Genomic DNA, 52,721 nt, shown 5'->3' with positions numbered 1-52,721 from the left:
CCAGCTCGAACCTGTCGCTGGTGGCCACGAGCTCCACGGCGCTGACGGCCGCCACGGCGGGCGATGCCTCGGTAAGTGGCGCGGTCCCGGTGGGCACGACCAACCTGATCGTCTTCTACTGGACCGAGGCCACTGCGGCTCAGAACGTCACGCTCGACGCCTGGGGCCGACGCCTGATCGAGTCGAGCTACCTGAACGAGCACATCCGCCGCAGCCACTCCACCGAGCTGGACGAGTGCCGCCGCTTCTACGAGCGGTGGACGCACACCTCGGCAAATCTGTTCATGGTCAATTTCGTCGCCGGTGGCCAGGCCGCTTCGCACATCCTGGGCAGGGTGGAGAAGCGCACCTCTCCCTCCATCACGATCCACTCGCAGACTCTGATCAACTGCACGCTCGGCGTCTTCGCCAACAACGCGATCGCGCACGGCATCACGATCACCTCCAGCGCGGCAGGCTTGGCCTACGTCACCGCGCTCGACGCCAGCATCTCCGCGGAGTTCTGACCATGTACCGACTCACCGAAGCTGGCGACGCCGTTGTTCGCCTCGCGGATGGCGCCCGGATCCCGCTGCCGCCGACCGAGCGCGAGGGGTTTCGCTATCAGCGCTGGCTCGACGAGGGCAATGCGCCCGGGTTGGCGCCGGTCCCGACCCGCGAGCAGGCGATCGCCGCCGCCTGGGATTCCATCAAAGCCGAGCGCGACCGCCGCACGCTGCAGGGCGGCTACCAGGCCGGCGGCAAGTGGTTCCACTCCGACACTTTCTCGCGCACCCAGCAGATCGGGCTGCTGCTGCTGGGCGCCAACGTGCCGCCTGGGACGCAATGGAAGACCATGGACGGCAGCTTCATCACCATGACGCAGACGATGGCCGGGCAGATCTTCTCCGCAGCGGCGGCTTCGGACATCGCGATCTTCACCGTGGCCGAGACACACCGCGCGGCGATGGTGGCGTCGGAGGACCCGGCGGCCTACGACTTCACCAGCGGCTGGCCCGTGGTCTTCGGCGAGGAGGCCTGAGATGAAGGTCGTCTTCTTCTACGGCAAGCAGCCGCAGTCGTTCCTGTGCCGGCTGTTCACGGGCTCGAGCTGCTACCACGTGGGCTTCACCGACGGCGAGAAGCTCTGGGACATGAACCTGCTGCGGCGCCGGCGTGTGTGGAGCGAGAAGGCCGCTGGCAAGTACATCCTGGTCGACACGCCGGTGCCGGTCACGGCCTCGTTCCTGGAGAGCAGGCTGGAGAGTGACGGCAGCCGCTACGGCGTGCTCGATTACCTGTCGTTCGGCCTGCGGCGGTTCTTCAAGCGCATGCGCGTCAACGGCAAAGGCCTGATCTGTAGCGAGATGGCGGCGCTGGACCTGATGCGCAATGGTTGGCTGCCGCGCCCAGGATTCCCCGAGGTGCCCTCGCCGGCGGACCTCGAGGAGGCGCTGCTCGAACGGCGCAATGCGATCACGTCCAGAGCATGAATTCAACGAGGGAGATCACCATGCCCGACCCCACCGCCTCTGCCGGCGCCGCCGGCGCTGCTTTGGGCTGGAAAGCCGTCGGAGGTGCTGCGGGCTTCGCAGCCTGTGGCGCCGGCTTGGCGGCCGTCATCGTCATGCTGATGACCCCGCCGCGCAGTCCGCGGGAATGGGCCGTCGGGTTGATTTGCACTGTTCTCGGCTCCATCTGCGGCGGCGCCGCCGTGGTCCAGCGATTCGGCTTGCAAGAATGGCTGCACAGCTACACCGGGCTGGTAGCCATCATGGGCGTGGCATTCGCCTGCGGTCTGCCGGCGTGGGCCATCGTGCGATGGGGGTTCACCTGGATGATCCAGCGCGAAGGAAAGCCGCTGGACGAGGTGATTGCCGACGCGCGCAAGGTGCTGCCGTGAGCGCCCTGCGTAGTGGCTCGGCCCGGTTCACCCAGACCTGGGCCGCGGACGACTGGTATTGCATGCTGGGGAAGCTGGGTGTGGCCCCGGTGACCGCATCCGAGTGGTCGGCGGCTTTCGCATGCGAGGTGCAGCCGGAGCGTTTTTCGGCCGGCCTCGCGGACGTCCGCCCCTTCGTCGCCACGTTCCTCCACGAGACCGGAATGCTCAAGACCTTGGCCGAGAACATGAGCTACACGGCCGAGCGCATCTGCGCGGTGTGGCCGAACCGGTTTCCTACGATCGCCTCGGCGAGGCCATACGAGCGCGATCCGCGCGCGCTGGCCAACAAGGTCTACGGCGGCCGCATGGGCAACACCGAGCTGGATGACGGCTGGAACTTCCGCGGGCGCGCGGCCGGCATCACGGGCCGCACGAACTACGCCTGGCTCGGCGATCGATGGGGGCAGGACCTGCTGGTCATGCCGCACATGCTGGAGCAGCCGACATTCGCGCTGGCCGGGTCGATCCATGCCTGGGAGGGCATGCTCCCCGACCGGCACCTGTCTGACCAGGTGAAGGTGCGCCGCATCTACAACGGCGGCGTGATCGGCCTGGAGCATTGCCAAGCGCTCTATGCGCGTGGCTGCAAGGTAATCGCGTGACGCGCCGCGTGCTCTTGGCGCTCCTGCTGCTGGGACTTGCCGCCGGGCTGGTGGGCGCCGCCGCGTGGGCGTACGAAGCATGGCGGGATCGGGTGCTCGAGGAGGGTGACCGGCGAGGCGAGGCGCGCGTGCAGGCGCGCTGGGACGAGGATCGAGCCCGCGCGCAGGAGGCTGCCCTCGACAAGGCCCGCCAAGACGCTGCGGAGACCCTGCGCCGGCTCAACCAGCAACAGGAGAACGAACGTGCACAACAAGCCCTTCTCGCGCAGCTCGCGCGCGACCGCGATGCTGCTCGCGCTGCTGCTGACGGCCTGCGCCTCCGCGCCGCCGCGTACCTCGATGCCGCCGGCTGCGGACACCTCGCCGGCGATTCCGCCCTTGGATGCGTCCGCGAGGCAGCTGCCGAGATCGGAATCGCACTCAGCCGAAGTGCGCAGATCGCTCAACGAGTTGCTGCCGATGCCGACGAAGCCCGCTCTCGCGGACTCCGCTGCGAAGCAGACTACGACGCGCTGACATTGCGGCTGTCGATGCTCTGAGAAACGGATAACTCTTGTAGCACGTTGAGCTCGAATTTCAGTGCTGAGGTGAGCCATTCCAGGACCAACCACAGGTTCCTGGCCAGCAGAAACTCACGACGCTCTGCTGCGCTGTCAATGTTCGCGCCCAGATCTGAGATCAGACTGATGCAGCTGCGCAGGGTTGCCAAGCAATCCATGCTCGAAATCAAGGGGTTTAGGTCGCTGGCAACGCTGCGGGACACCGATCTAGAATCCATTCGTTCGTTCCTTCCTTTCTGGGGTGGGTCGGATAGAGGCCCCGAGCGTTGCTGCGCATCGGGGCCTCGCCTTTTGGGGGCGGAGAAGATCATCCGTGTCCCAAAGCAGTGCACACAGTCGCCATCGCACTCAGGTTGAGCAATGGAGGTGTGAAGGTCATGAGGTGGCCGGGTGCTTGAACACCGTCGTCAGGTCCGGCCCGCAGTTTTCCCCGAAGGTCTTGTATCCCTGCGCGCCACCCGGCCTGTTCGGACGCACGCTGGAGACAAGTTCGTCCGCGGCGGGAATCAACATCCGCCTGACGGTCGTGTGTTCAGCACGTGTGCGGATGGTGGGCCAGGCTGCATGAGAACTGAAGGACGCTCGACACGCGAAGATCGCCGAAGGCGATCTAAGCAAATCACCTAGTCCGGCTCGCATCTGCGCTCAAAGCGCACTGGTTGTAAAGCCGATGCCCGATGCCGATGCTTATGCGATGCCCTGTCATATTTACTTGGGATGCGAGCGCTTGGAAATCGACCGGAGTCATGCTGGGCCGAACGGCGCGAATGCTACTAAGGGGCATGACGTCGAAGAAGTGTCAGTCCACCCATGTGCGCATCAGCGTCTACGCGGCTGCCTTCTTTGGCCAGAAAGTCTTTTGGGCCAGTGTGCGCCACGTGGGCAGCAACGGCAAGATTCACACCACCATTCCGTGCGCTGATCGTCTCCAGGCAGGGCGGGCGGCGGTTTTCTGGAGCGTGCTCCAGCAGAAGGATCTTTGTGAGATCGAGTACTTCGCTGAGTGAATTCAACGAGGTCGCTGCCCCTTCACTGGTTCAGGAGTTGCAGCCACCCTATGAGGCCGCTTCCGTCGGGAAGCGCAAAGTCCACGGGCCTGATGGCGAACCATTCCAGCATCACGACCCTTGCGTTGACGGAGTCCGCCCACGCGTAAGCCGCTCGAATTGGCTCGAAGGGCGTCGGATAGGCATTCGTGTAGTGAATGACCTTGCTGAAGCCTATGTACTTCACCCTTGCCCAGAACACTGGCTTGCCGCTTCTGCGCAGGATGGCGCTATTGACCGCGATCGAGACGAAAAGGATGGGTTTTTGAGAGGTCGTGTTCATGCGACCGTTGTCGCACTGCACCGCCTAGCTCAGCAATAAAGCTTGAGTGACTCAAGGCCCGGTAATCCACGCAGAGTGGCAGTGTCAAGTCTGACAGGAGACGCGCGCTCGACGCTCGCTGGAGTTGCTAGCCCAAGCGACGTATCGACCGCAGCAATGAGTAGTTCGAACGCGCTATGGGCGTCCTACTGAAGCTATCGTCAGACTGCGTGGCCTCGTCCCAGCGATGCCTGCGCTGCGCAGTACGCAGCGGTTCACCAGGAGTTCAATATGGAAAGCTTCAAGCCCTCTGAGCCGGTTGGCACGACTGACAAGCCAAATAGCCCGATCGTTGCAGCCTCACCGAACGCTGAGACTGACGATTCGAATACCCAAGCTGTCACGTGCACCTATGATGGAAAGAGCTACGGGAAGGGCGCCCGCCTATGCATGGGCGGAAAAGTGCATGAGTGCGGTAACGACGGTTGGATCAACCTTGGTAAAAACTGTTAGGAGCTTTATCCGATGCGCGTCGCTATGTCAGGGCGGCCTGGTAGCGACGCCAGTTCAGTATTGAATCAATCTAACGGCGGTCGGTCAGGTGATTGAGATCAGCTGTTGCGGCATTTCTAGCCGGGCTAAGTGAGCTAGTTGAACTTGAACCGAATGCCGGCGGTCGTCTTGTTCGCCCTGTCCGCCATGTTCAGGAAGTCCAATCCAACTTCTCGAGTGATGAACAGGGAGGGTTGCAATGCGGCCTTCTCGTCCTCCGGATTGAAAAAATAATAGTCCAGCGAAACGTTCGCGTACTTGTCGTGACGGCGAACGTTGCCGTCTGGGACATCACTGTCTCTCAGCTTACGATAGAGCAGCGAGGCCTTGAAGCGCTGTTTGCCCAGTTCGAAGGGCTTGGTGATGGCCACGCCGACATACGAGCTTCGCCAAACGCCGTCTTCAGGCCCGCCGCCGTTGCGACGGCTCCAAAGCAGCGCCACGTGCGGGACAACGCTCACGCCGCCCAAGAGGCTGCCGCTCGCGAGCGGCAGCCAGGCCAAGTCAAAGTGCGCTCGTGCAAGCACTCCTTCGCTCGGACCGTCGTAGACGTCTTCTCGGTTGGTCAGCTGCAGTGTAGTGAGCAGCGAGAACAGGTTCTCGGTGGGGCCGGAACTTTCCCAGAGAGGGCCTACCGTTCCGACCGTCACATCGCGGATATCCTTCTTCGTCGTGCCGGTGGTATCACGCAGCCAAGATACCCCAGCGAACGGTTGGATCCGACCTCCAAAATAGGCGCCCCAACGCGCGAATAGTGCGCCTTGAACTTGGGATGCGTCGTCACCGTCTTTGTGCTGCAAACTGATCGATGCTCCCTTGTCACCGAGGGTAAGACCGCTCATCTCAGCGACTGAGCTAGATTTGTCTCGCACAAAGAGCTTGAAGCCGAAATCCTCCTGCTCCTTCTTGCTCGCCGCCGCCGCTGCGGTGTCTTCCTCAGCGCGGAGCTTGGACACGTTTTGCCGGACGCAACTTGCGATTGCTGAGTCCGAGGCTAGCTTCTCGCATTCGAGAACCGTGGCACGCCAATCCACTTGCGCATAGACAGTGCCAGCCGTCAGCGCCATTACTGCGGCGCTCCACTTCATGTCGGCTCTCCAGCGGATACGGTGACCTTAGCGGCAGAGCATGCGAGCTTGATAAGGTCTCCGATCGTTTTCTTCTTCATTAGATCCAAACTGCCAACATTCTTCCAACCGCTGCCCGCCACCTTGCGCAGCGCCTTGTTGAAGCGAATGGGCATCATCGCCAGCACCGGATCATTAATGTAGAGGGTTATAAGTTTGGTCTTGGCGTCATACAGCTTTCCGCCGCTCGGCTTGTAGTTGTCGACGACGTCGTCTTTGCTAGCGAAGTCGTCAACGACGTCGATGACGGCGCGCTTGATAGCTGCATACGTGGCGGGCATGGGTGCGTCTCCCTTCGTATCAGTTCCTTGTGCGCGAAAAGGATATAGAGACGGGAAGTATCTAGACCATCCCCCAAATGGAGTAGAGACCCTGTCAATATTGACAGGGGCGACGGGGGATGCGGGTCCAGTTTGCCCGGCAGTAAGCGTCAGCGTGACAGGCGTGACACTTTCATCACACTTCTATGTAGACAGCTTCATCAAACCTTTGGAAATTAGCGGTCCCCCGATGACCAGGGTCCGCGTCGCGCGGTTCGCGGCTTCAGCTCCCGCCTTACTGAGTTGTGAGGTCGGGGGCCTTCGAAGGTGATCTATGCAAGTCAAAGTTCCTCACATTGAGTGGGTTGCGCACGCCATGACGAAGAGCATGCCGCCGGGGTTGATGGTCAGCGCAAAGGCGCGTGTTCCGACACCTGGCTGGAGGAACGCTTTGCTTGTCCCGTGGACCTATGTGACCGAGCCGGACGACGGAATATGGGATTTCGATTTCCTTGCGTCTCCGCCGACGAGCATGGACATTCAGGTCATTAGTGGCCTTGATGTGCAAGGGCATTTCTTTCCGGCTCCAAGATGGTGCCGAGGAGTTCGGGTGCATGGCTCCCAGAACAGCATCGCCAGCGGAGAAAAGGAAGCTCTTCCCGTGCTCGCGCTGGATGACAGGTTCGTTCCATTCCCGTGGGCCCGTCGGCAACTTATTGAAGTCGCCCGTTCGATGAGCGCTGAAGGCGCGCCAGCAAGGGATCCCGGTGACGCATTCCCGTGGACCTTGCCGGCCACTGATTCGATGGAAATCAAGAGTGACCAGCGGCAAGACTCCGTCAATATTCTCAATGAGCCAATCTCGACATTGATTGGCCCTCCAGTGCGCATATTTTCAGAAGGTGATGCGGTGACGATGGATTACCGCAAAGATCGCATTAACATTGTCCGTGCGAAGTACGGCAGCACCATCGTTCGAGTTTTCAGAGGGTGACTCTGCGCCGAGCGAAACCGCCGTCGATGTACAGCACGCGACCGGCTGCGTGCTGCATCCTGTCAGCCGATCACCTCGACACCAATTGTTAAGCGCGAGACGAGGTCGGGCTTCAGCCTGTCCACCTCCGGCCCTCCTGCCAGCCCGGCCGCTTGATCTTCACCCACGAGTCACTGCGCACGCCGGGTAGGTAAGGGCTATCCCGACGCTTGGCCATCACGCCTTCTATCTGCAGCCCGAGGCCGCCCTGTTCCTTCGGCAGCACCATGGCGTGGAACAGGGCGGCGTCAGCGGGAAGTTCTTTCACGAAGAGCAGTGGGCCCGGTCTCATGCCTGCCATCAGGTGCTGCAGGAGTTCCTTTCTAGTCATGAGCGGGAAATCCATAACCTTGCGGCCTTCGTGCACCAGGATGTCGAAGACGGCCAGCGTTATCGGCGGGGCGCCTGGGTACCACTTACGCCGCCGTGCTCGCTCCTGCAGGCGGTTGAAGTCGCTCGTGCCGTCCTCGCGCATCACCACAGCTTCTGCGTCTAGGACGTGCGGGCCGCCAGGTAGGGCAGCGAGCGCCGGCAACACCTCGGGATACCAGTTTGTGCAGTCGCTGCCACTCTTGGTCATGAGCTTCACCTCGCCCGCGTCTATGCCCGCCATGCAGCGGTAGCCGTCGAACTTGATCTCATAGATCCAGTCGGCGCTGGAGAAGGGCGCGCGCTGGCCTTCTGTCGCCTGCATAGGGGCAGCGATGGCGATCACGGCCGTTTCGGACAGCTAACGAACTCCGTCGATGAACTTAGCCCACTTCGCGAGCGCAAAACCTGCAGCGCCCAGAACGATCCAGGTCGCGTACCCGATGGCTGACTCCGGCACTGCCCAGAAGAATGGAAGTGCTGCATCAAGGGAAGTGGATAGGTCTTGGCCGACACGAGCAACGCGGCGGTCTAGACGCGACAGCAGCAAGCCTCGTCCGATGAAGAAGAGCGAAATCAGGAACAAGCCCCTGCCTAGGAGGCGGGCCACAGTCGGATCCAGGAGAACGGCTACGAAGCGCATGTGGCGATCATGCCAGCGCCACACGAAGCTAATAAGCAATGTCGTCTTCAGCTGGATCGAAGCCGGTGTAGTGCCCAGGCCGGGCCGGCACGCCAGGCCAGCGGTCGGGCGCGATGATGTTCGGCGAGCAGACCCAGGTCTGCCGATAGCGCTCCACGCTCTTTCGCCCCCGGGGGATCTGCTCCATGCCGGCGATCAGCATTGCCTCGCGCACACGCAGCACGCGGGCGCCGACCATCTGCGGGAGCAGCTCCTCTGTGGACGACCCGGGCTTGAGCAGCCGAGCGATGAACGAAGGCCGGCCGCCCCAGCCGCTCTCGTACAAGTCCAAGCGCAAGTCTCCGCGCATGCCCTCGTTGGCCATGTCGGTGCGGGACTGCCGCTGACCACCACGCCTCAACCGGTAGACCACCAAAAGCACTGGTGAAGCATACAGTACTTCGGGGGCTGGGAACTGCCGAAAAGCTACTAACGGCTGAGGATGCTCCCTCTGAGATCGGGGCTCAATCCCCGCTCGCGCCGTTAGAAGGAGCTCGCGCAACTGCCTGTCGCAATTGAAATCGACGACTGCTTTGGGACCAGAGGGTCGTAGGTTCGAATCCTATCGCTCCGACCATTTCACCTCGCTGCCCAGCGCCATCGGCTTGAAGCAAACACCGGCGCGAATCAGGGCAGCAGCACCCTCAGCTTCGCACTCACCCCCATCAAACACGGCGCCGTCACCGCGCCTGCCGGCTCCGCGTGGCGCTGCCGCCAATCGAGCGCGCGCACCTGGTCCGCCAGCACGACGCCCGTGATGGCACTGCCAGGAGCGCAGGCCACCGGGACTTCGAAGGGATAGCCCTTCGCCTGGTTCGTGATCGGGCAGCAGAGCATCAGCGAGCTCTTCGAGTTGTACACCGCAGGCGAGAGCACCAGCGCAGGCCGCCGGCCTGCTTGTTCTCGGCCCGCTTGCGGGTGGAAATCCAGCCAGACGACGTGCCCGCGGTCCGGGACCCACCCGTGGGCGGACGCGCTCACCAGGCTTCGGCGCCGACGGCGCTGTCGTCGTCGAAGGCAGGTCCGTGGCAGTTTTGCGGAGTGATCTTGGCCACCAGGTCTTCGAGGTTCATGGCGGCAGGTTCCAGCACCAGGCAGCCTTCTTCAACCCGAAGGTTGAGGGCTTGGCCGATCTGGAGGCCGGCATCCGCGAGAGCGCCCGCGGGGACGCGAACAGCAGCGCTGTTGCCCCACTTCGAAAGCTCGACTCTCATGGCGACCTCCTGTCCAGCGAATGTAGCGCCATTGTAGATACGTTTTCCACGTTCCGCAAACTCGACCATGACGCCCGGCGCCCGTGTCGCCTCACTTCCTGCCCGCCGGCTTCCCCCGCGCCCGGCTCGCCCGCGTCAGCAACTGCGCGAACGCCGCTGCCGCCGGCGACAGGCTGCGCCCGGTCCGGCGGATCAGCCCGATGGTTCGCATGATCGAAGGCGCCTCCAGCCGTACCCCGACAACCGTCCCGGCCTTGGCCGGCAGCGCCAGCTGCGGAACGATCGCCAGCGCCAGGCCGTTCTCCACCACGCCGATCAGCGTCGAGACGTGGCGCACCTCGCACACCGGGCGCGGCAGTCGTTCGACCTCGGCCAGCGCCTGGTCGATGAGCACGCGGTTGCGGCTCTCGTGCGAGACCAGCGCGTACGGGTGCCGGGCCAGTTCCTCCCAGCGCACCGACCGGCGTCGTGCCAGCGGGTGGTCGTGCGGGCAGGCCAGCACGAAAGGCTCCTTCAGGAGCGGCGTGAACTCCACCTCCGGGTCCTGCATCCCGGTGTAGTTCAGCGCGAAGTCGGCCTCGCCGTGCTTGACGCTGGCCAGCACCTCGTCGGCGCCCTCTTCGATGATGCGCACCAGCACGCGCGGATGCTGCTCGCGGAACGACCGGATCACCGGCGGCAGGAAGTGGTGCACCGCGGAGAACACGCAGCCCACGGTGACGTCGCCGGCCTCCAGGTGGGCCACGTCGTGCAGGCTCACCACCGAGCGGTCGAGCCCGTCGACCACGTTGCGCACCTGGCCCAGGAAGCGCCGGCCCAGCAGCGTGAGTTCCACGCTGCGGGTGGTGCGGTCGAAGAGGCGGACCCCGAGCTGGTCCTCCAGGTGCGAGATGCGGCGCGAGAGGGCCGGTTGCGAGAGGTGGAGCACCTTGGCCGCCGCCGCGAAGCTCTGCAGCTGGCCGACGGCGACGAAGGCGCGCAGGTCCGCCAGGGAGGGCGTCATGGCGCCGCCTCATTCATGCACGTCATGCAACAAGCCTTCCAAAAGATGCAATTTACAGCAACCGATGGGGCTCGCATGATCGTCCGCAAAGACCGGGAGACAACCACCATGCAACGCCGCCAGCTCCTGCAGGCCGCCTCGGCGGCCATCGCGCTGCCCGGCCTCGCCCTGGCGCAGGCCTATCCGAACAAGTCGATCCGCTACATCGTGCCGGTGTCCGCCGGCGGGGGCAGCGACATGATCGCCCGCGTGGTCACCGAACGCTGGGGCAAGGCGCTCGGGCAGGCCTTCGTGGTCGACAACCAGAGCGGCGGCGGCGGCGTGGTGGCCTGCCAGACCACGGCCCGGGCCCCCGCCGACGGCTACACGCTGCTGCAAGGCTACGTGGCCACGCACGGCACCACGCCGGCCACGCGCAAGGTGGCCTACGACGCGATCAAGGACTTCACCCCGATCGGGATGATCGGCGCCACGCCCAACGTGCTGGCCATCAACGCGGGCCTGCCGGCAAAGGACATCAAGGAGTTCATCGACTACGTCAAGCGCAATCCGGGCCGGGTGAACTACGGCTCGGCCGGCGCCGGCTCGCTCACGCACCTGACGATGGAGCTGTTCAAGCAGGAGACCGGCACCTTCATGCTGCACATCCCGTACCGCGGCATCGCACCGGCGATCAACGACGTGCTGGGCGGGCAGACGCAGGCGATGTTCCCCGGCCTGGCGGCCGCCTTGCCGCACCTGCGCTCGGGCCGCATGCGCGCGCTGGCCGTCACCGGCAAGGAGCGCAGCCCGCAGCTCAAGGACGTGCCCACGATGGAGGAGGCCGGCTTCAAGGGCTTCGACGCCATGCAGTGGTACGGCACGGTGGGGCCGGCCGGCCTCCCCGCCGACATCGTGCGGCGCCTCAACGAGACGCAGGTCGCGGTGCTCAAGGCCCCCGACCTGGCCGAGAAGCTGGCCGGCGAAGCGGTCGAGCCCTGGCCGATGACGCCGGAGCAGTTCGGCGAGTACATGCGCTCCGACATCGCCCGCTGGACCGCCCTGGCCAAGGCCCGGAAGATCCAGCTCGACGAATGACGGCGACTCCCGGCCGGCCCCAGTCCTTCAAGAAAGCAGTCCACCGTGGCACGCAACACGCAAGTCGCCGCCGACACCGCGGCCCCGCCGATCACGCAGATCCTGGCGCGCTTCGTCTCCGGCCATCCCGGCAAGGGCTGGAGCGACGCCGTCGAGCACGAGGCGCACCGCACCTTCTACAACTGGCTGGGCTGCGCCATCGGCGCCGCCCGCCACGAGGCGGCGGAGGCCGCCGTGTCGGCCGTGCAGCTCCTGCAGCCGGCGCCGCAGGCCACGGTGCTGGGCCGCACCGAGAAGGTGGACATGGCCAGCGCCGCGCTGGTCAACGGCATCACCTCGCACACCTTCGACTTCGACGACACCCACCTCAAGACCATCATCCATCCGGCCGGCCCGGTGGCCTCGGCCGTGCTCGCGCTGGCCGAACGCAGCGGCAGCAGCGGCCGCGACGTGCTGGACGCGCTGGTGCTGGGCATCGACGTGGCCTGCCGCATCGGCAACACCATGTACCCGGACCACTACGACCGCGGCTGGCACATCACCGGCTCCACCGGCATGCTGGGTGCCGCCGCCGGCTGCGCGCGGCTGCTGCGGCTGGACGAGCAGCGCACGGCGATGGCGCTGGGCATCGCGGCCTCGCAGCCGGTGGGCCTGCGCGAGCAGTTCGGCACCATGACCAAGCCGTTCCACCCGGGCGGCGCGGCCCGCGCGGGCCTGATGTCGGCGCTGCTGGCCAGCCGCGGCTTCACCGCCAGCCCGCGCGCGCTGGAGGCGCCGCGCGGCTTCGTGCAGGTGGCCTCGGACAAGCGGACCTGGACCGAGGTGACGGACGAGCTCGGCCAGCGGTTCGAGATCTCCTTCAACTCGTACAAGCCGTTCGCCTGCGGCATCGTGATCCATCCCAGCATCGATGCCTGCGTGCAGCTCAAGGCCAAGGGCGTCACGCCGGAGGAGCTGGAGCGCATCGAACTGCGCGTGCATTCGCTGGTGCTGGAGCTCACCGGCAAGAAGGAGCCGAAGGACGGGCTGCAGGGCAAGTTCAGCGTCTACCACGGCTGCGCGGTGGGCCTGATCCACGGCCGCGCCGGCGAGGAGGAGTTCTCCGACGCGGTGGTGAACGACCCGCGGGTGGTCGAGACGCGCCGCAAGGTGCAGGCCACGGTGGACGATGCCATCGACGAGGCCGCGGTCCAGGTGACCGCGGTGCTGCGCGACGGCCGCCGCATCGACGTGCGGGTGGACCACGCCATCGGCTCGCTGCAGAACCCGCTGTCCGACGCGCAACTCGAAGCCAAGTTCCACGACCTGGTCGACCCCGTCCTGGGGGCGGCCAAGGCCGATGCCATCACCCGGGCCTGCTGGGCGCTGGCTTCGCAAACGGACGTGCGCGTCCTCACGGCGCTGTGCCGGCCATGAATCCCCAGGAGACTTCAGAGATGAGCGTATCCCGCCGGACCCTCTGCGCCGCCGGTGCGCTGGTGCTGGCCGGCTGCGCCGCGACCGGCCGCGACCCGCGGGCCGCCTCGGCCGAACTCGCGTCCACCGGCAAGCTGCGCGCCGCCATCAACTTCGGCAACCCGATCCTGGCCAGCCGCGGCGCGTCGGGCGAGCCGCAGGGCGTGTCGGTCGACCTGGCCCGCGAGGCCGCGCGACGCCTGGGCGTGCCGATCGAGCTGGTCACGTTCAATTCGGCCGGCACGGTGGTCGAGGCGGTGAAGGCGCGCCAGGTCGACCTGGCCTTCGTCGCCATCGACCCGGTGCGCGCCGCCGACATGGAGTACACGGCGCCCTACGTGGTCATCGAGGGCAGCTACCTGGTGCGCAACGATTCCACCCTGCGCCGCAACGAGGAGGTGGACCGGGCGGGCACGCGGGTGGTGGTGGGCCGCGGCAGCGCCTACGACCTGTTCCTCACGCGCGAGCTGAAGTCGGCCACGCTGGTGCGTGCGCCGACCTCACCGGCGGTCACCGACATGTTCCTGGCGCAGAACCTGAACGTGGCCGCGGGCGTCAAGCAGCAGCTGGAGTCCGACGCCCGGCGCGTCGGCGGCGTGCGCCTGCTGCCGGGACGTTTCATGGTCATCGAGCAGGCGATGGGCGTGCCCAAGGGCCGGACCGCGGCGCAGGCCTGGCTGAGTGCGTACATCGAGGAGATGAAGGCGTCCGGCTTCGTCTCGGGAGCGCTCAAGCGGCACGCCATCGAAGGTGCGGCGGTGGCTCCGGCTCGCACTTGAAGGTTTCGCAGGGCAGAACACAGAGGCACAGAGGCAAAGAGGAGAGGAGACATTCGAGGATGTCATCTCTTCTTCCCTCTGTGCCTCCGTGCCTCTGTGTTGAGTTTCCTCAGTGGGCCTGCTGGAAGCGCACGCGCTGCAGGGCGGCGGCACCGCCGCTGGCGGTGTACTGGGCCCAGGCGGTCAGCGTGATCATCATGAAGAAGCCGCCGGCCACCAGGATGGGCCAGGCCGCCATGATCTGCGCCAGCGAGAACTGCCAGTTCAGCGGACGGCCGACGCCCAGCGCCGCCGCATAGAACCAGGACACGGCCGAGACCGCGCCGATGAACACCGCCAGCAGGCGGTTGCTGAACGACAAACGCATCAGCGCGCCGGCCCGCTTCATCGCCGGCAGCACGAAGCGCTCGAGCGCCAGGCCGTTGACGGTGAGCAGCAGCACGACCGCGAACTTGGCCTGCAGCTTGGGGTTGAACAGCACGTTGGTGCCGCCGCGCCAGACGTCCACGGCGACGAGCAGGAAGCCGGTCACCCACAAGGCCAGCAGGGCTCGAGCCAGGGTGTGGTGCAGCCCCGCCAGGTGGTTGGGCTCCACCGCACCCCCTTCACTTCGCATCAGCCCCTTCACCAGCTGCAGGTCGCTCATGAACACGGTTCCCAGCGCGACGCAGCAGGCGATCAGGTGCAGGTACACGATCCCCATTCTCATCAAGTCAAACTTCATCCTCTTGTCCCTTTCGTGGTTGCTCCAACAAACGCCCCTCCTCAAGCGGGCGGCAAACCCCGGAGTGGATTTGCTGGCTCAACTGTGGTGTGGATCGCTTTGGCTCGAAAGGCCGCTTTGAAACACCACGTTTGCTTACGAAGGGACATCTGCGGGTAACTCAGCAGCAGGTTTCACTGGGGCGCGCGTGACGGGTTACGGCTGAGCTGGGTTACATGCCCTCGCAATCGCACTCACCTTGGAGCACGCGTATTGCTGAGCCGTGGCACTTTGGATCGTGTGCCGGGGCACAGAGTGTCCAAATGCAGCTTTTTGCGGGCCGTTCCCGCCGGCAGCGCTGAAGAAGCCGGCAGGCAGGTCAGGCGAGGTTCTTCAACCCCTGGCCGCGCGACCAGAGCGCCAGGTTGTCGAGGAACATGCGCGCGACGCGATCCTCGTTGCCATCGGAGAAGCCAGCACTGTGCGGCGTGGCGATCACGTTCGGCAGCGTCCAGAGTGGCGAGGTTTCCGGCAGCGGCTCGGTGGCGAACACATCCAGGTAGGCGCCCGCCAGCCGGTGATCGCGCAAGGCTTCCACCAGCGCCGCTTCGTCCACCACTTCGCCACGCGCGACGTTCACGAATCCGGCGTGAGAAGGCAGCAAGGCCAGCTCGGCCACGCCCAGCATCCCGCGCGTCTGCGCCGTCAGCGGGCAGGCCATCACCAGCCAGTCGGCCTTGGGCAGCACGCTGCGCCACTGCTGCGCGGCGACGAAGCGAACGCCGTCCTGTTCGGCTCCGGCCTGGCGGCGCACCGCGATCACCTGCAGCCCGAAAGCCCGCAGCAGGCGGCCGATCTCCTGGCCCACGGGGCCCCAGCCGACCACCACCGCGGTCTGTCCCGGCAGGTCGCGCGGCAGGCCGCTGCCCATCAGCGACGCCCAGCGGCGCTCGCGTTGCGCCGCCAGCAGCAGCGGCCAGTGGCGCGCCAGGGCCAGCAGCCCCAGCACCGCCGTCTGCGCCACCACGGTCGCATTGGCGCCGGACGACGTCGTCACCTGCACGCCGCGCTCGCGCAGTTCCACGTACACCGGCCGATCCGCGCCGGCCGAATGGATGTGGACCCACCGCAGCGTGGGCGCGGCCAGCAGCCGGTCGTACATGCGCTGCGTCTGCGGCAGCACCTTGTGCTTGGTGGACAGCCCCGTGACGTCGCGCGAGACGAAGGCGACGTCGGCCTGGAGGGACTGGTCGTCCTCGGGTGTCACCAGCTCGTGCGCATGGCCGGCCAGCACGCGCGCGACGTCGGACGAGAGGCTGGCAGCCGCCTCTCGCGACATCAGGATCCGCAGGGGCGAGGTCGTGTTCACTCGGCCGAAGCGCCGGATTCACGCACCACGACGCGCCACTTCTCGAATTCCTTCTGCACGAACTGGCCGAACTGCTCGGGCGAGCCGCCCACCGGATCGGCGCCTTCGCGGATCAGCTGCGCTTCCAGCGACGGCAGCACGTCGTTCACGGCCCTGTTGACGGTGGCGATCACGCCGGGCGGCGTGCCCCTGGGCGCGAAGAAGCCGAACCACGAGCCGGCCTCGAAGCCCGGGTAGCCGCGTTCGGACACCGTGGGCACGTCGGGCATGGAGCGCGAGCGCTTCACGCTCGTCACGGCCAGGGCGCGCAGCTTGCCGGCCTGGATGTGCTGGATGACGGAAGGAATGGTGGCGAAGCTGAACTGCAGGCGGCCGGCCAGCAGGTCGTTCAGGCCTTCGGCGCCCTTGTACGGCACGTGCGTGGTGTCGATGCCGGCGCGCTTGCCCAGCATGAAGCCCGAGAGGTGGGCCGAGGTGCCGATGCCGGTGGAGCCGTAGTACACCTGTCCCGGCCGGGCCTTGGCGTAGGCCACCAGTTCGTCGAGCGTCTTCGCCGGCACGCCGGGATTGACCACGAGCACGTTGGGCACGTCCGCGATCTGCACCACCGGCACCAGGTCGGTGAGGGGATTGATGTTCAGCTTCTTGTACAGCGTGGGGTTCACCGCCATCGGCCCCACCGAGTTCACGATGAACGTGTAGCCGTCCGGCGTGGCGCGAGCCGCCAGCTCGGTGCCCAGGTTGCCGCCGGCCCCCGGCTTGTTCTCCACGATCACGTTCTGCTTCAGGCGCTCGCCGAGCTTCTGGCCGACCGCGCGCGCCAGGATGTCCGTGGTGCCGCCCGCGGTGAAGGCCACGATCACCCGCACCGGCTTGTTCGGGTAGTCGCCCGCCTGGGCGAACACGCCCTGCGGTGAGATCGCGGCCAGCGCCGTGGCGGCCATCGCGGTCCTGCGGTTGACGCGCGGGGTGGGGTGCGGCATGTCTTGGTCTCCTTGTGGGCCGTTGGGATCAGGTGCGCCAGGCCGGGTCGAGGCGATCGAGTTTTCTCAGCAACGCGGCCCATTCCATCAGGCCGTAGGGGCGGCGCGTGCCGGGCTGGTAGTTGTTCCAGGTCTCCTCCAGCACCTGCGGGGGCACGGGCCGCAGCTTGGTGTTGCAGGACATGGCGCCGATCTGCGAGCGGCAGGCCAGCTCCAGGCGGTGCGTCCAGTTGAAGGCCTCGCCCGCGGTGCGGCCGACCACCAGGGCGCCGTGGTTGCGAAGGATCAGCGCCTCGCCCTGGCCCAGGTCGCGCACCAGCGACTCCTTCTCGGCGTCGTTCAGGACCACGCCTTCGTACTCGTGGTAGCCGATCTTGAGGAAGCGCATCGCCGTCTGCGTGATCGGCAGCAGCCCGCAATCGAGCGCCGACACGGCCATCGACGCCCAGCTGTGCGTGTGGATCACGCAGCCCACCTCGGGCCGGGCCTCGTGCACCGCGCTGTGGATCACGTAGCCGGCCTTGTTGATGCCGTAGTTCAGCGTGCCGAAGTCCGGCTTGGACAGGACGTTGCCGGCCAGGTCGACCTTGATCAGGCAGGACGCGGTGATCTCCTCGTACATCATCCCGTAGGGGTTGATCAGGAAGGTCTCCTCGCCCGGCACGCGCACCGAGATGTGGTTGGCCATCATGTCCGACATGCCATACAGGTCGACCAGCCGATAGCAGGCCGCCAGGTCGAGGCGGGCCTGCCATTCCTCGGGGGAGCACTGGTCCTTCATCGAAGGGATCCGCAACATGCCATCGCTCATTCGAAACTCCTTTTCATTCAGTCCGCGCCCAGCTGCAGCCGGTTGGGCTGCCGTCGCTCGATCGCCCATTTGAGCAGGGCCGCCGACCGGTAGACGGCATGCGCGAACTTGCCATAGGGCAGGGTGAGGAACAGGGCCATCACCGTGCCCAGGTGCACGGCCAGCAGCAGCGCCATCGCGCCGGTGTCGCGCAGGACCAGCAGCGCCAGGCCCGTGAGGCTGGTGGCGAACAGCAGCACGATGAACGCGCGGTCCATGGATTTCTGCTGCGGATCGCCGTGGAGGGGATGCCGGCGCAGGTTCAACCACAGCAGGCCGGCCGGTCCGGCCAGCAGGCCCAGGCCGCCCACGGTGCCCAGCAGCACCGGCAGGCTGGCCACCGGGTAGGGCGCGGGCAGGCCCAGGCCGTAGTGGTACAGCGTGGCCACGCAGGTCGAGGCGAAGCACAGCAGGAAGCCGTAGAAGGTGAGGTGGTGGAAGCGCCGCCTCAGCTTGGTGAAGCGGTCGTCCTGGTCGTTGCAGCCGTCGCCATGCCCGCCATCGAGGTAGGTCAGGGCCAGCGCGTTCTTCGCGGCCTCGGCGGTGGCCGCGCCACTGGCCGGGCCGGGCGACTGGCCGCGCCAGAAGCGCGTCGCACCGATGCCCAGGGCCAGCACCGCCCAGCCGAACGCGGCGCCGAACAGCGCCACCATCAGGTTGTGCGGGAACACCGCGTAGAAGTTGCCGGCCAGCGGCTGGTGCCACAGCGTGCCGCGCAATGCCAGGGCGAGGATGAGGAACAGGGCCAGCCCGCCCGCCGTCGCCAGTGCCACGGTGATGCCGTTGCGCCGGTAGAGCGCACCGAGCGCCTTGGGCCAGGCGTAGTCGACGTAGGTTTCGCGGCGCACTTGCGCCATCGCCCGCGGGACGTTCACCGCGAACTCGTGCGGCGGCGCGTACTGGCAGGCGTGCAGGCAGGCGCCGCAGTTGTGGCACAGGTTGGCCAGGTAGTGGGCGTCGCCCCCCGTGAAGTCCAGGCGCCGCGCCATCGCCGGAAAGACGGCGCAGAAGCTCTCGCAGTAGCGGCAGGCATTGCAGATCTGCATCTGCCGCGACACCTCCGCCTCGGCGGCGCGCACCAGGGATTCAAGCTGCTGCATGCGCCACTTCCTCGTGCAATGCCGCCTTGGCGGCCTGGGTTCCGGCGATGCGGCCGAAGGCCGTGCCTATGCTCATGCCCACGCCGGCCGTGTAGCCCTTGCCCAGCACGTTGCCCGCCATCATTTCTCCCGCCACGAACAGGTTGTCGCTGGGCAGGCCGCCGAAATGCACGCGCGCGCGATCGTCGGTCTTCAGGCCCAGGTAGGTGAAGGTGATGCCCGGGCGCAGCGCGTAGCCGTAGAACGGCGGCTTGACCAGCGGACGGGCCCAGTGCGTCTTGGCCGGCGCCAGGCCTTCGGTGTGGCAGTCGTCCAGCACGGTGTGGTCGAAGCGGCCGACCCGGCAGGCGGCGTTGTAGTCCTCGACCGTGCGCACGAAGGTCGGCACGTCCAGCCCCAGGGCGGCCGCGAGTTGCGCCGGCGTGTCGGCCTGCACGCCCGGGAACACCGGCGGCATGAAGCGGCCGACGGCCTGGCTGTCGATGATGCAGTACGCGATCTGTCCCGCCTGCAGCGCGACCAGCCGGCCCCAGATGGCGTAGCGCTTGGGCCAGAAGTCCTCGCCCTCGTCGTAGAAGCGCCGGGCGTCCCGGTTGACCATGATGCCCAGCGACACCGCGTCCACCCGCGTCACGATGCCGCCGTCGTACAGCGGCGCGCGCGCGTCGATGGCGACGCAATGCGCCTGGGTCGGGTCGCCGATGATGTCGGCGCCCTGGTCCATCATGTGGCGCAGCAGCACGCCCTGGTTGAAGCGCGTGCCGCGGATCAGGAAGTTGTCGGCCGGCCATTCGCCGCGCTCGTTGCGGCCCCAGGCCTCGCGCAGCCACTCGCGGTTCGATTCGAAGCCGCCGGAGGCCAGCACGCAGGCGCGTGCCTCGATGCGCTCGCCGCCGCAGAAGGCCGCGACGAAGCGGCCGTCCTGCAGCTCCAGCCGGTCGACCGTCGCGTCGTAGCGGATGTCCACGCCCAGGTTCCCCGCGCTGCGGTAGTACGCGTTGACCAGCGCCTTGCCGCCGCCCATGAAGAAGGCGTTGGTGCGCGAGAGGTGCAGCGTCCCCGCCAGCGAGGGCTGGAAGCGCACGCCGTGCTTGCGCATCCAGGGCCGGCAGGTGGAGGAGGCGCGGATCACCAGCCGGGCCAGCTTCTCGTCGGTGTTGCCGCCCGTCACCTTGAGCAGGTCCTGCCAGAACTCCTCTTCCGGGTAGGCCTCGAGCAGCACGTCCTGCGGCTCGTCGTGCATGCAGCGCAGGTTGCGGGTGTGCTGGGAGTTGCCGCCGCGCCATTCGCGCGGGGAGCTCTCCAGGAGGAGGACGCTGGCGCCGGCCTCGCGGGCCATCAGCGCCGCGCAGAGGGCGGCATTGCCGCCGCCGACGACCAGGACATCATGCATCCACGGACTGTAGGGCCGCGGCCGGGCCCTGAACAGAAGGGATCGCTCAGGGCGGTATCACGGATCCTGATGGCAGCCGCGCGCCGGTCCAGCGGCCCTCGCGCACCAGGGAGCGGGCGCAGTCGGCCAGGGCGACCCGCACCCCCAGCGCGGCCGGTGACAGCTCGTCGTCCGACAGGCTGCACAGCGAGTTGAGCCGGTGCAGCCGGGTGCCGGCGATCTCGGCCATCTGGAACAGCCCATCGGCATCGGGAAACCGCGCCAGTGCCGCGCCCGGCTGGATGGTGAAGCCCAGGCCCGCGCGCACCGCATCCATGAGCAGGGCCAGCGAATCGATCTCCACGGGTGCCAGCGGCGGCATGCGGCTTCCGGACAGCGCGGTATCCATCGTGCTGCGCAGGCCGTGCGGGCCACTGGGCATGATGAGCGGGTAGTCCTTCAGCTGGGAGAGCTTCACGCGCGCGGGCAGTTTCTTCGGCGTGGCCCCGCGGGCGCCGATCAGGAAGAGCTTTTCCTCCAGCAGCGGCGTGACGCTCCAGCGGCGCCCGGGGTCGGTGTCGAACAGGACGGCCAGGTCGAGCTGGCGCGCATTGAGCATGGCCGCCAGGTGCCCCGACAGGCTCTCCACCACGTGCAGCCGCACGTCGGGGTAGCGCTCGCGCACCGCCAGGATCAGCGGCAGGCCCAGCATCGACGCCGTGCTGGGCGCGAGGCCGACGCTGACGCTGCCCGAGAGCCGCGACTGCTTGGCGGCCCGCGCCGCCTCGTCGGCATGGCGCAGGGCCAGTTGGGCCTGGCGGAAGAAGGCCAGGCCGGCCTCGGTGGGCAGCACGCCCTTGGAGCTGCGTTGCAGAAGCCGCGTGGCCAGTTCGCCTTCGAGCCGGCCGATCTGCTGGCTGAGGGCGGATTGCACCAGCCCCAGTTCCACCGCGGCGCGGCTCATGCTTCCCAGTTCGACGACGCGCACGAAGTAGCGCAATTGGCGCAGTTCCATGGGCGGCGAGGGTACACGCAGCCGTGTCGTCGCCTGGAATGCACCAATTCGGAGTCCGGGGCACGGCGATGTGCAAAGACCTTGCGCAAGCTCCGCCTTGCCCTGCAGGTAGGATGCAAACGCCATCGCCGCTTGGGCGATGCGCGCCATCAACGCGTCACGGACGCTGAGCACGCTTGTTGCTCTCCCATAACGCATGACCACCACGACGATCAATCTCGCCCTGCAGGGCGGCGGCTCGCACGGCGCCTTCACCTGGGGCGTCCTGGATGCCTTGCTCGAAGACGGACGGCTCTCCTTCGAAGGCCTGAGCGGCGCCAGCGCGGGCGCGATGAACGCGGTCGCGATGATGAGCGGCTGGGCCACCGCCAGGCGCACCAAGCGCGACCCGCGGGAATCGGCGCGCGAAAGCCTGGCGGGTTTCTGGGACGAGGTCGCCTCGCTGGGCGCCGCCGGCTCGGTGCACAAGAAGCTGTTCGCCAGCCTCTGGTCCGGGCCCATGGGCGCCTGGGGCTTCCTCTCGCCGAATCCCGTGTCGCCCTACCAGTTCAACCCGCTGGACCTCAATCCGCTGCGCAGCCTGCTGGAGCGCCGCATCGACTTCGCGGCCATCCGGCGCGACGCCACGCACCGCGTGTACGTCAGCGCCACCCACGTGGGCACGGGGCGGGCCACGCTGTTCCACGGCCGCGCGCTCACCGCGGACGCGGTGATGGCCTCGGCCTGCCTGCCGCAGCTGTTCCAGGCCTCGGTGATCGACGGCGAGGCGTACTGGGACGGCGGCTTCTCGGCCAACCCGGCGCTCACGCCGCTGGTGATGCACTCGCGCAGCCGCGACGCGCTGATCGTGCAGATCAACCCGCTGTCGCGCCCGGACACGCCCAAGTCGGGCGCGGAGATCGTGGACCGGATGACCGAGCTGGCCTTCAATGCCAGCCTGCTCACGCAGGTGCGGCTGGCGCACGCGTTCAACCGCTGGGTGGAGGACGGCGGGCAACTGGCCGAAGGCCGGGGCCCGATGCGGCTGCATCGGGTGGAGGGGTGGCGGGCGCTGGGCGAGTTGCCGCAATCGAGCCGCACCAGCGCCGATCCGGCCTTGATCCGCAAGCTGTTCCGCCTGGGGCAGGAGGCCGCGGCGGCCTGGCTGGAGCGGCACTTCGGCGATGTCGGCCAGCGCAGCACCATCGATGTGGAGAAGGAGTACGGCGACGACACCTGGCTGAAGGTGGCGCCGCCGCGTCCGGCCACGGTGCGGCGCCTGCCCGGCGCCTCGCTGGTGCGCCGGATGCCTCGCCCCTCCATCGTGCGCCGCAGGCGGCGCTAGCGCTTTCAGGCCGCGGCGGCGATGCGCTGACGCCAGTGGCCGGTGAGGGCGGTGCCGGCCTTGGCCTCGTGCCGCTCGTTCAGCAGGTGGCGCGCGAGCGCGGCCTGGCCCGAACGGAGGGCCGCGTCCAGCAGCGTGAGCGTGAGGATGTCGCGCTGGGCGTGGCTGCCGCCGAAGCCATGGGCGCGGTCGCGCACCTGCAACAGGCCTTCGGCCGCGCCGGCGAAGTCCTTGCGCGCGTAGGCGGCCAGCGCGCGGGCCAGCGGCAGGCCGATCTGCGACGCCATGCGGCGATTGGAGGACCCGCAGGACTCCGGCATGGCCATGCAGGCCAGCAGGCTGTCGCGCGAGTCGGCAAGCCCGTCTTCATCGCCCGCGCCGATGTGCGCGAGCAGCGAGTGCACGTCGTTGAACGCGTAGAAGCCGGCGGCCGGCCCGCGGTCGTGCCAGAACGAGCGCAGCCGGCGGAAGCGCCCGGTGACGTCCATGCCCAGCAGCTTCAGGCGCCACAGGATGGCGGTGCCGTCCACCCGCTGCAGCGCCATGTCGGTGGCCGGCGCGAGGTGCTCGTCGTAGACCGACAGCGCGGCGGCCGTGTCCATGCGCTCCAGGTGGAACAGCGCCGCATGGAACCAGTTGTGGAAGGCGAAGCCGTTGTCGATCGCCCAGTCGGCCGCGCGGCCGGACAGCCAGCGCGTGCCGTCCTCGTGGCGCCCCTGCATCTCGAAAACGTGCGTGACGGCATGGATGGCCCAGGGGTCGCGGCGGTTGACCTCCAGCGCCGCTCGCCCGCGGTCCTCGGCCTGGCCGTAGTGGCCCGCTTCCTCCAGGCCGAAGGCATGCATGCCCAGCACGTAGCCGTACAGCGGCAGCTCGGGCGACCACTGCGGCAGCACGCGCTCGGGACGGCGGCGCAGGTTGAGCGCGTCGCCTCGGTAGAAGTCGAACAGATGGGCGAAGAGCAGGGCGGCCACGTCGCGCGGGTGCTCGACCAGGAGGCGTTCCCAGAGGTCGCAGGCCGTTTCCCACTCGCCCTGAACGGCGGCGCGGGCGGCGGCGAAGTGGGCGCGCTCGCGTGGGTTGGCCGACAGCTGCGATGCCGCGGCCAGCTCGTCGGCGGCCTGGCGTGCCGGCTCGTACTCGCCGAGCGTGAGCAGCAGCGCCGCCTTCAGCACGCGCGGCCAGGCCCAGCCGGGGTCGCAGCGGGCGGCTTCGTCGAGCGCCTGCAGCGGATCGCCGAAGTACGACAGCATCGATTCGAGGGCGGCTTCGACGTGGCCCAGCGCCACGGCCGAGCTCGTCCCTGCGGCGCAGCCGCGCGCGTCCTTCAGGCCGGTGGCGGCGCCGGCCGATGCGATGTCGTCGATGAAGTAACCCATGGCGTGCTGTCCTTTCTCTCGATGGGAGGGTCTCGTGCGAGGTGCGCGGCTTCGCGTACGTGCGCGCGGGACAGCTACGAAAGGCTCCGGGATTCGGATGCAGTCGCTGGGAAGAAGGTCATTGCAGGGCCTTCCTATACTGCGCCCGATGAGCTCGACCCCGACGTTGCAGGACCTGATGGCCGCCGCCGCGCGGGGCGACCACGCGGCTTTCGCGCAGGTCTACGAACGCACGCATGCGCATCTGTTCGGCGTGGCCCTGCGTATCTTGGGCAGACACCAATCCGCCGAAGACGTGCTGCAGGAAGCCTTCATCAACATCTGGAAGAACGCCGCCGCGTACCGCAGCAGCGTGGGCGGCCAGGACATCCAGCCGATGACCTGGCTCATCGCCATCGTTCGCAACAAGGCGCTGGATGCCTTGCGCAGCCGCACGCGTCGACAGGAGACGGAGCTGGACGAAGAGCAGGGCGAGGGCGCTTCGACGCAGGCCGCGGCCCCCAGCGCGCTCGACCTCTTCAGCGCCGCCACCCAGGCCCTGCGCATCGAGGGCTGCATGGGCGGCCTGGACGGCACGCACCGCCAGAGCCTGGCGCTGGCCTACTACCAGGGCCTCACGCACAGCGAGGTGGCTGCCCGGATGGGGGCGCCGCTGGGATCGGTGAAGGCCTGGATCCGGCGCGGGCTCGACAAGCTCAAGGACTGCCTGAAGGCGCAAGGGGTTGCGGCATGAGGTACGCGCAGCCGGAACTGGTCGACCGGCTCGCGGCCGCCTACGTGCTCGGCACGATGCCCTCGCGGGTCCGCCGGCGGTTCGAGCGGCTGCACCGCGACCGTTCCGACGTGCAGCTGGCGGTCGCGCAGTGGGAGCAGCGCCTGGGGCAGCTCGGGCAGGCCGTGCCGCCGGTCGCACCTTCGCCGCGCGTGTGGCAAGCGATCGAAGCGCGGACCCGGCCGCATCGGCAGGACGGTCGCGCCGGCCGCGCGGGCGCGCGCTGGTGGTGGCCGGCGGGCTTGGGTCTCGGCGGCGTGCTCGCGGGCGCCGCGCTGACGGTGACGCTGCTGCTGTCGGCGCCTTCGCTGCTGTTCACGCCCGACCAGGTCGCCATGCGGGCCGGGCAGAAGCTGCCGCAAAGCTATGTCGGGCTGCTGACGGATGCGCAGGGCAACGGCAAGCTGCTGGCCAGTTCCCTGCGCCATGGCCGGACGATGACGATCAAGGTCATCGGACCGATCGAGGCACCTGCGCAGGGGCGCCTGGTCCTCTGGGCCGTGCCGGCGGCCGGCGCGCCTTTCGTGCTGGGCGACGTGCCGCCCGCGGGCTCGGCCACGAGCCTGCTGCCGGACACCTCGGAGAAGCTGCTGTCCAAGGTGGGCAAGCTGATGGTGACCGTGGAGACCACGCCCGCTCCCACCGCGCCTTCGGGCCCGTCGGTCTACGCCGGCAATTGCGCCAAGCTGTGGTGACCCGGCCCGCTGCGCCGGTGAGACAATTCCGCCTGCACTGCCCGTAGCTCAACTGGATAGAGCAGCTGCCTTCTAAGCAGCAGGTCGGGGGTTCGAGTCCCTCCGGGCAGGCCAGTCCAAATCCCCTTCGCGAGACCGGCTCAGGCGCGATGCGCTTCGAAAGGCGCCGTCGCGCTTGAATTTAAATTGAGTTGGAATAAAATAAAATGCATTCCAGCCGAGACCCGCCCATGCCTTCCCGCGCCTACAACAACGCAAGCCGCCTGCAGCAGCAGGCCGAGCTGAAGCGCCAGATCGCGGCGGCCGCCGCGCAGCTGCACGCGGAAAAAGGGGCGCTGCGCACGAGCTGGGCCGACATCGCGCAGGCCGCGGGTGTCTCGCTGCCGACCGTCTACAAGCACTACCCGGACTTCGAGACGCTGATCCCCGCCTGCGTCGGCCACGCGGGCGACTCGGCGCCGCAGCTGCCGGTCGACCTCATCTCCTCCTGCCCGGACCTCATGGCCGCGGCCCGGCTGCTCGCCGAGGCCTGCGACCAGCGCAATGCCTACTACCAGCCCTGGCTGGCCTGGGGCGAAGCGGGGCAACTCGAGCCGCTGGCTCGCCTCCTGGACGAGCAGCGCGTCGGGTTCACGGTCCTGTGCCGCCGGGTGCTGCAACGGCACCTGCCTGGCGACCCGCGTTTGGACGAGATGGCGGCGCAATGGCAGGCGCTGCTGGACTTCGGGTTCTGGAATGCGCTGGTGCGGCACCACAAGCTGCCGCGCGCCGCCGTGCGGCGCCACACAACGCAACTGCTGCTGGCTGTCACCGGACCACGGCCTGCCGCCGAAACCTCCCTGCGTCCGAAGAGGAAGTCGACACCATGAACGCCCCGCACGCCTCCATCCACCCGATCGCGCCGGACACCTGGCGCATCAGCGTCGCCATGCCGCCCGAGCTGTTCCCCGGCGGGTTCTCCTTCAACCAGTACCTGGTGGTCGACGAGCGGCCGCTCCTGTTCCACACCGGGCCCAAGAAGCTGTTCGGCCTGGTGCGCCAGCAGATCGAGAAGGTGATGCCGCTCGAGCGCCTGCGCTACATCGCGTTCTCCCATGTCGAGGCGGACGAGTGCGGCGCGCTGGCCGACTTCCTCGCCCTCGCGCCCGACGCGCAGCCGGTCTGCGGCCGGGTCGGCGCGATGGTGGATGTGAACGACATGGTCGACGTGCCGCCGCTCGTCATGCAGGACGGCCAGGTGCTCGACCTCGGGACCCATGAGCTGGTGTGGCAGTCCACGCCGCACCTTCCGCACGGCTGGGAGTGCGGCTACATGCACGACCGCACCACGGGCACGCTGTTCTGCGGCGACCTGTTCACCCAACCGGGGACGGGCGAGGAGCCGATCGTGACGCGCGACATCCTGGGGCCGAGCGAGGCCTTCCGCCAGCAGGACGACTATTTCTCCCACAGCCGCAATGCGCCGGCGCTGATCGAGAAGCTGGCGCGGCTCGAACCCTCGGTCCTGGCCTGCATGCACGGAAGCGCGTGGAAGGGCGACGGAGGCGCGATGCTGCGCAGCCTGGGCGCGGCGCTGGCGGCCTGATCCCACCCGCGACCTGCGGGAAGCGTCGCTCAGCTTGCCCGAGGGGCGCGGACGTTGCCCTCGCCGTCCACTGCCTTCGCAATCGCGCGTGCCACATCCCGCAAGGCCTCGCCATCTTCGTCCGCCAGGTCGGGCCGCGCCTGGCGACTGAAGCAGCACAAGGTCCCGAAGGCGCGGCCGTCGGGCAGGACCACGGGCGCACTGACATAGCACCCGATGCCGAGCCGCTCGGTGATCGGCAGCAGCGCCGCCTCGTGGCCGGCCTTGCGGATGTCGCGGATGACCGGTGGGAGCCGCCCCTGGAGCACGTACATGCAGTAGGTGTCCAGCAGGCGGTCGGACTCGCCGACCCGGATGGGGGAGTGCGTGGCGGGCGATTTGCTGACCACCTTGAACACGCGGCGCTGCTCCAGGAGTTGCGACACGAAGGCGACTTCCATTCCCAGCGCCTCCCGAACCTCTGCAAGGTAGCTGCTGAGCGCGGCCAGGCGCTGGTCCGTCGTCCCCGCCGAAGTGGCGAAGGCGATGGACTCCGCGATCTCGGCGAGGCGCGTGGCAACCGGAGCTTCGTAGGCCATGGCCCACCTTAGGCCATGGCGCGCCCGAATCAAGCTGTCGCAGCCCGTCCGGCTTCGAGCCGAGCGAAAACGATCGAAATCAGTGCATTGCGCTGATGCGGCGCCTCCAGTGGAGGGTCATCGGCGTTCCGGCCTTCTCGGGGCAGCGCTCGTTCAGGATGTGTCCAGCCAGGTCGGCGCGGCGGGCGCGGATGGCCGCGTCCATCAACGTCAGGGTCAGGATGTCCCTTTGGGCGTGGCTGCCGCCGAAGCCATGTGCCCCATCCCGCACCCGAAGCAGGCCTTCCGCAGCGCTGTCCCAGTTCCCGTTCGCGTAGTCCAGGAACGCTTGCGCCAGTGGCAGGCCCAGCTCGGCCGACATTCTTCGGTTGGAGGCGCCCGACGAGTCGAAGTCCGCCATCGCTTCTTGCAGCGATGTCAGGCCTTCCGAAGTCTCCGGCGTGACGCCCGCGCCGATGTGGGCAATGAGGGCATGCAGGTCGTTGAAAGCGTAGAAGCCGGCGCTCGGGGCCTGCGGCACCCACGTGCGACGCAGGTCGTCGAACCGGTCGGACACGTCGACGCCGAGCAGCTTCAGGCGCCACAGCACCGCTGTCCCGTCCACGCGTTGCAGCGCCATCTCTGTCGCGCACGCCAGGTGGGTGTCATAGGTCTGCAGCGCCGCCGCAGTGTCCAGCCCCTCCATCTGGAACAGGGCCGCGTGGAACCAGTTGTGGAATGCGAAGCCGTTGTCCACGGCCCAGTCCGGCTGGCGTGAGGCCAGCCAGCGGGCGCCCTCTTCGTGCTGTCCCTGCATCTCATGGACGTGGGCGACCGCGTGCACGGCCCAGGGATCCCGGCGGTTGATCGCCAGCGCCGCGTGTCCCACGTCTTCGGCCTGCGCGTAGTGGCCGGACTCCTCGAGGCCGAAGGCGTACATGCCGAGCACGAAGCCGTAGAAGGGCATCTCGGGCGACCAGGCCGGCAGCACCCGCTGCGGGCGCCGCTTGAGGTTGAGGGTGTCGCCGCGATAGAAGTCGAACAGGTGCGCGAAGAGGAGGGCGGCGACATCGCGTGGGCTGTGGATGAGCGTGGCCTCCCATCGCCTGCACGCCAGCGCCCAGTCGCCCTCGGCCGCCGCCTGCGCGGCTGCGTGGTGCGCCTGTTCGCGGGCATTGCGGGGCGCGGGCGCTGCCGCCAGGATGTCGCGGGCCTGCCGCGCAGGCTCGAACTCGCTGGACGTCAGCAGCAAGGACGCCTTGAGCGACTGGGGAAGCGACCAGCCCGGGTCGGCGGCGATCGCCTCGTCCAGCGCGGCCAGGGGGTCACCGAAGTAGGACAGCATGGCGTGCAGCGCGGTCTCGACCGCTTCCACGGCGCGGACGGATCCGGTGCTGCAGTCCAGGCCGCGGGCATCGCGAAGGCCAGGGCGCCAGGTCGAGTCGACCTGCTCATCGATGAAGTAACCCATGATTCGACTCCTCTCGGGGGTGCGCCACGGATGTGGCGCGACAGTGGGTGGCGGTGATCCGGGACCGTCGTCGCTCGCTGGGGCACGGCGGTCCGGTGCGGGGGAGGGAAGTCTCGGCGTGACGACCGCGACTTGCTAGAGTCATATCCGCACGAAACGGGTCAAAAGATGTCAAGTGCCGGCGGCCCCCTCACCGTTGCCTTGCTCGGCACGCCGGACGTGTCCGCGGCGACGCTCTATGGCTTCTTCGACCTGCTGTCGGGGGCACGGCGCGACTGGCACATGCTGCACGGCAACCCGGCGGTGAAGTCGCCGTTCGTTCCGCTGGTGGTGAGCCGGGATGGCGCGCCGTTCCTGGCCGGCAACGGGGTGCGGATCACCCCGGATGCCGGGTTTGCCGACTGCCCCTCCCCCGACATCGTCTGCGTGACCGACCTCATGGTTCCGCCGGGCGAGCCGCTCGCGGCGTCCTACGAAGCGGAAGTGGCCTGGCTGCGGCAGGCCTGGGACGCGGGCGCGACCTTGTGCTCTTCCTGTTCGGGCGCCCTGCTGCTGGCCAGGACCGGCCTGCTGGACGGGGAGGAAGCCACCTCGCACTGGGCGTACTGCGAACTGCTGGCGCGCGACTACCCCCGAACGCGGTGGAGTGCGGAAAGGTCGCTGGTGACGGCGGGGCCCGGCCAGCGCCTGATGATGGCCGGCAGCGGCACGGCCTGGCACATGCTGGCGCTGGCGCTGATCGCGCGCTTCGCCTCGCCGGACGAGGCCATGCAGGTGGCGAGGGTGAACCTGATCGGCACCTGTGACGTCAGCGCGGTCGCCTACGCCTCGCTGACCCGCGGCCGCGTCGCCGAAGATGCCGTCGTGGCCCGCTGCCAGGCCTGGGCCGCATCCCACTACCAGTGCGAGTCGCCCGTCGCGCAGCTGGTCGACCTCTCGGGGCTGGCCGAGCGCACCTTCAACAAGCGGTTTGCGCAGGCCACGGGCATGCGGCCGCTGGAGTACATCCACACCTTGCGGCTGGAGGAAGCCAAGCAGTTGCTGGAGTCCACCGATCTCCCGGTGGAGGCGGTGGCCCGGGAGGTCGGCTACCAGGACGGGACTTTCTTCAACCGGCTTTTCAGGCGCAAGGTGACGCTCAGCCCGGCCCAGTACCGGCGCCGCTTCTCGGTCATGAGGCAGCAGTTGAAACGGGCGGCCGGCTAGCGGCTTTCGACAGAGAGGTACCCCTGATGACAATGGACATCGGCTTCATCGGCCTCGGCGTCATGGGCACGCCCATGGCAAAGCATTTGGCGCGGGCCGGACACCGGCTGACGCTGCTGGACGCCAACGCGGCCATCGCCCGTGACCTGGCGGGCAGCCTGGGCGGCGACAGCATCGCCGTCGCCACCCCGCGCGAGGTCGCCGAGCGCTCCGACGTGATCATCACCATGCTGCCCAACGGCCAGGTCGTGCGGCAGGTGGTGCTGGGCGATGACGGCGTGATCCACGGATTGCGGAGCGGTGCGCTGGTGCTGGACACCTCCTCGTGCGAGCCCTGGCTGACCGAGGAGACCGCGAGGGCCCTGGCAGGCCGCGGCGGTGGGATGGTCGATGCACCCGTCTCCGGGGCCCAGTGGGGCGCGCAGGAAGCCAGCCTGGTCTTCATGGTGGGCGGAAGCCCCGGGCACGTGGCGCGGATCCGGCCGCTGCTGGACGTGATGGGCCGGGCCGTGTTCCACCTGGGAGGCGTGGGCAGCGGGCACGCGATGAAGTGCATCAACAACTGCATCACCGCGATCACGCTGGCCAATACCGCCGAAGGGCTGGTCGCCGGCAAGCGCTACGGCCTCGATCCCCAGGTGATGGTCGAGGTGTTGAACGAATCCACCGGCGGGTCGTGGATCACCCGCACGCACTTCAACCAGCGGGTGTTCAACCGTGCCTTCGACGACCCCTTCAAGCTCGAGCTGATGCTCAAGGACGTGGGCATCGCCCTTGAACTGGCGCGCGAGACCGCCACGCCCGTGCCCATCTGGGGCCTGGGGCAGCAGCTGTGGCGCATGGCCGACCACGCGGCGGGTCCGGGCGCGAGCGTCAGCGAACTGGTTCGCTGGGTGGAGAGGCAGTCGGGGACGGAACTGACACCGGGGGCACGACCGCGCGGCAGCGGCGACCGGGCACCGCCCCCGTCCGACGGCTAGATCGAGCCGCTGGAGAGCAGCCGCTCGGCGCGCCGGGCGTAGTAGGCGAAGACGGCCTGGTGGCGCTTGGGCGTCGACACCCAGCGCTGCGCCTCTTCTCCCAGGTCGGCCGGGATGGGCTCGATCTTGCCGGCGGCCATCGCCAGCAGCTGAAGGCGCGCCGCACGCTCGAACATCACGCCGAGCACGCAGGCCTCCTCCACCGTGGCACCGGCGACCAGCAGGCCGTGGTGCGCCAGCAGGATCGCCTTCTTGTCGCCCAGCGCGGCGGAAATGATCTCGCCTTCCTCGTTGCCGACCGGGATGCCAGGCCACTTGCCCAGGAAGGCGACCTGCCCGTAGAGGACGCACGTGTCCATGTGCGCGATCTCCAGCGGCACCTCGAGCATCGCCAGCGCGCTGGCGTGCGGTGCATGGGTGTGCACGATGCAGTTGATGTCGGGCCGCTGCCGATAGAGCCAGCTGTGGAAGCGGTTGGCCGGATTGGGCATGCCGTCGCCTTCGATCACGCGCAGGTCCTCGTCGACCAGCAGCAGGTTGTCCGCCGTGATCTCGTCGAGGCCCAGGCCCAGGCGCTGGGTCCAGTAGGTGCCGGGCTTCTCGGTGCGGGCCGTGATCTGTCCCGACAGGCCGGAGTCGTGGCCGAACGCATACAGCGTGCGGCAGGTCTGCGCCACCGCCTGGCGCAGCGGCAGGGCCTGCGTCTTCAGTTCGCTCTGCATCTGGCGCAGGGCCGAGCTGACGATCTGGTCCTTGGGCAGATTCATGGTGCTGGTGGTGTTCATGGCGTCCTCGAAGGTAGGGGTCAGATCCTGGGCGACCCGGCGAGCAGCTTGCCCCATTTGGCATGCTCGGCCTGGACCTGCTTGACGAACTGCTCGGGCGTCGAGCCGGTGGCATCGCTGCCCTGCACGAAAAGCTTGGCCTTGAGTTCGGTGCTGTTCAGGGCCTTGCGCGCGGCCGCATTCAACTTGGCGACCTGTTCGGCGGGCAGGCCTGCGGGGGCGATCAGCCCGGAGACGGACGACGAGCGGATGCCCGGGTAGCCGAGTTCGGCGGTCGTCTTCAGGTCCGGCGCCGAAGCGTGGCGCTTGGGGGCGGCGATGGCCAGCACCTTGAGCTTGCCCGATGCGGTGTGCGGCAGGACCACCGGCAGCGCCTCCAGCGTCATCGAGACCTGGCCGCTCATGATGTTGGTGACGCTCTCGGAGCCGCTCTTGAACGGCACGTGCAGGAAGCTGGCGCCGGTGGAGCTCTCCATCAGCTTCAGGCCCTGGTAGGGGGAACTGCCGTAGCCCGCGGTCCCGTAAGACAGGGCCTGCGGCTTCTGCCTGGCCAGCGTGACCAGGTCACCCAGGCTGCCGGCCGGGACCGATCCGCCCACCACGATGGCGTGCGGCGTGTCGGCGACCGTGCTGATATAGGTGAAGTCCGCTAGCGGATCGAACCGCAGGCTGGAATAGGTGTGCGGGTTGACCGCCACCAGGCCCATGGTGGTCAGCATGAGCGTGTAGCCGTCAGGGGCCGAGCGCTTGAGCTGCTCCGCCGCGATGTTGCCGCCGGCGCCGGGGCGGTTGTCCACGATGACCGACTGCTTGAGCTCGCGGCCCAGCTGGTCCGCGAAAGCGCGCGCCACGACGTCGGTGATGCCACCCGCGCCGAAGGGGACCAGCATGCGGATGGGCTTGTCCGGGTAGTCCGCCAGCGCGGGAACGGCGCCTAGGGCGCCGGTGGCCGCCAGCAGGCAGGTGAATGCTCGTCGGGTCAGGGTCTGGGTCATGGGGGGCTCGTGTGAAGGGCGGGGGCGAGGGGAGGTGTATGACACGCCCGTGTCATAGAGGCAGTATGACACAATCGTGTCCTCATGGAACCAAACGGGTCATCAGAAAAGTTCGGCTCGCGCATCGCGGCGCTGCGCCGATTGAGTGACCTGAGCCTGGAGGACGTCGCTGCTCGGTCCGGGCTGACCAAGAGCTACCTGTCCAAGCTCGAGCGCGGGCTGTCGCAGCCCTCCATCTCAACCGTGCTCAAGCTCTCCAAGTGCTTTGGCGTGCCCTCCGGCAGGCTGCTGGGCGAAGTCGAGGAGTCCGAAGACATCCTGCTGGTGCGCAAGGGGGACCGCGTGCCGTTCAGCCGCAGCGAAGGCCGGGCCGGCTACGCGTACGAGGCCATCGCGCCGCATCGGGCGGAAAAGAGCATGACGCCCTTCATCATGCGTCCGCCGCTGGCCAAGAGCGGGAAGATGGACCTGGTGACGCACGCGGGCGAAGAGCTGATCTTCGTCATCAGCGGCGAGCTGGAGCTGATCTTCGAGGACCGCAAGTTCACCCTGTCCGCCGGGGACTCGGTCTATTTCGCGGCCTCCATCCCCCACCGCTCACGCTCGCTGGGGGAGGTCCCGGCGGAAGCGCTGGTGGTCGTCAGCGTGCCGCCGGCCAAGGACACCGTGCCCGGTCAATGACCGTTCACAGGGCCACGGCGATCAGCAGGATGAACGCCACCCATGCCACCGCCTTGTCGATTTCCCACATAGGAGATTCCTTCCACCTTGGTCGGGGGTGAAGCCTAGGTGCTGGAAGGCGGAGTGCTTGTGGGAAGTTTTCCCAAGCCACGTCGGACATGGGAGATTCGACCATTCGCGCGATGGGCGCGGGTTGCTTTTTCAGCGGGGTGGAAGGCTCTTGCGGCTCGAGAGCATCGCATTCAGCGCCTCGTCCGCCTGCTTGCGCTTGTCGGTGGCGTCGCGGGCCAGCGCGGCCACTTCGGGGGAGTTCGCCGCCTGCATGCCATTGAGCTGCTCTTCCGCTGCGCGAGCCAGGCTTTCCAGCTCGCGCCACTGCCTGAGTTGATTGTCGAAGTCCTTCAAGGTGGGTGCGCTCCAGCTTGAAATTGTCACATCGGATGTGCGTCGGACCACGCAAGGCCAAGGTGAACGCGGTCTTGTCCTACAAGGTCACGGCCGGCCCGGAAAAGACAAACGGCGGCCCGGGCCCATGGCCCCGGCCGCCGCAGCGGTCGTCCCCCGAGAGGGTTAGAGCATGCCCTTCATGGTCGAGCCCCAGACGTTGCCCCCCTGCAGGTTGAGCTGGGCGCTCCAGCAGAACATGCCGCGGATGTTGGGGTGGGCGATGCGGACGGCGTCCCACTCGCGGATGCAGTCCTGCAGCGACGGGCCGTTGCCGTAGTTGGCCGCCAGGCCCAGGATCACCTTGTCGGCGCCCAGGTCGCCGACCCAGTCGTTGGTGCGGTTGGTGATGAAGCCGGGGGCGTTGAAGCCGGACCAGTCGTAGTACTGCGGGCCGGCCCAGTTGAGCACACCGGCGTCGGCCATGGCCTTGAGCATGGCGCGGTCCTCGGCCGAGTTCGGCTGCGGCGGCGCGGTGATCGCGAAGTCGGGACCGTACAGGGCCTTGAGCTGCTGGGAGATCCAGACCATCTCGGCCGGCGACGAGCCGATGTTGGCCTCGAAGTTGTTGAAGTCGCAGCCGTCCAGGCCGCCCAGGCGGTTGTACATGTCCTGGAACGAGGCCACGAAGTTCTGGCTCTTCTGGCGGGTGTTGAAGTTGAAGCCGGCCTGGGCACCGCCCACGGTCAGGATCACCTTCTGGCCGCGGCTGCGGCAGGCCTGGATGTCGGCCGCGGGCACTTCGCTGTAGTGCTCGAACTTGAACGAGCCGTCGCCCACGTTGTTCCAGCTGCCGTTGACCGTGTCGCCGTTCGGCTTGGCGTGGAACAGGTAGATGACGTTGAACTCGGACGGGATGTCGCTGATGCGGTAGCCGCCGGTGGCGAAGGCCGTGTAGTAGCAGCCCAGGATCTTGGCCGGCAGGGAAGAGGAAACCGGGGTCGGCTGGGCGACGCCCTGGCTGGTGCTGGTCAGCACGCCGCCGGTGGCCAGGTCGGTGGCACCGGCGCTGCCGCCGCCGCCACCACCGCAACCCGCGAGACCCAGGGCAGCAGCAGTGGAGCCAGAGAGGAAAAGACGTCGTTTCATGTTGTTCAGCTTTCCGTAGAGGTGGTCATGGAGCCGCTCGGTGGCGGCCTTGCGAGGACCTGTTGCAGATCAGCTGAAGCTCTCGAAACGGTGTCTTCTGCACCGCTGTGCCCGGGGCCGCCTTGCTTGGCAGCCGAGGCAGAAAGCTCAGCGAGTGGCGGACTGTAGTCAGCGCCGTCCCACAAACCTGTAGGAGACCGACTACAGCCGTAACCGAACATGAGCTTGGTGTATCCGTGATGGGCGTCACGGATCGAAGCCTGCCGAGCTTCGTCTTGTAGGAGCAGGCGTACGCGCTTGTAGTCCGTTTCCCCTCTGGGGAGGCTGAGGCAAGGGACGTCCTCAGCCGTTGCCCGCGAGCCTCATCAAGCTGTTGTTCTGGCGCCCGGAGGCCGGCTCAGCAGCTGTGTGGATCAGTCATTCCGTTACGTTTTTGCTGAGGCAGCGGACCGGAAAATGCTTGGCTGGCTCAGCCATTGGGCGCAAAAAAAGGGGCCCGAAGGCCCCGTGGAGGAGGAAAGCGGTTCAGCGCCGCTGGTACTGGGTGCCGCCGAAGAGCACCTCGCGCGCCTTGTCGTCGGTGATGGGCTTGCGCAGGCCGGCCAGCACCTTGACGCCGCGCTGGACGGCCGGCCGCTCCTCGATGGCGTGGAACCACTGCTCCAGGTGCGGGTAGTCCGACAGCTCGATGCCCTGGTTCTTCCAGTTGCGCAGCCAGGGCCAGGTGGCGATGTCGGCGATGCTGTAGTCGCCACCGCCGAGCCAGCGGCTGGATGCCAGGCGCCGGTCGATCACGCCGTAGAGGCGCCTGGCCTCGTTGGTGTAGCGGTCGATCGCGTAGGGCAGCTTCTCCGGCGCGTACTGCCGGAAGTGGTGGTTCTGGCCGAGCATGGGCCCCACGCCGCCCATCTGGAACATCACCCACTGCAGCACCTCATAGCGCCGCCGGTCGGTGTCGCCCAGGAAGCGGCCGGTCTTGCCGGCCAGGTAGACCAGGATCGCGCCGGACTCGAACAGCGAGATCGGCCGGCCATCCGGGCCCTGCGGGTCGGTCATCGCGGGGATCTTGTTGTTCGGGCTGATCGCCAGGAAGTCCGGCTTGAACTGGTCGCCCTGGCCGATGTCCACGGGCAGGGCCTCATAGGGGAGTCCGCACTCCTCCAGCATGATGTGCACCTTGTGGCCATTGGGGGTCGGCCAGCTGAAGACCTGGATCATTTTTCGCTCCACGGTTGAGGTTTGATTCGATAATCGGGCCACTGTAGGGGAAGCGACCGCCGCATGTTCGACAAGATCAAGAAGGCCTTCACCAAGGACCCCCAGGCCGGGCCGGGCGCCCAGCGCGACGGCTCCGCCGGCATCGCCGCCTGGGCAGCGCGCCATGGCTTCGCTTTCTCGCCCGCGGGCACGGGCTTCGCGCTCGACGGCCCGGTGGCCGGCAAGCCCTGCCGTATCGAGGTGGGGCGGTCCGGCCGCAAATACATCGAGGGCAACGAGCTGCGCGGCCGCGTCGACCTGGGCATCAGCCCCGACGTGATGCTGGTGCTGATGAACCGCCCGCTCAAGGATGCGCTGGAGAAGCAGGCCTATTCGACCTACACCGACACCCTGCAGACCAGCATCGACGCGACCATGCCTGAGGAGATGCGGCTGCTGGCCATGTACGAGGAGGTCGGCTGGGACAGCATGCCCCGCGTGTTCTGGAGCCGCTACGCCCTGGTGGCCGACGAGCGCGCCAACGCGGTGGGCTGGATGGATGCCAGCCTGTCGCAGCAGCTGCTGGAATGGCCCGAGCCGGCGCCGGCGGCCGACCAGCCCTTCCTCATGATGCTGCAGCGCGGCCGGGTCTACCTGCGGATGCAGAACGGCCCCGCGCAGCCTTCGATGCAGCACGTGCTCCAGCTGCTGGCCACGGCCGGCGAGAACGCGCTGCGCACCTTCCCGGCCAGGCCCTGACCGGGAAGGCGGCGCCCCGCGGTCAGGCGCCGCGCGTCACGGCCGCATCGGCATCCCGCCCGTAGCTGCCGTACTTGCCCAGCTCCCACTTGGCGATCGAGTTGCGGTGCACCTCGTCCGGGCCGTCCGCGAACCGCAGCGTGCGGGCGCCGGCATAGGCCGCGGCCAGCGGGAAGTCGTCGCTGACGCCGCCGCCGCCGTGGGCCTGCATGGCCCAGTCGATCACCTGGCAGGCCATGTTGGGCGCCACCACCTTGATCATCGCGATCTCGGTCTTGGCCACCTTGTTGCCCGCCACGTCCATCAGCCAGGCCGCCTTGAGCGTGAGCAGCCGCGCCATGTCGATCTTGCAGCGGGCTTCGGCGATGCGCTCCTGGGTGACGGTCTGCTGCGCCACGGTCTTGCCGAAGGCCACGCGCGAGAGCGACCGGCGGCACATCAGCTCGAGCGCGCGCTCGGCCAGCCCGATCAGGCGCATGCAGTGATGGATGCGGCCCGGGCCGAGGCGGCCCTGCGCGATCTCGAAGCCGCGGCCTTCGCCCAGCAGCATGTTGGCGGCGGGCACGCGCACGTTCTCGAAGTACATCTCCACGTGGCCGTGCGGCGCGTCGTCGTAGCCGAACACGCTGAGCGGCCGAACGATGCGGATGCCGGGCGTCTCGGCCGGCACCACGATCATGCTCTGCTGCGAATGGCGGGGCGCGTCCGGGTCGGTCTTGCCCATGGTGATGAAGACCTTGCAGCGCGGGTCGGCCGCGCCGGAGATCCACCACTTGTGGCCGTTGATGACGTACTCGTCGCCCTGGCGCTCGATGCGGGTGCTGATGTTGGTGGCGTCGGAGGAGGCGACCTCGGGCTCGGTCATCGCGAACGCCGAGCGGATCTTGCCTTCCAGCAGCGGCTTGAGCCAGCGCGCGCGGATCTCGTCGCTGCCGTAGCGGGCGATGGTCTCCATGTTGCCGGTGTCGGGCGCCGAGCAGTTGAACACCTCGGGCGACCAGGGCACGCGGCCCATGATCTCGGCCAGCGGTGCGTACTCCTGGTTGGTCAGGCCGGCGCCCTGGTAGCCGGAGGCCTCGGCCGTGTCCTTGGGCAAAAAGAGGTTCCACAGGCCGGCGGCCTGGGCCTTGGGCTTGAGGTCCTCGATCACCTTGAGCGCCGTCCAGCGGCGGCCCGCCTCGGTGTTCTTGCGCAGCTCGTCGTGGTAGCCCTGCTCGCTGGGATAGATGTGGTCGTCCATGAACTTCAGGAGCCGGGCCTGCAGTTCGCGGGTCTTGGGGGAGTACTCGAAGTCCATGTCTGCCTTTCGAAAAGGGGTGGGTTTCAGGCGCGCTGGGCGAACTGCCAGGCGAGTTCGGCCATCGGCCGGGCGCTGGCGCCGGACGCGGCGGCCTGGGCGCTGGACGCGGTGCCGGCCTCCACCCGCTTGGCGATGCCTTGCAGGATGGCGGCGATGCGGAACATGTTGTAGGCCATGTAGAAGTTCCAGTCGGCCTTGAGGTCGGCCACCGTGGCCAGCCCGGTGCGGTCGCAGTAGCGGCGCATGTAGTCGTCCTCGGAGGGGATGCCCAGCGCCGCATGGTCCAGGCCGCCGATGCCGCGGAAGGAGCCGTGCGGGATGTGCCAGGCCATGCAGTGGTAGCTGAAGTCAGCCAGCGGATGCCCCAGGGTGGACAGCTCCCAGTCGAGCACGGCGATTACGCGCGGCTGGCCGGGATCGAACATCAGGTTGTCCAGGCGGTAGTCGCCATGGACGATGGAGACCTTGCCCTGGTCGCGCGCGGCCGCGGGGATGTGCGCGGGCAGCCACTCGACCAGCTTTTCCATGGCCGGGATCGGCTGGCTCATGGGGCCGGCGCCATCGGTGGAGGCCTTGTACTGCTTGCTCCAGCGGCCGATCTGGCGCTCGAAGTAGTTGCCCGGCTTGCCGTAGCTGGCCAGCCCGCGCTCGGCGAACTTCACCGTGTGCAGCGCCGCGATGACGCGATTCATCTCGTCGTAGATCTCGCCGCGCTGCGCGGGCGTCATGCCCGGCAGGGCCTGGTCCCAGAGCACGCGGCCCTGCATGAACTCCATGACGTAGAACGCGCGGCCGATCACCGACTCGTCCTCGCACAGGCAGTACATGCGCGGCACGGGCACGCCGGTGCCCGCCAGCCCCGACATGACCGCGAACTCGCGTTCGACCGCGTGCGCCGAAGGCAGCAGCCTGGCCACCGGCCCGGGCTTGGCGCGCATCACGTAGCTGCGCGAGGGCGTGACCAGCTTGTAGGTGGGATTGGACTGGCCGCCCTTGAACATCTCCACCGAGAGCGGGCCCTCGAAGCCCGGGAGGTTCTGCTGCAGCCAGGCAGTGAGCGCGGCGACGTCGAAGACGTGCTTGCCTTCCACCGGCCGGGTGCCGACGAAGTGGTCGTAGTCGCTCATCAGCTGTCAGCCTCCACGATGCGCATGAGCGCCTCCCGGTTGCGCACCACCAGGCCGCCCGGCTCGATGCGGATCACTTCTTCCCGTTCCATGGCCTTGAGTTCCTGGTTCACGCGCTGGCGCGAGGCGCCCAGCAACTGGGCGAGTTCTTCCTGTGCCAGGTGCAGGCCGATGCGCATCTCGCTGCCGTCGGCCAGCTGGGGCACGCCGTAGCTGCGCACCAGGTGCACCAGTTGCTTGGCCAGGCGCGCACGCAGCGGCAGGGTGTTGAGGTCTTCCACCAGCCCGAACAGCTGGCGGATGCGCCGCGCATGCAGGCGCAGCATGGCTTCGTACAGCTCCACGTGCGTGGCCAGGATCTTGCGCAAATCCGCCTTGGCCACGCACAGGATGGTGCTGTCGCCGTGGGCATACGCATCGTGCGTGCGCCGGTCGCCGTCGAAGATGGCGACGTCGCCGAACCAGATGCCCGGCTCCACGTAGGTCAGCGTGATCTGCTTGCCCGAGATGGAGGTGGAGCTCACGCGCACCGCACCCTTCGCGCAGGCGATCCACTCCTCCGGCGGGTCGCCGCGGGCGGCGATCAGGTCGCCGTCCTTGTAGCGTTTGACGTAGGCGCATCGGAGGATGTCGTGGCGAAGGGATGGGGAGAGCGAGGAGAACCAGCGTCCGCCGTTGATCGCCTCGCGTTCCTCGATCGTAAGAATGGGCTCGTCCATGGTCTGTCTTTTGGGCGACTGGCGCGCGCGGGGATTGTCGCGCCGGGGACCCCGGCGCCGCTCAGGGTTGCCACCCGCACCGTGAAAGCGCGCGGGCAGGCTCAGCCGTAGCGGGGCTTTTCCTTCGCGAGGAAGGCGCCGATGCCGATGCCGGCGTTGGGGTGGTGCAGGTTGCGCACGAAATGGTCGCGCTCGGCGGCCAGCTGATCGTGCAGGCTGGCGCCCGCGGCTTCGTTCAGCAGCTCCTTGATGCTCGCCAGCGAATTGGGCGCCCGCGCCTCCAGCCGCTCGGCCAGGGCCAGCGCTTCGGTGAGCGCCGCGCCTTCGGGCACGACGCGGTTGACCACGCCCAGCGCATGCAGCCGCTCGGGCGTGATGCGCTCGGCGCCCATCAGCAGTTCGCTGGCCAGCTGGCGGGGCAGGGCGCGCGCCAGCGCCCAGCTTCCGCCGCCATCCGGCGACAGCGCGACGCTGCTGTAGGCCATGACGAACACGGAGTTGGCGGCCGCCACGATGAGGTCGCAGGCAAGTGCGAGCGAGAAGCCGGCGCCTGCGGCCGGCCCTTCGACCGCCGCGATCACCGGCTTGGGGAAGCTGCGGATCGTCTCGATCCAGTCGTGCAGGCCCTCGATGCTCTGCGCCTGCACCTCGGGCGGCTGCTGCCGGTTGGCCTGCAGCCGCTGCAGGTTGCCGCCCGCGCAGAAGATGCCGCCTTCGCCGGTGATGACCACGCTGCGGACCTCGGGATGCGACTCGGCGACGTTCAGCGCCTCGACGCCCGCCGCATAGATCTCGGGCCCCAGCGCGTTGCGCTGCTCGGGATTGCGGATGGTCAGCACCATGGTGCTGCCCTGGCTGGTGCTGCGCAGTTCGGCGGCCATCAGGACTCCTCCTGCAGCAGCGACAGGCCGATGGCGCCGCGGCGCCGCAGCCAGGGGCTGGGGCGGTAGCGCGGATCGCCATACACCGTCTGCAGGTTGAAGAGCACCTCCAGCACGTTGGCCGGGCCCCAGCGGTTGCCCATGGCCAGCGGGCCCATCGGGTAGCCCAGGCCCAGCGTCACCGCCGTCTCCAGGTCCTGCGGCGAGCAGATGCGCTGCTGGCAGATGTCGCTGGCGATGTTGACGATGGTGGCCACCACGCGCTGCGTGACGAAGCCGGCCGAGTCGCGGATCACGCTGACCGGCTTGCCGTCGCGCGTGAACAGCGCATGCGCGGCGTCGCGCATGTCGGTGCGGGTGGCGGGGTTGGTGGCGAGCACGCGGCGCCTGGTCGCGGCATCCTCGACCAGCATGTCGATGCCGATCGTGCGGGCCGGGTCCAGGCGTTCGACCACGGCCACCGTGGTGACGTCGAATCCGAGCGGCGCCACCAGCGACAGCGCGTTGGAGGAGGGGGACTGGCCCGTCTCGATCTTCGCGCCCAGCTCCTTGAGCAGCTGGTACAGCTCCTGCCGGCGCGCGGCGCGCGTCGACACCCACACGGGCGGGAGTTCGTCCACGGTGGGCGCGGCGGGCTCGGGCGGCACCTGCGCCTTGCCGTCGACGTAGCGGTAGAAGCCTTCGCCGGTCTTGCGGCCCAGCACGCCGCCGGCCTGCCGCTGCGCCGCCAGGGCGCTGGGGCGGTAGCGCGGCTCGTCGTAGTACTGGCGGTAGATGGACTCCATCACCGGCTGCGAGACGTCCAGGCCGGTCAGGTCCAGCAGCTCGAACGGGCCGAGCTTGAAGCCGGCCTGGTCGCGCAGGATGCGGTCGATGGTGGCGAAGTCGGCCACGCCTTCCCCGACGATGCGCAGGGCCTCGGTGCCGTAGCCACGGCCCGCGTGGTTGACGATGAAGCCGGGCGTGTCCTGCGCCTGCACCGGCGTGTGGCCCATCTGGCGCGCATAGGCGGCCAGGCCTTCGCACACGGCGGGGTCGGTCTTGAGGCCGGCGATGACCTCCACCACCTTCATCAGCGGCACGGGATTGAAGAAGTGGTAGCCGGCCAGGCGCTGCGGCCGCTGCAGCCCGGCGCCGATGGCGGTCACCGAGAGCGAGGACGTGTTGGTGGCCAGCACCGCGTCGGGGCCGACCACGGCTTCGAGGCGGGCGAACAGCTCCTTCTTCACGTCCAGCCGTTCGATCACGGCTTCGACGACCAGCCGGCAATCGGCCAGCGAGGACAGGTCGTCGGCAGCGGACAGGCGGGCCTTGCAGGCCTGCACCGCCTCGGGAGGCATCCGGCCCTTTTCCTGCAGCTTGTCCCACTGGGCGCCGATCTCCTGCAGGCCCTTGGCCACCGCGCCGGGCTGGGTGTCGTACAGGCGGACCTGGCTGCCGGCCTGCGCGGCGATCTGCGCGATGCCGCGCCCCATGGCCCCGGCGCCGACCACCGCGACCGTTTCGTATGTTGCTTGCATCGCGGGATTATCCGGCAGCGGTTTCGCGCGAAAGTCCCTCGCGGGACCGCGCTGCGCCCAGCTCAGCCTGCGACCGCGAAGGTCGCGCCGACCGGTTCAGCGCACGGGCGTCGATGCGGGCACGCCGCCCGGCTGCGCCTTGTGCGCGGCCCGCGCGGCCAGCGCGCTCACCGCGAGCGCGGCCAGCAGCCCGGCCAGTCCCGCCCAGTGCAGCACGCCGTATCCCGCGTGCACGATCAGCCAGCCGCCGCCCCCGGCACCGATGGCCTGGCCCGCGTACATGGCCGAGGAGTTCAGCGCGATCGACGCCGGCGCGAGCGGCGGCGCGATGCCGGCCAGCCGGGCCTGCTGCGCCGAGTTGGACGAGAAGCAGCCCAGCGCCCACGGCACCAGGACCACCGCCGCCAGCAGCAGGCTCACCGGCGCGAGCGGCCACAGCAGGAAGCTCAGGGCCATGGAAGCCACGGCCAGCATCACGGCACGGTCGACGCCCAGGCGGTCGACGTGGCGCGACATCAGCACGTTGCCGATGAAGCCGAACAGGCCGAACCACATGAAGAGCAGGCTGAGCGACGCCGCCGAGGTGCCCAGCGTCTGGCGGAAGTAGGGCGCGAAGTAGGAGAACAGCACGAACTGCCCGGCCGAGTAGAGCACCGTCACCGCCACCGTCAGCATCAGCGGACGCGAGGCGAAGGTCTCGGCCCAGGCCTGTTTCGAGAGCGCCGGCGGCCGCACGCCGTCGGGCAGCGTGCGCCAGACCCATGCCGCGCTCAGCAGCGAAAAAGCGGCCACGACCATGAACGCGGCCCGCCAGCCCAAGGTGCCGCCGATGTAGGCCCCCAGCGGCATGCCGAGGACCGAGGCCAGCGACCAGCCCACGAAGATGAAGGTGATGGCGCGTCCGCGGTCCTGCGGCGGCACCAGCAGGCCCACGCAGGCCGCGGCCTGCGGCGTGAAGATGGCCGGCGAGATGACGGCCAGGGCCCGCAGCGGCAGCAGCCAGGCGAAGCTCGGCGCGGCTGCGCAGGCCAGGTGGAGCAGCGCGTACCAGACCATGGACAGTGCCAGCAGCCGGCGCCGGTCCCAGCCGGCCACCAGCGCGGCGCACAGCGGCGCGCCCAGGCACATGAGGACGCCACCGACCGTGATCAGCTGGCCGGCGCTGGCCACCGGGACGTCGAGCGAGGTGCTGATCTCGTTGAGCGTCCCCGGCACCACCATCACGCCGGCGCCGATGACGAAATTGCCGAACAGCAGCGGCCACAGCACCCGCGGCATCGGGGCACGGGCCGGCGCCGCGCCCGTCGTGCCTCCGGATGCCGCCGCCATGGGGCGCCTAGCGCCTCACCTGGAGCGCGCCGGGGTTGACCACGTTGGTGGGGTGCCCCTCGATGTAATTGACCACGTTGTCGAACGCGGCGCCGAAGTACAGCTCGTAGCTGTCCAGCTCCACGTAGCCGATGTGGGGCGTGCAGATGCAGTTCTCCAGCCGCAGCAGGGCGTGGCCCTGCAGGATGGGTTCGCTCTCGAACACGTCGACCGCGGCCATGCCGGGGCGGCCCCGGTTGAGCGCCGTGATCAGGGCGTCCTGCTGGAGCAGCTCGGCGCGCGAGGTGTTGACGAAAAGGGCGGTGGGCTTCATGCGGCCCAGGTCCTCCAGCGTCACGATGCCGGCGGTTTCGTCGTTCAGCCGCAGGTGCAGGCTGAGCACGTCGCTTTCGGCGAAGAACTGCTCGCGGCTCTCGGCCGCCTGGTGGCCGTCGGCCTCGGCGCGCGAGCGCGAGCCCTCGCGGCCCCACACCATCACGCGCATGCCGAACGCGCGGCCGTAGCCGGCGACCAGCTGGCCGATCTTGCCGTAGCCCCAGATGCCCAGCGTCTTGCCCTTGAGCACCATGCCCAGGCCGAAGTTGGCGGGCATCGAGCCGGACTTCATGCCCGACTGCTGCCAGCCGCCGTGCTTGAGCGTCTGGATGTACTGCGGCAGGCGGCGCATGGCGGCCATCACCAGCGCCCAGGCCAGTTCCGCCGGCGCGACCGGCGAGCCCACGCCTTCGGTGACGACGATGCCGCGCTCGGTGCAGGCCTCGACGTCCACGTGCGAGCCGACCTTGCCGGTCTGGGAGATCAGCTTCAGGCGCGGGAGCTTCTCGATCAGCTGCCGGGTGATGTGGGTGCGCTCGCGGATCAGGACGATCACGTCGGCGTCGCGCAGGCGAACCGACAGCTGTCCGATGCCCTTGACGGTGTTGGTATAGACCTTGGCGGGGTAGGCCTCGAGCCTGGTCGCGCACTTCAGCTTGCGAACGGCGTCCTGGTAATCGTCGAGGATCACGATGTTCATGCCGCGATTGTGCCCTGCGGTCCGCAAGGCCTCGCGCCGGCAGAGTTGCCGGCGCGCCGCTAGCATGGCGCCTTTGCTTTTCGCACCCCCCTATTCAGGAGACTTCTCGATGGCGATTTCGATGTCCTCGGCCAGCCTGCCGATCTTCCGCACCATGCTGGCCAACCTGTCCCACCTGCTGGACAAGGGCCTGGCGCATGCCCAGGCCCGCAAGTTCGACCCGCAGGTGCTGGTGACCTACCGCCTGGCGCCCGACATGCTGCCCCTGAGCCGGCAGATCCAGATCGCCTGCGACGCCGCCAAGAACGGCGTGGCCCGCATCTCGGGCGTGGAGGCGCCCAAGTTCGAGGACAACGAGACCACCTTCGACGAACTGCGCGCCCGCATCGCCAAGACGCTGGCCTGGCTGGAGACCGTGCCGGCCGACAAGCTGGACGGAACCGAGGACAAGGACATCACCTTCCCGGTGGGCCGCGACGCCACCCGCACCATGAAGGGAGAGGCCTACCTGAAGCACTGGGCGCTGCCCAACTTCTTCTTCCACGTCACCACCGCCTACGCCATCCTGCGGCACAACGGCGTGGAGTTGGGCAAGGCCGATTACCTGGCCGGCGCGAAGTAAGCCCCGGTCGCTTCCAGCGCCACCAGGCGATCGAGCTCCGCGCACACGTCGGCCATCCGGCCCGAGATGACCATGCGGCCCGCGCTGCACGGGGCGTGGCCCGCATCGACGACGCGCAGCACCCGCAGCGGACGCCGCGCGCCGGCCGAACGGTGGGCCGGCGGCCAGGCCACGTGGCCGCGGCCGGGGGCGGTGTGCAGGCGCATGCCGCCTGGACGGGAAACCGCGGCGCGCGAGCCGGCGCTGCCGGACAGGCGCCCCAGCCAGCGGCCGAACAGGCGCAGTGCGCCGGCGAAGGTACAGATCGTGAGTCCCATGTCGCTCTCCTTTTGACTACAGGGTTCGAAACACAGGCGAGATTGGGAACGGGGAGCCGGAAGGTGCAGGGTGATGGCGCCTCGTGCGCCATACGCCCGCCACCTGCTGCCTTCCGGCGCGATGCCTACATCAGCATGGTGTTGCGGATCAGGCCGACGGCCAGGCCTTCGATCTCGAAGGGTTCGCCGGGCTCCACCACGATGGTGGGGTAGTCGGGGTTCTCGGCGTGCAGCTCGATCAGGTGCTTGTTGCGGCGGAAGCGCTTGACCGTGACCTCGTCGCCCAGGCGGGCCACGACGATCTGGCCGTTCTTGGCCTCCTTGGTGGCCTGCACGGCGAGCAGGTCGCCGTCCATGATGCCGGCGTCGCGCATGGACATGCCGCGCACCTTGAGCAGGTAGTCGGGGCGGCGCTGGAACAGGCTGCTTTCCACGTAGTACGTCTGGTCGACGTGTTCCTGCGCGAGGATGGGCGAGCCGGCGGCGACGCGGCCGATCAGCGGCAGCGCGAGCTGGGCCAGGCTTTGCAGCGGCAGCGGGAACTGCTTGAAGCGCGACTCGTGGATGGAGCGCAGCGTGTCGCCCTTCAGGCGGATGCCGCGCGAGGTGCCGCTGACCAGCTCGATGACGCCCTTGCGGGCCAGCGCCTGGAGGTGCTCCTCGGCCGCGTTGGCGGACTTGAAGCCCAGTTCGGCGGCGATCTCGGCGCGCGTGGGCGGCGCGCCGGTGCGCGCGATGGCCGACTGGATCAGGTCCAGAATCTGTTGCTGGCGCGCGGTGAGCTTGGGCGTCTCGTTCATACGGGCTCCTGAGGGCAGTTCACTGGCTGTCCATCCAGTAGCTGTATTTTTAACCAGTTTCGGGAAATAGTGCAAGTGCAAGTGCAAGTGCAGCAGATCGTGGTGCTGGCCACCGGCGGGACCATCGCCGGGCGGGCCGACCGGGCGGGCGATGCCCTCGGCTACCGCGCCGGGGAGATCGGTGTCGACGAACTCCTGGCTGGGCTGCCCGCGCCGGAAGGTGTCGCCATCACGGCCGAACAGGTGGCCCAGGTCGACAGCAAGGACATGGACTTCGCGCTCTGGCACAAGCTGGCGATGCGATGCCGGCACTGGCTGGATCGGCCGCAGGTGCAGGCCGTCGTGATCACCCACGGCACCGACACGCTGGAGGAGACCGCCTGGTTCCTGCAGCGCGTGCTGGCGCCGGACAAGCCCGTGGTGCTGGCCAGCGCGATGCGGCCGGCCACGGCGCTCGCACCTGACGGGCCCCAGAACCTGGCCGACGCTTTCGCCGTCGCGCGCACGCCCGGCGTGCAGGGCGTGCTGGCCGTGTGCGCCGGCACCGTGCACGGGGCGGCAGACGTGCGCAAGGTGCATCCCCATCGGCTGGACGCGTTCGGCTCGGGGGATGCGGGGCCGCTCGCCCATGTCGAAGAAGGCACCGTCCGCGCGTTGCGGCCCTGGGCCGCATCGGCAGGCTCGGCGGGTTTGTACGAGCGAGTCGTGGCCACGAAGCAATGGCCCTGGGTCGAGATCGTGCACAGCCATGCGGGCGCCAACGCGCGTGCGGTGGAGGCCTTGCAGGCGGCGGGCGTGCAGGGCCTGGTGGTGGCGACCACCGGCAACGGCACCGTCCACGCCGCGCTGGAACAGGCGCTGCTGCGTGCCCAGGCTGCGGGCGTGCGCGTCGTCCGTTCCAGCCGCTGTCTCGAAGGCCCGATCGTGGCGCAGGCCCACGAAGCGCTGGCCTCGACCCCGCTCACGCCCGCCAAGGCGCGCGTGGACCTGCTGCTCTCGTTGCTGGCCTGACGATGGAAGTCCTGCAGACCCATCCGTGGGCCTACCCGGCGCTGGAGGTCGTCCACATCTTCGGGATCGCGCTGCTGCTGGGCAACCTGGTGCTGCTGGAGCTGCGCGTTTTTGGCCGCGGCGCCGCACTGCCCGTGGCCGAGCTGGCCCGCATGAGCCTCACGGTGGCGGCCTGCGGCTTCGCCCTGGTGGTCACCAGCGGCCTGCTGATGTTCTCCAGCCAGACGCAGGAGCTGCTGGCCAACAGGGCCTTCACGCTGAAGATGCTTTTGATCCTGCTGGCCGGCGGCAATGCCCTGGCCTTCCACATGCGCGGGTCGCTGCAACGCCTGGACACCACGGCGCGGGCCCTGATGCTAGTCTCCACCGTCCTGTGGCTCGCGGTGCTCACCTGCGGGCGCTGGATCGCCTACCGATGAAAGGAGCGTGACGATGAAACGCAGAACCCTCCTGCTGTCCGTGGCCGGCCTGCCCACGCTGGCGCTGGCGCACCATGGGTGGAGCAGCTTCGACCAGGATCGGCCGCTCTACCTGGAAGGACGCGTCTCCGGCGTGCGCTGGCAGAACCCGCATGCCGAGCTCGACCTGGAAGTCAGCCCGACCCTGAAGGTGCCCGCCGACCTGGCGTCGCGCCAGTTGCCCGGCCAGAGCGCCGCCGTGGACGGCAAGGCGCTGCTGGCCAAGGCGCAGGTGCCCACGCGCAAGGACACCAAGTGGGAGGTTGAACTGGCGCCGCTTACGCGGCTGGAGGCCTGGAAGGTGGCCGAGATCAAGCCCGGCACGCGGATATCGGTCGTGGGCTTCGGCCTGAAGGACGAGAAGGGCGAGCCCGTGCTGCGCGCGGAGTACCTTTTCGTGGACGGCAAGGCCTACGGCCTGCGCTCCAGCCCCGCCTGAGCGGGCTCCCCGGTCAGCTCGACAGCGCGGCCATCGCGCGCGAGGTGATTTCCTCGACGCTGCCCATGCCGCTGATGGCGCGGTACTTGGGCGCGTTGTCCGGATCGGCCTTGGCCCAGCTCGCGTAGTAGTCGACCAGCGGGCGGGTCTGCGAGGCATAGACCTGCAGGCGCTTCATCACGGTCTCTTCACGGTCGTCGTCGCGCTGGATCAGCGGCTCGCCGGTGACGTCGTCCACGCCGGCCGCCTTGGGCGGATTGAACTTGACGTGGTAGGTGCGGCCCGAGGCCACGTGCGAACGGCGACCGCTCATGCGCTCGACGATGGCCTCGAAGGGCACGTCGATCTCCAGCACGTAGTCGAGCTTGACGCCCGCGTCCTTCATCGCGTCGGCCTGCGGGATGGTGCGGGGGAAGCCGTCGAACAGGAAGCCCTTGGCGCAATCGGGCTGCGCGAGGCGTTCCTTGACCAGGCCGATGATGATGTCGTCGCCGACCAGGCCGCCGGAGTCCATGACCTGCTTGGCCGCCTTGCCCAGGGGCGTGCCGGCCTTGACCGCGGCACGCAGCATGTCACCCGTGGAGATCTGCGGGATGCCGTACTTCTGGCAGATGAAGGTGGCCTGTGTGCCTTTGCCAGCGCCTGGTGCGCCCAGCAAGATCAGTCTCATGGATGTCCTCGGGTGGTTGAAGCGGGCGCTGCAGGCCCCTCGTCATCCCGCGCCAGGCCATTGCGCATCTTTGCGCTTGAGGATAGCACGCAGCCCTGCGGGACCTTACGCTGGCGGGCGCTCGAACAGCGCGCGGACGCGGGCCAGGTCCTCGGGTGTGTCGACGCCGGGTCCGGGCGCGTGTGGCGTGACGTGGACCGCGATGCGGTGCCCATGCCAGAGCACGCGCAGCTGCTCCAGCGACTCCAGCCGCTCGAGCGGCGCCTGCGGCAGCGTCGGAAAGGTGCGCAGGAAAGCGGCGCGGTACGAGTAGATGCCCACGTGCCGCAGCGGTGCCGGGTCGGGCAGGGCGTGAACGCCGCCGGCGAAGCCATCGCGCCACCAGGCGATCGGCGCGCGGCTGAAGTAGAGCGCGAGTCCCCGCGCGTCGATGACCACCTTGACCACGTTCGGGTTGGCGAAATCGGCCACCTCGTGGATCGGGTGCGCCGCCGTGCCCATCGGGGCGTCCCGGCTGGTGTCGAGCAGCTGCGCGACCGAATCGATCAGGCCGGGGTCGATCAGCGGCTCGTCGCCCTGGACGTTGACGACGATCTCGTCGTCGGGAAGCGAAAGCAGCCGGCTGGCTTCGGCCAGGCGGTCGGTGCCCGACGGGTGGTCCGGCGATGTCAACACGGCCTGCACGCCGTGGGCCTCGCAGGCCGCCACGATGGCCGGGCTGTCCGCGGCCACCACGACGCGCTGCGCCCGCGACTGGCGGGCCCGTTCGGCCACGCGCACCACCATCGGCCGGCCGGCGATGTCGGCCAGGGGCTTGTCGGGCAGTCGGGTCGACGCGAGGCGCGCCGGGATCAGGACAGTGAAGCGCACGCCGCTAGACCAGGGGCGTGCGGGCGGGCAGGCGCTCGATTTCCTCGTCGCTGAGCGTGCGGGCTTCGTCCTCGAGCAGGACCGGGATGCCGTCCCGGATCGGGTAGGCCAGGCGCGCGGCGCGCGAGATCAGTTCCTGCCGCGAGCGGTCGTAGTCGAGGTGCCCCTTGGTCACCGGGCAGACGAGCAGCTCAAGCAGTTTGGGGTCCATGCGCGGATGATAGCTTTGGCTGCAACAGCGAATCGAGCTGCGTCCAGAAGCCGTCATCGATCTCCACCTCGAGGGGTACCGCCCAGGCCCGGGGGTTGCGGCGCCAGAGCTTGACCGCATCCTTCTCCGTGCACAGCAGCGGAGGCTCGCCCTGCAGCCAGGGACCGTCGGCGGCGAAGTCGTGGTGGTCGTCCAGTGCCCAGGTGCGGTCAAGTCGAAGACCCGCGGCGGTGAGCATGTCGAAGAAGGCCTGCGGGCGCGCGATGCCGGCCAGCGCATCGCAGTCCTGGTGGGCGAAAGAGGCCAGGTCTACGCGTTTGCCGTCGGCGCGCCAGGCCGTGGTCGAGAGGCGTCGGCGGACGACGAAGCCCGGCAGTCCTTCGGCGCCTGCGGTGCGCAGCACCAGGTCCGCCGGGCGCGGCCAGGGCTCGCGCAGCGGCCCGGCCGGCAGCAGCCAGCCGTTGCCCAGGCCCCGGTCGTCGAAGACGCAGACCTCGACGTCCCGCGCCATCGCGTAGTGCTGCAGCCCGTCGTCGCTGACGACCACGTCGGTTTCCGGATAGGCCTGGAGCGCGGACTGCACCGCCTCGAAACGTCGCTCGGCCACGAACACGGGCACGCGGCAGCGGGTGGCGATCAGCAGCGGCTCGTCGCCGGACTGGGCGGGGTCGCTGCCCGGCGTGACTTCGAGGCAGCCGGTGCTGGTGCGGCCGTGGCCGCGCGAAACGACGGCCACCTTCAGGCCGGTGCGCACGAGGTGCTCGGCCACGGCCATCACCACCGGCGTCTTGCCGGCGCCGCCGGCGACCACGTTGCCGATGACGACCACCGGGACCGGGGCCTTGTGCGAGGCGAGCGAGCCCCGGCGGTAGAGCCACTGGCGCAGCCGCACGGCGGCGCGCATCGGCAGGCAGAGGGGCCAAAGCAGGCGGGCGAGCGGCCCGCGGCGCAGCCAGGCGCGTTGCAGCGCCTCGCGCATCCGCTCAGCGCGCGTCGGCCTGGGCCGACGACTGGGCTGCGAAGGTGATCTGCTGCAGGCCGGAGCGGCGAGCCGCCTCCAGCACGGTGATCACCGACTGGTGCGGCGCGGTGGCGTCGGCGCTGACGATCACCACGCTGTCCTTGCCGGCCTTGGCAGCCTCCAGCAGGGCGCTGGCGAGCTGGTCGGCGTTGCGCCCGGACACCGGCTGCCGGTTGACCGTGTAGCGGCCGTCGCTGGCCACGCCCACGATCACCTCGCGCGGGTAGTCGCGCTGGGCGTCGGCGTCGGCCACCGGCAGGCGCAGCTGGAGTTCGGTGAACTTGCTGTAGGTGGTCGACAGCATCAGGAAGATGAGCACGACCAGCAGGACGTCGATGAACGGGATCAGGTTGATCTCCGGTTCCTCGCGGGAGCGGCTGCGGAAGTTCATGCCGGGCTCAGGCTCTGCGCAGGGCCAGCAGGTGGCGCACGAAGCGATCGGACGCCAGCTCCAGCGTGAGCAGGTAGGCGTCGACGCGGGCACGGAAATAGCGCCAGAAGATCAACGCCGGGATGGCGACGATCAGGCCGAAGGCCGTGTTGTAGAGCGCCACCGAGATGCCGTGGGCCAGCTGGGCCGGGTTGCCGCCGGTGGAGGAGGCGCCCGGGGACTGCGAGCCGAAGATCTCGATCATGCCGATGACCGTGCCCAGCAGGCCCAGCAGCGGGGCCGCCGAGGCGATGGTGGCCAGCGCACTGAGGTAGCGCTCCAGCCGGTGGGCCACGGCGCGGCCGGTGCCTTCCATGGTGGCGCGCAGGTCGGCCTCGGTGCAGCGCGGGTCGCTGTTGAGCGCGCGGAAACCGCTGGCGAGCACTTCGCCCAGGGCGGAGTTCTGCTCGAGCTGGGTCACCACGTCGGGACTGGGCACCGAGCCTCGGGACACGGACATCGCTTCGTCCAGCAGCCGGGGCGGTGCCACGCGCGCCGACTTGAGGCTGAGGAAGCGCTCGATGACGAGGGCCAGGGCCAGGATGGAGCAGGCAACCAGGGGCCAGATCGGCCAGCCTGCGGCTTGTATGATCGAAAACAAGAGGGACTCCCGCGCGCTGTAGTGCTGAGGTGCGCGCGATTATGGGGGACGAGCGGCGCTGTCAGACAAAAGCCACGCGCCGTAGGACATGACCCACAGAAGTTGTGGATAACTTTGTGCAGAA

At 68.5% G+C, this 52,721-nt stretch carries 63 protein-coding genes and 1 tRNA gene (1 of these 64 running past the window's edge); 25 read left to right on the top strand and 39 right to left on the bottom strand.

The window, feature by feature from the left end; genetic code table 11:
* The 6 genes in view from ASG30_RS13125 to ASG30_RS22545 are tightly spaced (at most 20 nt apart) and all read left to right on the top strand, a layout consistent with a single transcriptional unit that may run on beyond the window.
* On the top strand, window positions 1-506 hold the 3' portion of the coding sequence (locus ASG30_RS13125; protein WP_055897185.1) for a hypothetical protein. Its footprint begins 577 nt before the window's first position; the window shows 506 of its 1,083 coding nt (coding positions 578-1,083); the start codon falls outside the window, past its left edge; it ends in the stop codon at window positions 504-506.
* 2 nt (window positions 507-508) lie between these two features.
* Window positions 509-1,021, top strand: coding sequence for a DUF4376 domain-containing protein (locus ASG30_RS13120; RefSeq protein ID WP_055897183.1), 513 nt, complete (start codon window positions 509-511; stop codon window positions 1,019-1,021).
* A 1-nt stretch (window position 1,022) separates the two neighbouring features.
* Window positions 1,023-1,472, top strand: a complete 450-nt coding sequence (locus tag ASG30_RS13115) for a hypothetical protein (RefSeq protein WP_055897180.1) — start codon at window positions 1,023-1,025, stop codon at window positions 1,470-1,472.
* Between the two features lie 20 nt (window positions 1,473-1,492).
* Entirely contained in the window at window positions 1,493-1,882 is a 390-nt protein-coding gene (locus ASG30_RS13110) for a hypothetical protein (protein ID WP_055897176.1), read from the top strand.
* On the top strand, window positions 1,879-2,526 hold the full coding sequence (locus ASG30_RS13105; RefSeq protein ID WP_156385525.1) for a hypothetical protein: 648 nt from the start codon (window positions 1,879-1,881) through the stop codon (window positions 2,524-2,526). The genes ASG30_RS13110 and ASG30_RS13105 overlap by 4 nt, the downstream gene beginning before the upstream one ends.
* Complete coding sequence (locus tag ASG30_RS22545; protein ID WP_156385524.1) at window positions 2,523-3,065, top strand: hypothetical protein; 543 nt, start codon at window positions 2,523-2,525, stop codon at window positions 3,063-3,065. The genes ASG30_RS13105 and ASG30_RS22545 overlap by 4 nt, the downstream gene beginning before the upstream one ends.
* Here the strand turns inward: ASG30_RS22545 and ASG30_RS13095 are convergent.
* A complete protein-coding gene (locus ASG30_RS13095; RefSeq protein WP_156385523.1) occupies window positions 3,029-3,235 on the bottom strand; it encodes a hypothetical protein in 207 nt (68 codons plus the stop codon). The two genes, ASG30_RS22545 and ASG30_RS13095, sit on opposite strands and share 37 nt — an antisense overlap.
* Window positions 3,236-3,868: 633 nt before the next feature.
* Between ASG30_RS13095 and ASG30_RS13090 the strand changes: the two genes are divergently transcribed.
* Window positions 3,869-4,093 carry a hypothetical protein gene (locus ASG30_RS13090; RefSeq protein ID WP_156385522.1) on the top strand — a complete coding sequence of 75 codons (225 nt, stop codon included), beginning with the start codon at window positions 3,869-3,871 and terminating at the stop codon, window positions 4,091-4,093.
* 22 nt (window positions 4,094-4,115) lie between these two features.
* Here the strand turns inward: ASG30_RS13090 and ASG30_RS13085 are convergent, their stop codons facing one another.
* The 3 genes from ASG30_RS13085 to ASG30_RS13075 all read right to left on the bottom strand — a co-directional run bounded on the left by ASG30_RS13085 (window position 4,116) and on the right by ASG30_RS13075 (window position 6,354).
* Window positions 4,116-4,415, bottom strand: coding sequence for a hypothetical protein (locus ASG30_RS13085; RefSeq protein ID WP_055897163.1), 300 nt, complete (start codon window positions 4,413-4,415; stop codon window positions 4,116-4,118).
* A 626-nt stretch (window positions 4,416-5,041) separates the two neighbouring features.
* The gene (locus ASG30_RS22535; RefSeq protein WP_156385520.1) at window positions 5,042-6,034 is read right to left on the bottom strand and encodes a hypothetical protein; all 993 of its coding nucleotides are present in this window, start codon (window positions 6,032-6,034) and stop codon (window positions 5,042-5,044) included.
* Window positions 6,031-6,354, bottom strand: a complete 324-nt coding sequence (locus ASG30_RS13075; protein ID WP_055897157.1) for a hypothetical protein — start codon at window positions 6,352-6,354, stop codon at window positions 6,031-6,033. The genes ASG30_RS22535 and ASG30_RS13075 overlap by 4 nt, the downstream gene beginning before the upstream one ends.
* A gap of 355 nt (window positions 6,355-6,709) precedes the next feature.
* On the opposite strand from ASG30_RS13075, the gene ASG30_RS22530 reads away from it, so the two are divergent.
* A complete protein-coding gene (locus tag ASG30_RS22530) occupies window positions 6,710-7,327 on the top strand; it encodes a hypothetical protein (protein ID WP_156385519.1) in 618 nt (205 codons plus the stop codon).
* A 112-nt stretch (window positions 7,328-7,439) separates the two neighbouring features.
* Here the strand turns inward: ASG30_RS22530 and ASG30_RS13070 are convergent, their stop codons facing one another.
* From ASG30_RS13070 to ASG30_RS13055, 5 genes are all read right to left on the bottom strand, one after another.
* Window positions 7,440-8,081, bottom strand: a complete 642-nt coding sequence (locus tag ASG30_RS13070; protein WP_055897154.1) for an ATP-dependent DNA ligase — start codon at window positions 8,079-8,081, stop codon at window positions 7,440-7,442.
* A gap of 325 nt (window positions 8,082-8,406) precedes the next feature.
* The gene (locus ASG30_RS13065) at window positions 8,407-8,799 is read right to left on the bottom strand and encodes a hypothetical protein (RefSeq protein WP_235579791.1); all 393 of its coding nucleotides are present in this window, start codon (window positions 8,797-8,799) and stop codon (window positions 8,407-8,409) included.
* Between the two features lie 245 nt (window positions 8,800-9,044).
* A complete protein-coding gene (gene mazF, locus ASG30_RS13060) occupies window positions 9,045-9,398 on the bottom strand; it encodes an endoribonuclease MazF (RefSeq protein WP_055897149.1) in 354 nt (117 codons plus the stop codon).
* Window positions 9,395-9,631, bottom strand: coding sequence for an AbrB/MazE/SpoVT family DNA-binding domain-containing protein (locus ASG30_RS22170; protein WP_082522083.1), 237 nt, complete (start codon window positions 9,629-9,631; stop codon window positions 9,395-9,397). The genes mazF and ASG30_RS22170 overlap by 4 nt, the downstream gene beginning before the upstream one ends.
* Before the next feature lie 91 nt (window positions 9,632-9,722).
* The gene (locus tag ASG30_RS13055) at window positions 9,723-10,634 is read right to left on the bottom strand and encodes a LysR family transcriptional regulator (RefSeq protein WP_055897146.1); all 912 of its coding nucleotides are present in this window, start codon (window positions 10,632-10,634) and stop codon (window positions 9,723-9,725) included.
* A gap of 108 nt (window positions 10,635-10,742) precedes the next feature.
* Between ASG30_RS13055 and ASG30_RS13050 the strand changes: the two genes are divergently transcribed.
* From ASG30_RS13050 to ASG30_RS13040, 3 genes are read left to right on the top strand one after another with little or no spacing between them, the layout of a single operon-like run.
* Window positions 10,743-11,711 (top strand): Bug family tripartite tricarboxylate transporter substrate binding protein, encoded by a 969-nt coding sequence (locus ASG30_RS13050; RefSeq protein ID WP_055897518.1) that lies wholly within the window; start codon window positions 10,743-10,745, stop codon window positions 11,709-11,711.
* A 45-nt stretch (window positions 11,712-11,756) separates the two neighbouring features.
* Window positions 11,757-13,127, top strand: coding sequence for an MmgE/PrpD family protein (locus tag ASG30_RS13045; protein WP_055897144.1), 1,371 nt, complete (start codon window positions 11,757-11,759; stop codon window positions 13,125-13,127).
* A 20-nt stretch (window positions 13,128-13,147) separates the two neighbouring features.
* Entirely contained in the window at window positions 13,148-13,945 is a 798-nt protein-coding gene (locus ASG30_RS13040) for an ABC transporter substrate-binding protein (RefSeq protein ID WP_082522082.1), read from the top strand.
* 109 nt (window positions 13,946-14,054) lie between these two features.
* On the opposite strand, the gene ASG30_RS13035 is transcribed toward ASG30_RS13040, so the two are convergent.
* From ASG30_RS13035 to ASG30_RS13005, 7 genes are all read right to left on the bottom strand, one after another.
* Window positions 14,055-14,669, bottom strand: a complete 615-nt coding sequence (locus ASG30_RS13035) for a hypothetical protein (protein WP_055897141.1) — start codon at window positions 14,667-14,669, stop codon at window positions 14,055-14,057.
* 358 nt (window positions 14,670-15,027) lie between these two features.
* Window positions 15,028-15,987, bottom strand: a complete 960-nt coding sequence (locus ASG30_RS13030) for a D-2-hydroxyacid dehydrogenase (protein ID WP_055897511.1) — start codon at window positions 15,985-15,987, stop codon at window positions 15,028-15,030.
* A 26-nt stretch (window positions 15,988-16,013) separates the two neighbouring features.
* Window positions 16,014-17,000 carry a Bug family tripartite tricarboxylate transporter substrate binding protein gene (locus ASG30_RS13025; RefSeq protein ID WP_055897138.1) on the bottom strand — a complete coding sequence of 329 codons (987 nt, stop codon included), beginning with the start codon at window positions 16,998-17,000 and terminating at the stop codon, window positions 16,014-16,016.
* A gap of 28 nt (window positions 17,001-17,028) precedes the next feature.
* Window positions 17,029-17,811, bottom strand: a complete 783-nt coding sequence (locus ASG30_RS13020) for a class II aldolase/adducin family protein (RefSeq protein WP_055897135.1) — start codon at window positions 17,809-17,811, stop codon at window positions 17,029-17,031.
* A gap of 17 nt (window positions 17,812-17,828) precedes the next feature.
* The gene (gene tcuB, locus ASG30_RS13015; protein WP_055897133.1) at window positions 17,829-18,950 is read right to left on the bottom strand and encodes a tricarballylate utilization 4Fe-4S protein TcuB; all 1,122 of its coding nucleotides are present in this window, start codon (window positions 18,948-18,950) and stop codon (window positions 17,829-17,831) included.
* Window positions 18,937-20,343 (bottom strand): FAD-dependent tricarballylate dehydrogenase TcuA, encoded by a 1,407-nt coding sequence (gene tcuA, locus ASG30_RS13010; RefSeq protein WP_055897130.1) that lies wholly within the window; start codon window positions 20,341-20,343, stop codon window positions 18,937-18,939. The genes tcuB and tcuA overlap by 14 nt, the downstream gene beginning before the upstream one ends.
* A 46-nt stretch (window positions 20,344-20,389) precedes the next feature.
* On the bottom strand, window positions 20,390-21,337 hold the full coding sequence (locus ASG30_RS13005; RefSeq protein ID WP_055897127.1) for a LysR family transcriptional regulator: 948 nt from the start codon (window positions 21,335-21,337) through the stop codon (window positions 20,390-20,392).
* Between the two features lie 196 nt (window positions 21,338-21,533).
* Here ASG30_RS13005 and ASG30_RS13000 point away from each other — a divergent pair, with 196 nt between their 5' ends.
* On the top strand, window positions 21,534-22,661 hold the full coding sequence (locus ASG30_RS13000; protein WP_082522081.1) for a patatin-like phospholipase family protein: 1,128 nt from the start codon (window positions 21,534-21,536) through the stop codon (window positions 22,659-22,661).
* A 5-nt stretch (window positions 22,662-22,666) separates the two neighbouring features.
* Here the strand turns inward: ASG30_RS13000 and ASG30_RS12995 are convergent, their stop codons facing one another.
* Window positions 22,667-24,040 (bottom strand): tetratricopeptide repeat protein, encoded by a 1,374-nt coding sequence (locus ASG30_RS12995; protein ID WP_055897124.1) that lies wholly within the window; start codon window positions 24,038-24,040, stop codon window positions 22,667-22,669.
* 148 nt (window positions 24,041-24,188) lie between these two features.
* Here ASG30_RS12995 and ASG30_RS12990 point away from each other — a divergent pair, with 148 nt between their 5' ends.
* The 5 genes from ASG30_RS12990 (at window position 24,189) to ASG30_RS12970 (ending at window position 27,092) form a co-directional block, all read left to right on the top strand.
* Complete coding sequence (locus ASG30_RS12990) at window positions 24,189-24,773, top strand: RNA polymerase sigma factor (RefSeq protein WP_055897120.1); 585 nt, start codon at window positions 24,189-24,191, stop codon at window positions 24,771-24,773.
* Window positions 24,770-25,507 carry an anti-sigma factor gene (locus ASG30_RS12985; RefSeq protein WP_055897117.1) on the top strand — a complete coding sequence of 246 codons (738 nt, stop codon included), beginning with the start codon at window positions 24,770-24,772 and terminating at the stop codon, window positions 25,505-25,507. Before ASG30_RS12990 ends, ASG30_RS12985 begins: the two co-directional genes overlap by 4 nt.
* 37 nt (window positions 25,508-25,544) lie before the next feature.
* Window positions 25,545-25,621, top strand: a tRNA-Arg gene (locus ASG30_RS12980).
* A 92-nt stretch (window positions 25,622-25,713) separates the two neighbouring features.
* Complete coding sequence (locus ASG30_RS12975) at window positions 25,714-26,376, top strand: TetR/AcrR family transcriptional regulator (protein WP_082522080.1); 663 nt, start codon at window positions 25,714-25,716, stop codon at window positions 26,374-26,376.
* Entirely contained in the window at window positions 26,373-27,092 is a 720-nt protein-coding gene (locus ASG30_RS12970; RefSeq protein WP_055897111.1) for an MBL fold metallo-hydrolase, read from the top strand. The genes ASG30_RS12975 and ASG30_RS12970 overlap by 4 nt, the downstream gene beginning before the upstream one ends.
* 29 nt (window positions 27,093-27,121) lie before the next feature.
* Here ASG30_RS12970 and ASG30_RS12965 read toward each other — a convergent pair whose 3' ends face one another.
* Together ASG30_RS12965 and ASG30_RS12960 are read right to left on the bottom strand one after the other, a co-directional pair.
* Window positions 27,122-27,670, bottom strand: coding sequence for a GAF domain-containing protein (locus ASG30_RS12965; protein ID WP_055897102.1), 549 nt, complete (start codon window positions 27,668-27,670; stop codon window positions 27,122-27,124).
* A gap of 79 nt (window positions 27,671-27,749) precedes the next feature.
* Entirely contained in the window at window positions 27,750-29,120 is a 1,371-nt protein-coding gene (locus ASG30_RS12960) for a tetratricopeptide repeat protein (protein ID WP_055897099.1), read from the bottom strand.
* A gap of 168 nt (window positions 29,121-29,288) precedes the next feature.
* On the opposite strand from ASG30_RS12960, the gene ASG30_RS12955 reads away from it, so the two are divergent.
* Window positions 29,289-30,326 carry a GlxA family transcriptional regulator gene (locus ASG30_RS12955; protein WP_055897096.1) on the top strand — a complete coding sequence of 346 codons (1,038 nt, stop codon included), beginning with the start codon at window positions 29,289-29,291 and terminating at the stop codon, window positions 30,324-30,326.
* Window positions 30,327-30,352: 26 nt separating this feature from the next.
* Window positions 30,353-31,306 (top strand): NAD(P)-dependent oxidoreductase, encoded by a 954-nt coding sequence (locus ASG30_RS12950; RefSeq protein ID WP_055897093.1) that lies wholly within the window; start codon window positions 30,353-30,355, stop codon window positions 31,304-31,306.
* On the opposite strand, the gene ASG30_RS12945 is transcribed toward ASG30_RS12950, so the two are convergent.
* On the bottom strand, window positions 31,303-32,091 hold the full coding sequence (locus tag ASG30_RS12945) for an aldolase (protein WP_055897090.1): 789 nt from the start codon (window positions 32,089-32,091) through the stop codon (window positions 31,303-31,305). The two genes, ASG30_RS12950 and ASG30_RS12945, sit on opposite strands and share 4 nt — an antisense overlap.
* A 20-nt stretch (window positions 32,092-32,111) precedes the next feature.
* Window positions 32,112-33,086 carry a Bug family tripartite tricarboxylate transporter substrate binding protein gene (locus ASG30_RS12940; protein WP_055897088.1) on the bottom strand — a complete coding sequence of 325 codons (975 nt, stop codon included), beginning with the start codon at window positions 33,084-33,086 and terminating at the stop codon, window positions 32,112-32,114.
* Window positions 33,087-33,170: 84 nt separating this feature from the next.
* Between ASG30_RS12940 and ASG30_RS12935 the strand changes: the two genes are divergently transcribed.
* Window positions 33,171-33,767: a helix-turn-helix domain-containing protein gene (locus ASG30_RS12935; protein WP_055897085.1), complete on the top strand. Its 597-nt coding sequence runs from the start codon at window positions 33,171-33,173 to the stop codon at window positions 33,765-33,767.
* 201 nt (window positions 33,768-33,968) lie between these two features.
* Here ASG30_RS12935 and ASG30_RS12930 read toward each other — a convergent pair whose 3' ends face one another.
* The 3 genes from ASG30_RS12930 to ASG30_RS12920 all read right to left on the bottom strand — a co-directional run bounded on the left by ASG30_RS12930 (window position 33,969) and on the right by ASG30_RS12920 (window position 36,518).
* The gene (locus ASG30_RS12930; RefSeq protein WP_055897083.1) at window positions 33,969-34,172 is read right to left on the bottom strand and encodes a hypothetical protein; all 204 of its coding nucleotides are present in this window, start codon (window positions 34,170-34,172) and stop codon (window positions 33,969-33,971) included.
* A 165-nt stretch (window positions 34,173-34,337) separates the two neighbouring features.
* Window positions 34,338-35,300, bottom strand: a complete 963-nt coding sequence (locus tag ASG30_RS12925; protein WP_082522079.1) for a glycosyl hydrolase family 18 protein — start codon at window positions 35,298-35,300, stop codon at window positions 34,338-34,340.
* 525 nt (window positions 35,301-35,825) lie between these two features.
* The gene (locus tag ASG30_RS12920) at window positions 35,826-36,518 is read right to left on the bottom strand and encodes a glutathione S-transferase N-terminal domain-containing protein (protein WP_055897079.1); all 693 of its coding nucleotides are present in this window, start codon (window positions 36,516-36,518) and stop codon (window positions 35,826-35,828) included.
* A 63-nt stretch (window positions 36,519-36,581) separates the two neighbouring features.
* Between ASG30_RS12920 and ASG30_RS12915 the strand changes: the two genes are divergently transcribed.
* The gene (locus tag ASG30_RS12915; RefSeq protein ID WP_055897076.1) at window positions 36,582-37,256 is read left to right on the top strand and encodes a hypothetical protein; all 675 of its coding nucleotides are present in this window, start codon (window positions 36,582-36,584) and stop codon (window positions 37,254-37,256) included.
* A gap of 22 nt (window positions 37,257-37,278) precedes the next feature.
* Here ASG30_RS12915 and ASG30_RS12910 read toward each other — a convergent pair whose 3' ends face one another.
* The 7 genes from ASG30_RS12910 to ASG30_RS12880 all read right to left on the bottom strand — a co-directional run bounded on the left by ASG30_RS12910 (window position 37,279) and on the right by ASG30_RS12880 (window position 45,147).
* Window positions 37,279-38,553 (bottom strand): acyl-CoA dehydrogenase family protein, encoded by a 1,275-nt coding sequence (locus ASG30_RS12910; RefSeq protein WP_055897073.1) that lies wholly within the window; start codon window positions 38,551-38,553, stop codon window positions 37,279-37,281.
* 26 nt (window positions 38,554-38,579) lie between these two features.
* Window positions 38,580-39,683 (bottom strand): phosphotransferase, encoded by a 1,104-nt coding sequence (locus tag ASG30_RS12905; RefSeq protein ID WP_055897069.1) that lies wholly within the window; start codon window positions 39,681-39,683, stop codon window positions 38,580-38,582.
* Window positions 39,683-40,402 (bottom strand): Crp/Fnr family transcriptional regulator, encoded by a 720-nt coding sequence (locus ASG30_RS12900; RefSeq protein ID WP_055897067.1) that lies wholly within the window; start codon window positions 40,400-40,402, stop codon window positions 39,683-39,685. Before ASG30_RS12900 ends, ASG30_RS12905 begins: the two co-directional genes overlap by 1 nt.
* A 101-nt stretch (window positions 40,403-40,503) precedes the next feature.
* Window positions 40,504-41,283, bottom strand: a complete 780-nt coding sequence (locus tag ASG30_RS12895) for an oxepin-CoA hydrolase, alternative type (RefSeq protein WP_055897064.1) — start codon at window positions 41,281-41,283, stop codon at window positions 40,504-40,506.
* Window positions 41,283-42,803, bottom strand: a complete 1,521-nt coding sequence (locus tag ASG30_RS12890) for a 3-hydroxyacyl-CoA dehydrogenase (RefSeq protein WP_055897063.1) — start codon at window positions 42,801-42,803, stop codon at window positions 41,283-41,285. Before ASG30_RS12890 ends, ASG30_RS12895 begins: the two co-directional genes overlap by 1 nt.
* Before the next feature lie 96 nt (window positions 42,804-42,899).
* Window positions 42,900-44,132, bottom strand: coding sequence for an MFS transporter (locus ASG30_RS12885; RefSeq protein WP_055897060.1), 1,233 nt, complete (start codon window positions 44,130-44,132; stop codon window positions 42,900-42,902).
* Between the two features lie 7 nt (window positions 44,133-44,139).
* Window positions 44,140-45,147 (bottom strand): D-2-hydroxyacid dehydrogenase family protein, encoded by a 1,008-nt coding sequence (locus ASG30_RS12880; protein ID WP_055897058.1) that lies wholly within the window; start codon window positions 45,145-45,147, stop codon window positions 44,140-44,142.
* Window positions 45,148-45,256: 109 nt separating this feature from the next.
* Here ASG30_RS12880 and ASG30_RS12875 point away from each other — a divergent pair, with 109 nt between their 5' ends.
* The gene (locus ASG30_RS12875; protein ID WP_055897055.1) at window positions 45,257-45,769 is read left to right on the top strand and encodes a DUF1993 domain-containing protein; all 513 of its coding nucleotides are present in this window, start codon (window positions 45,257-45,259) and stop codon (window positions 45,767-45,769) included.
* On the opposite strand, the gene ASG30_RS12870 is transcribed toward ASG30_RS12875, so the two are convergent.
* Window positions 45,748-46,086: a hypothetical protein gene (locus ASG30_RS12870; protein WP_055897052.1), complete on the bottom strand. Its 339-nt coding sequence runs from the start codon at window positions 46,084-46,086 to the stop codon at window positions 45,748-45,750. The genes ASG30_RS12875 and ASG30_RS12870 overlap by 22 nt on opposite strands.
* Before the next feature lie 125 nt (window positions 46,087-46,211).
* The gene (gene lexA, locus ASG30_RS12865; protein ID WP_055897050.1) at window positions 46,212-46,886 is read right to left on the bottom strand and encodes a transcriptional repressor LexA; all 675 of its coding nucleotides are present in this window, start codon (window positions 46,884-46,886) and stop codon (window positions 46,212-46,214) included.
* Between the two features lie 75 nt (window positions 46,887-46,961).
* On the opposite strand from lexA, the gene ASG30_RS12860 reads away from it, so the two are divergent.
* Genes ASG30_RS12860 through ASG30_RS12850 form a run of 3 tightly spaced genes read left to right on the top strand, consistent with a single transcriptional unit; the run spans window position 46,962 to window position 48,794 of the window.
* Window positions 46,962-47,897 carry an asparaginase gene (locus ASG30_RS12860; protein WP_055897037.1) on the top strand — a complete coding sequence of 312 codons (936 nt, stop codon included), beginning with the start codon at window positions 46,962-46,964 and terminating at the stop codon, window positions 47,895-47,897.
* 2 nt (window positions 47,898-47,899) lie between these two features.
* Window positions 47,900-48,316, top strand: coding sequence for a hypothetical protein (locus ASG30_RS12855; protein WP_055897034.1), 417 nt, complete (start codon window positions 47,900-47,902; stop codon window positions 48,314-48,316).
* Between the two features lie 13 nt (window positions 48,317-48,329).
* On the top strand, window positions 48,330-48,794 hold the full coding sequence (locus ASG30_RS12850) for a DUF6152 family protein (RefSeq protein ID WP_055897031.1): 465 nt from the start codon (window positions 48,330-48,332) through the stop codon (window positions 48,792-48,794).
* Between the two features lie 13 nt (window positions 48,795-48,807).
* On the opposite strand, the gene adk is transcribed toward ASG30_RS12850, so the two are convergent.
* The 6 genes from adk to ASG30_RS12820 all read right to left on the bottom strand — a co-directional run bounded on the left by adk (window position 48,808) and on the right by ASG30_RS12820 (window position 52,597).
* Complete coding sequence (gene adk / locus ASG30_RS12845; protein ID WP_055897028.1) at window positions 48,808-49,464, bottom strand: adenylate kinase; 657 nt, start codon at window positions 49,462-49,464, stop codon at window positions 48,808-48,810.
* 105 nt (window positions 49,465-49,569) lie between these two features.
* Entirely contained in the window at window positions 49,570-50,334 is a 765-nt protein-coding gene (gene kdsB / locus ASG30_RS12840; RefSeq protein WP_055897026.1) for a 3-deoxy-manno-octulosonate cytidylyltransferase, read from the bottom strand.
* A 4-nt stretch (window positions 50,335-50,338) separates the two neighbouring features.
* Window positions 50,339-50,545, bottom strand: coding sequence for a Trm112 family protein (locus ASG30_RS12835; RefSeq protein ID WP_055897023.1), 207 nt, complete (start codon window positions 50,543-50,545; stop codon window positions 50,339-50,341).
* Complete coding sequence (gene lpxK / locus ASG30_RS12830) at window positions 50,526-51,524, bottom strand: tetraacyldisaccharide 4'-kinase (RefSeq protein WP_055897020.1); 999 nt, start codon at window positions 51,522-51,524, stop codon at window positions 50,526-50,528. The genes ASG30_RS12835 and lpxK overlap by 20 nt, the downstream gene beginning before the upstream one ends.
* A 4-nt stretch (window positions 51,525-51,528) precedes the next feature.
* On the bottom strand, window positions 51,529-51,957 hold the full coding sequence (locus tag ASG30_RS12825) for an ExbD/TolR family protein (protein ID WP_055897017.1): 429 nt from the start codon (window positions 51,955-51,957) through the stop codon (window positions 51,529-51,531).
* A 7-nt stretch (window positions 51,958-51,964) separates the two neighbouring features.
* Window positions 51,965-52,597: a MotA/TolQ/ExbB proton channel family protein gene (locus ASG30_RS12820; RefSeq protein WP_055897014.1), complete on the bottom strand. Its 633-nt coding sequence runs from the start codon at window positions 52,595-52,597 to the stop codon at window positions 51,965-51,967.
* Window positions 52,598-52,721: the final 124 nt, after the last annotated feature.

Source organism: Ramlibacter sp. Leaf400 (genome assembly GCF_001424545.1).
Classification (GTDB): Bacteria; Pseudomonadota; Gammaproteobacteria; order Burkholderiales; family Burkholderiaceae_C; genus Ramlibacter.
Note: the sequence above shows the minus strand (reverse complement) of the source record. Positions and strands in the feature narration are given on the sequence as shown.

Bases quoted from the DNA above. Each gene is read 5' to 3' on its own strand.
- ASG30_RS13120 (WP_055897183.1), top strand. From the start codon at position 509: ATGTACCGACTCACCGAAGCTGGCGACGCCGTTGTTCGCCTCGCGGAT.
- ASG30_RS13115 (WP_055897180.1), top strand. From the start codon at position 1,023: ATGAAGGTCGTCTTCTTCTACGGCAAGCAGCCGCAGTCGTTCCTGTGC.
- ASG30_RS13110 (WP_055897176.1), top strand. From the start codon at position 1,493: ATGCCCGACCCCACCGCCTCTGCCGGCGCCGCCGGCGCTGCTTTGGGC.
- ASG30_RS13090 (WP_156385522.1), top strand. From the start codon at position 3,869: ATGACGTCGAAGAAGTGTCAGTCCACCCATGTGCGCATCAGCGTCTAC.
- ASG30_RS13085 (WP_055897163.1), bottom strand. From the start codon at position 4,415: ATGAACACGACCTCTCAAAAACCCATCCTTTTCGTCTCGATCGCGGTC.
- ASG30_RS22535 (WP_156385520.1), bottom strand. From the start codon at position 6,034: ATGAAGTGGAGCGCCGCAGTAATGGCGCTGACGGCTGGCACTGTCTAT.
- ASG30_RS13075 (WP_055897157.1), bottom strand. From the start codon at position 6,354: ATGCCCGCCACGTATGCAGCTATCAAGCGCGCCGTCATCGACGTCGTT.
- ASG30_RS22530 (WP_156385519.1), top strand. From the start codon at position 6,710: ATGACGAAGAGCATGCCGCCGGGGTTGATGGTCAGCGCAAAGGCGCGT.
- ASG30_RS22170 (WP_082522083.1), bottom strand. From the start codon at position 9,631: ATGAGAGTCGAGCTTTCGAAGTGGGGCAACAGCGCTGCTGTTCGCGTC.
- ASG30_RS13055 (WP_055897146.1), bottom strand. From the start codon at position 10,634: ATGACGCCCTCCCTGGCGGACCTGCGCGCCTTCGTCGCCGTCGGCCAG.
- ASG30_RS13050 (WP_055897518.1), top strand. From the start codon at position 10,743: ATGCAACGCCGCCAGCTCCTGCAGGCCGCCTCGGCGGCCATCGCGCTG.
- ASG30_RS13040 (WP_082522082.1), top strand. From the start codon at position 13,148: ATGAGCGTATCCCGCCGGACCCTCTGCGCCGCCGGTGCGCTGGTGCTG.
- ASG30_RS13035 (WP_055897141.1), bottom strand. From the start codon at position 14,669: ATGAAGTTTGACTTGATGAGAATGGGGATCGTGTACCTGCACCTGATC.
- ASG30_RS13030 (WP_055897511.1), bottom strand. From the start codon at position 15,987: ATGTCGCGAGAGGCGGCTGCCAGCCTCTCGTCCGACGTCGCGCGCGTG.
- ASG30_RS13025 (WP_055897138.1), bottom strand. From the start codon at position 17,000: ATGCCGCACCCCACCCCGCGCGTCAACCGCAGGACCGCGATGGCCGCC.
- ASG30_RS13020 (WP_055897135.1), bottom strand. From the start codon at position 17,811: ATGAGCGATGGCATGTTGCGGATCCCTTCGATGAAGGACCAGTGCTCC.
- tcuB (WP_055897133.1), bottom strand. From the start codon at position 18,950: ATGCAGCAGCTTGAATCCCTGGTGCGCGCCGCCGAGGCGGAGGTGTCG.
- tcuA (WP_055897130.1), bottom strand. From the start codon at position 20,343: ATGCATGATGTCCTGGTCGTCGGCGGCGGCAATGCCGCCCTCTGCGCG.
- ASG30_RS13005 (WP_055897127.1), bottom strand. From the start codon at position 21,337: ATGGAACTGCGCCAATTGCGCTACTTCGTGCGCGTCGTCGAACTGGGA.
- ASG30_RS13000 (WP_082522081.1), top strand. From the start codon at position 21,534: ATGACCACCACGACGATCAATCTCGCCCTGCAGGGCGGCGGCTCGCAC.
- ASG30_RS12995 (WP_055897124.1), bottom strand. From the start codon at position 24,040: ATGGGTTACTTCATCGACGACATCGCATCGGCCGGCGCCGCCACCGGC.
- ASG30_RS12990 (WP_055897120.1), top strand. From the start codon at position 24,189: ATGAGCTCGACCCCGACGTTGCAGGACCTGATGGCCGCCGCCGCGCGG.
- ASG30_RS12985 (WP_055897117.1), top strand. From the start codon at position 24,770: ATGAGGTACGCGCAGCCGGAACTGGTCGACCGGCTCGCGGCCGCCTAC.
- ASG30_RS12975 (WP_082522080.1), top strand. From the start codon at position 25,714: ATGCATTCCAGCCGAGACCCGCCCATGCCTTCCCGCGCCTACAACAAC.
- ASG30_RS12970 (WP_055897111.1), top strand. From the start codon at position 26,373: ATGAACGCCCCGCACGCCTCCATCCACCCGATCGCGCCGGACACCTGG.
- ASG30_RS12965 (WP_055897102.1), bottom strand. From the start codon at position 27,670: ATGGCCTACGAAGCTCCGGTTGCCACGCGCCTCGCCGAGATCGCGGAG.
- ASG30_RS12960 (WP_055897099.1), bottom strand. From the start codon at position 29,120: ATGGGTTACTTCATCGATGAGCAGGTCGACTCGACCTGGCGCCCTGGC.
- ASG30_RS12955 (WP_055897096.1), top strand. From the start codon at position 29,289: ATGTCAAGTGCCGGCGGCCCCCTCACCGTTGCCTTGCTCGGCACGCCG.
- ASG30_RS12950 (WP_055897093.1), top strand. From the start codon at position 30,353: ATGACAATGGACATCGGCTTCATCGGCCTCGGCGTCATGGGCACGCCC.
- ASG30_RS12945 (WP_055897090.1), bottom strand. From the start codon at position 32,091: ATGAACACCACCAGCACCATGAATCTGCCCAAGGACCAGATCGTCAGC.
- ASG30_RS12940 (WP_055897088.1), bottom strand. From the start codon at position 33,086: ATGACCCAGACCCTGACCCGACGAGCATTCACCTGCCTGCTGGCGGCC.
- ASG30_RS12935 (WP_055897085.1), top strand. From the start codon at position 33,171: ATGGAACCAAACGGGTCATCAGAAAAGTTCGGCTCGCGCATCGCGGCG.
- ASG30_RS12925 (WP_082522079.1), bottom strand. From the start codon at position 35,300: ATGAAACGACGTCTTTTCCTCTCTGGCTCCACTGCTGCTGCCCTGGGT.
- ASG30_RS12920 (WP_055897079.1), bottom strand. From the start codon at position 36,518: ATGATCCAGGTCTTCAGCTGGCCGACCCCCAATGGCCACAAGGTGCAC.
- ASG30_RS12915 (WP_055897076.1), top strand. From the start codon at position 36,582: ATGTTCGACAAGATCAAGAAGGCCTTCACCAAGGACCCCCAGGCCGGG.
- ASG30_RS12910 (WP_055897073.1), bottom strand. From the start codon at position 38,553: ATGGACTTCGAGTACTCCCCCAAGACCCGCGAACTGCAGGCCCGGCTC.
- ASG30_RS12905 (WP_055897069.1), bottom strand. From the start codon at position 39,683: ATGAGCGACTACGACCACTTCGTCGGCACCCGGCCGGTGGAAGGCAAG.
- ASG30_RS12900 (WP_055897067.1), bottom strand. From the start codon at position 40,402: ATGGACGAGCCCATTCTTACGATCGAGGAACGCGAGGCGATCAACGGC.
- ASG30_RS12895 (WP_055897064.1), bottom strand. From the start codon at position 41,283: ATGGCCGCCGAACTGCGCAGCACCAGCCAGGGCAGCACCATGGTGCTG.
- ASG30_RS12890 (WP_055897063.1), bottom strand. From the start codon at position 42,803: ATGCAAGCAACATACGAAACGGTCGCGGTGGTCGGCGCCGGGGCCATG.
- ASG30_RS12885 (WP_055897060.1), bottom strand. From the start codon at position 44,132: ATGGCGGCGGCATCCGGAGGCACGACGGGCGCGGCGCCGGCCCGTGCC.
- ASG30_RS12880 (WP_055897058.1), bottom strand. From the start codon at position 45,147: ATGAACATCGTGATCCTCGACGATTACCAGGACGCCGTTCGCAAGCTG.
- ASG30_RS12875 (WP_055897055.1), top strand. From the start codon at position 45,257: ATGGCGATTTCGATGTCCTCGGCCAGCCTGCCGATCTTCCGCACCATG.
- ASG30_RS12870 (WP_055897052.1), bottom strand. From the start codon at position 46,086: ATGGGACTCACGATCTGTACCTTCGCCGGCGCACTGCGCCTGTTCGGC.
- lexA (WP_055897050.1), bottom strand. From the start codon at position 46,886: ATGAACGAGACGCCCAAGCTCACCGCGCGCCAGCAACAGATTCTGGAC.
- ASG30_RS12855 (WP_055897034.1), top strand. From the start codon at position 47,900: ATGGAAGTCCTGCAGACCCATCCGTGGGCCTACCCGGCGCTGGAGGTC.
- ASG30_RS12850 (WP_055897031.1), top strand. From the start codon at position 48,330: ATGAAACGCAGAACCCTCCTGCTGTCCGTGGCCGGCCTGCCCACGCTG.
- adk (WP_055897028.1), bottom strand. From the start codon at position 49,464: ATGAGACTGATCTTGCTGGGCGCACCAGGCGCTGGCAAAGGCACACAG.
- ASG30_RS12835 (WP_055897023.1), bottom strand. From the start codon at position 50,545: ATGGACCCCAAACTGCTTGAGCTGCTCGTCTGCCCGGTGACCAAGGGG.
- lpxK (WP_055897020.1), bottom strand. From the start codon at position 51,524: ATGCGCGAGGCGCTGCAACGCGCCTGGCTGCGCCGCGGGCCGCTCGCC.
- ASG30_RS12825 (WP_055897017.1), bottom strand. From the start codon at position 51,957: ATGAACTTCCGCAGCCGCTCCCGCGAGGAACCGGAGATCAACCTGATC.